General features: G+C 65.4%; 53 protein-coding genes (2 of these 53 only partly in view). 12 read left to right on the top strand and 41 right to left on the bottom strand.

Translation table 11 applies throughout. The annotated features are described in order from the left end of the window. The 8 genes from gap to LG299_RS00805 all read right to left on the bottom strand — a co-directional run. A protein-coding gene (gene gap, locus LG299_RS00840) for a type I glyceraldehyde-3-phosphate dehydrogenase (RefSeq protein WP_404432601.1) crosses the window boundary here: on the bottom strand, positions 1–507 show its 5' portion. Its footprint begins 504 nt before the window's first position; the window shows 507 of its 1,011 coding nt (coding positions 1–507); its start codon is at positions 505–507; its stop codon lies beyond the left edge, outside the window. 104 nt (positions 508–611) lie between these two features. Further along, the gene (locus LG299_RS00835) at positions 612–1,238 is read right to left on the bottom strand and encodes a superoxide dismutase (RefSeq protein WP_404432599.1); all 627 of its coding nucleotides are present in this window, start codon (positions 1,236–1,238) and stop codon (positions 612–614) included. A 133-nt stretch (positions 1,239–1,371) separates the two neighbouring features. Beyond that, positions 1,372–2,349: a DNA-binding protein WhiA gene (whiA, locus tag LG299_RS00830; protein ID WP_404432597.1), complete on the bottom strand. Its 978-nt coding sequence runs from the start codon at positions 2,347–2,349 to the stop codon at positions 1,372–1,374. 68 nt (positions 2,350–2,417) lie between these two features. Next, a complete protein-coding gene (rapZ, locus tag LG299_RS00825) occupies positions 2,418–3,299 on the bottom strand; it encodes an RNase adapter RapZ (RefSeq protein WP_404432595.1) in 882 nt (293 codons plus the stop codon). Between the two features lie 21 nt (positions 3,300–3,320). Next, entirely contained in the window at positions 3,321–5,243 is a 1,923-nt protein-coding gene (uvrC, locus tag LG299_RS00820; RefSeq protein ID WP_404432593.1) for an excinuclease ABC subunit UvrC, read from the bottom strand. Between the two features lie 3 nt (positions 5,244–5,246). Beyond that, entirely contained in the window at positions 5,247–8,102 is a 2,856-nt protein-coding gene (uvrA, locus tag LG299_RS00815) for an excinuclease ABC subunit UvrA (RefSeq protein WP_404434756.1), read from the bottom strand. Between the two features lie 214 nt (positions 8,103–8,316). After that, positions 8,317–10,233, bottom strand: coding sequence for a bifunctional metallophosphatase/5'-nucleotidase (locus LG299_RS00810; RefSeq protein ID WP_404432591.1), 1,917 nt, complete (start codon positions 10,231–10,233; stop codon positions 8,317–8,319). Positions 10,234–10,392: 159 nt separating this feature from the next. Beyond that, positions 10,393–10,848, bottom strand: a complete 456-nt coding sequence (locus LG299_RS00805; protein ID WP_404432589.1) for a MarR family winged helix-turn-helix transcriptional regulator — start codon at positions 10,846–10,848, stop codon at positions 10,393–10,395. Between the two features lie 44 nt (positions 10,849–10,892). Here LG299_RS00805 and LG299_RS00800 point away from each other — a divergent pair, with 44 nt between their 5' ends. After that, positions 10,893–11,129, top strand: coding sequence for a hypothetical protein (locus LG299_RS00800; RefSeq protein WP_404432587.1), 237 nt, complete (start codon positions 10,893–10,895; stop codon positions 11,127–11,129). Positions 11,130–11,141: 12 nt separating this feature from the next. On the opposite strand, the gene uvrB is transcribed toward LG299_RS00800, so the two are convergent. The 3 genes from uvrB to coaE all read right to left on the bottom strand — a co-directional run bounded on the left by uvrB (position 11,142) and on the right by coaE (position 14,590). Then, the gene (gene uvrB / locus LG299_RS00795) at positions 11,142–13,217 is read right to left on the bottom strand and encodes an excinuclease ABC subunit UvrB (protein ID WP_404432585.1); all 2,076 of its coding nucleotides are present in this window, start codon (positions 13,215–13,217) and stop codon (positions 11,142–11,144) included. Between the two features lie 58 nt (positions 13,218–13,275). Then, positions 13,276–13,917, bottom strand: a complete 642-nt coding sequence (locus LG299_RS00790) for a hypothetical protein (RefSeq protein WP_404432583.1) — start codon at positions 13,915–13,917, stop codon at positions 13,276–13,278. A gap of 70 nt (positions 13,918–13,987) precedes the next feature. After that, positions 13,988–14,590 (bottom strand): dephospho-CoA kinase, encoded by a 603-nt coding sequence (gene coaE / locus LG299_RS00785; protein ID WP_404432581.1) that lies wholly within the window; start codon positions 14,588–14,590, stop codon positions 13,988–13,990. Positions 14,591–15,101: 511 nt separating this feature from the next. Here coaE and LG299_RS00780 point away from each other — a divergent pair. After that, positions 15,102–15,845, top strand: a complete 744-nt coding sequence (locus LG299_RS00780; RefSeq protein WP_404432579.1) for a response regulator transcription factor — start codon at positions 15,102–15,104, stop codon at positions 15,843–15,845. 20 nt (positions 15,846–15,865) lie between these two features. On the opposite strand, the gene LG299_RS00775 is transcribed toward LG299_RS00780, so the two are convergent. From LG299_RS00775 to LG299_RS00745, 7 genes are all read right to left on the bottom strand, one after another. Then, a complete protein-coding gene (locus tag LG299_RS00775) occupies positions 15,866–17,029 on the bottom strand; it encodes a hypothetical protein (RefSeq protein WP_404432577.1) in 1,164 nt (387 codons plus the stop codon). Further along, positions 17,019–18,710: an ATP-binding protein gene (locus tag LG299_RS00770; RefSeq protein ID WP_404432575.1), complete on the bottom strand. Its 1,692-nt coding sequence runs from the start codon at positions 18,708–18,710 to the stop codon at positions 17,019–17,021. The genes LG299_RS00775 and LG299_RS00770 overlap by 11 nt, the downstream gene beginning before the upstream one ends. A 104-nt stretch (positions 18,711–18,814) precedes the next feature. After that, a complete protein-coding gene (gene rpsA, locus LG299_RS00765) occupies positions 18,815–20,272 on the bottom strand; it encodes a 30S ribosomal protein S1 (protein ID WP_404432573.1) in 1,458 nt (485 codons plus the stop codon). A 184-nt stretch (positions 20,273–20,456) separates the two neighbouring features. Beyond that, entirely contained in the window at positions 20,457–21,104 is a 648-nt protein-coding gene (locus tag LG299_RS00760) for an SDR family oxidoreductase (RefSeq protein ID WP_404432571.1), read from the bottom strand. A gap of 27 nt (positions 21,105–21,131) precedes the next feature. After that, positions 21,132–22,181: a zinc-dependent alcohol dehydrogenase family protein gene (locus LG299_RS00755; RefSeq protein WP_404432569.1), complete on the bottom strand. Its 1,050-nt coding sequence runs from the start codon at positions 22,179–22,181 to the stop codon at positions 21,132–21,134. Positions 22,182–22,211: 30 nt separating this feature from the next. Continuing rightward, positions 22,212–22,883 (bottom strand): hypothetical protein, encoded by a 672-nt coding sequence (locus LG299_RS00750; RefSeq protein WP_404432567.1) that lies wholly within the window; start codon positions 22,881–22,883, stop codon positions 22,212–22,214. A gap of 72 nt (positions 22,884–22,955) precedes the next feature. Beyond that, positions 22,956–25,931 carry a DEAD/DEAH box helicase family protein gene (locus LG299_RS00745; protein ID WP_404432565.1) on the bottom strand — a complete coding sequence of 992 codons (2,976 nt, stop codon included), beginning with the start codon at positions 25,929–25,931 and terminating at the stop codon, positions 22,956–22,958. A 66-nt stretch (positions 25,932–25,997) separates the two neighbouring features. On the opposite strand from LG299_RS00745, the gene LG299_RS00740 reads away from it, so the two are divergent. From LG299_RS00740 to LG299_RS00725, 4 genes are all read left to right on the top strand, one after another. Then, positions 25,998–27,029 carry a serine hydrolase domain-containing protein gene (locus tag LG299_RS00740; protein WP_404432563.1) on the top strand — a complete coding sequence of 344 codons (1,032 nt, stop codon included), beginning with the start codon at positions 25,998–26,000 and terminating at the stop codon, positions 27,027–27,029. Positions 27,030–27,085: 56 nt separating this feature from the next. Continuing rightward, positions 27,086–27,622 (top strand): hypothetical protein, encoded by a 537-nt coding sequence (locus LG299_RS00735; RefSeq protein WP_404432561.1) that lies wholly within the window; start codon positions 27,086–27,088, stop codon positions 27,620–27,622. A gap of 128 nt (positions 27,623–27,750) precedes the next feature. After that, entirely contained in the window at positions 27,751–28,398 is a 648-nt protein-coding gene (locus LG299_RS00730; RefSeq protein WP_404432559.1) for a hypothetical protein, read from the top strand. A 49-nt stretch (positions 28,399–28,447) separates the two neighbouring features. Next, on the top strand, positions 28,448–29,377 hold the full coding sequence (locus tag LG299_RS00725; protein WP_404432557.1) for a 5'-3' exonuclease H3TH domain-containing protein: 930 nt from the start codon (positions 28,448–28,450) through the stop codon (positions 29,375–29,377). A 3-nt stretch (positions 29,378–29,380) separates the two neighbouring features. On the opposite strand, the gene LG299_RS00720 is transcribed toward LG299_RS00725, so the two are convergent. From LG299_RS00720 to trpD, 3 genes are read right to left on the bottom strand one after another with little or no spacing between them, the layout of a single operon-like run. Beyond that, positions 29,381–30,370, bottom strand: coding sequence for a PHP domain-containing protein (locus LG299_RS00720; protein WP_404432555.1), 990 nt, complete (start codon positions 30,368–30,370; stop codon positions 29,381–29,383). A gap of 22 nt (positions 30,371–30,392) precedes the next feature. Further along, a complete protein-coding gene (locus LG299_RS00715) occupies positions 30,393–30,908 on the bottom strand; it encodes an aromatic ring-opening dioxygenase LigA (RefSeq protein ID WP_404432553.1) in 516 nt (171 codons plus the stop codon). Beyond that, on the bottom strand, positions 30,905–31,999 hold the full coding sequence (gene trpD, locus LG299_RS00710) for an anthranilate phosphoribosyltransferase (RefSeq protein ID WP_404432551.1): 1,095 nt from the start codon (positions 31,997–31,999) through the stop codon (positions 30,905–30,907). The genes LG299_RS00715 and trpD overlap by 4 nt, the downstream gene beginning before the upstream one ends. Positions 32,000–32,216: 217 nt before the next feature. On the opposite strand from trpD, the gene LG299_RS00705 reads away from it, so the two are divergent. The 5 genes from LG299_RS00705 to LG299_RS00685 all read left to right on the top strand — a co-directional run bounded on the left by LG299_RS00705 (position 32,217) and on the right by LG299_RS00685 (position 37,080). Continuing rightward, positions 32,217–32,816: a heme-copper oxidase subunit III gene (locus LG299_RS00705; protein WP_404432549.1), complete on the top strand. Its 600-nt coding sequence runs from the start codon at positions 32,217–32,219 to the stop codon at positions 32,814–32,816. A gap of 20 nt (positions 32,817–32,836) precedes the next feature. After that, positions 32,837–33,664 (top strand): c-type cytochrome, encoded by an 828-nt coding sequence (locus tag LG299_RS00700; RefSeq protein ID WP_404432547.1) that lies wholly within the window; start codon positions 32,837–32,839, stop codon positions 33,662–33,664. Positions 33,665–33,702: 38 nt separating this feature from the next. Next, positions 33,703–34,782 carry a Rieske 2Fe-2S domain-containing protein gene (locus LG299_RS00695; protein ID WP_404432545.1) on the top strand — a complete coding sequence of 360 codons (1,080 nt, stop codon included), beginning with the start codon at positions 33,703–33,705 and terminating at the stop codon, positions 34,780–34,782. Then, positions 34,779–36,602, top strand: coding sequence for a cytochrome bc complex cytochrome b subunit (locus LG299_RS00690; RefSeq protein ID WP_404432543.1), 1,824 nt, complete (start codon positions 34,779–34,781; stop codon positions 36,600–36,602). Before LG299_RS00695 ends, LG299_RS00690 begins: the two co-directional genes overlap by 4 nt. Before the next feature lie 73 nt (positions 36,603–36,675). Beyond that, positions 36,676–37,080, top strand: a complete 405-nt coding sequence (locus LG299_RS00685; protein ID WP_404432541.1) for a rhodanese-like domain-containing protein — start codon at positions 36,676–36,678, stop codon at positions 37,078–37,080. 21 nt (positions 37,081–37,101) lie between these two features. On the opposite strand, the gene LG299_RS00680 is transcribed toward LG299_RS00685, so the two are convergent. From LG299_RS00680 to LG299_RS00655, 6 genes are all read right to left on the bottom strand, one after another. Further along, the gene (locus LG299_RS00680) at positions 37,102–37,887 is read right to left on the bottom strand and encodes a PP2C family protein-serine/threonine phosphatase (protein WP_404432539.1); all 786 of its coding nucleotides are present in this window, start codon (positions 37,885–37,887) and stop codon (positions 37,102–37,104) included. A gap of 12 nt (positions 37,888–37,899) precedes the next feature. Further along, on the bottom strand, positions 37,900–38,364 hold the full coding sequence (locus LG299_RS00675) for a cytochrome c oxidase subunit 4 (RefSeq protein WP_404432537.1): 465 nt from the start codon (positions 38,362–38,364) through the stop codon (positions 37,900–37,902). Continuing rightward, positions 38,365–40,128, bottom strand: a complete 1,764-nt coding sequence (gene ctaD, locus LG299_RS00670) for a cytochrome c oxidase subunit I (RefSeq protein WP_404432535.1) — start codon at positions 40,126–40,128, stop codon at positions 38,365–38,367. A gap of 2 nt (positions 40,129–40,130) precedes the next feature. Beyond that, positions 40,131–41,027 (bottom strand): cytochrome c oxidase subunit II, encoded by an 897-nt coding sequence (gene coxB / locus LG299_RS00665; RefSeq protein ID WP_404432533.1) that lies wholly within the window; start codon positions 41,025–41,027, stop codon positions 40,131–40,133. A 160-nt stretch (positions 41,028–41,187) separates the two neighbouring features. Continuing rightward, positions 41,188–41,553 (bottom strand): iron-sulfur cluster insertion protein ErpA, encoded by a 366-nt coding sequence (erpA, locus tag LG299_RS00660; protein ID WP_404432531.1) that lies wholly within the window; start codon positions 41,551–41,553, stop codon positions 41,188–41,190. Between the two features lie 37 nt (positions 41,554–41,590). After that, the gene (locus LG299_RS00655) at positions 41,591–43,003 is read right to left on the bottom strand and encodes a dipeptidase (RefSeq protein WP_404432529.1); all 1,413 of its coding nucleotides are present in this window, start codon (positions 43,001–43,003) and stop codon (positions 41,591–41,593) included. 47 nt (positions 43,004–43,050) lie between these two features. Between LG299_RS00655 and LG299_RS00650 the strand changes: the two genes are divergently transcribed. Then, positions 43,051–43,641 (top strand): DUF3043 domain-containing protein, encoded by a 591-nt coding sequence (locus LG299_RS00650; RefSeq protein WP_404432527.1) that lies wholly within the window; start codon positions 43,051–43,053, stop codon positions 43,639–43,641. 41 nt (positions 43,642–43,682) lie between these two features. On the opposite strand, the gene LG299_RS00645 is transcribed toward LG299_RS00650, so the two are convergent. The 14 genes from LG299_RS00645 to murC form a co-directional block, all read right to left on the bottom strand. Beyond that, positions 43,683–44,702 carry a quinone-dependent dihydroorotate dehydrogenase gene (locus tag LG299_RS00645; RefSeq protein WP_404432525.1) on the bottom strand — a complete coding sequence of 340 codons (1,020 nt, stop codon included), beginning with the start codon at positions 44,700–44,702 and terminating at the stop codon, positions 43,683–43,685. Between the two features lie 32 nt (positions 44,703–44,734). Next, positions 44,735–45,187, bottom strand: coding sequence for a transcriptional regulator NrdR (gene nrdR / locus LG299_RS00640; protein ID WP_404432523.1), 453 nt, complete (start codon positions 45,185–45,187; stop codon positions 44,735–44,737). Between the two features lie 12 nt (positions 45,188–45,199). Further along, positions 45,200–46,510 carry a histidinol dehydrogenase gene (gene hisD / locus LG299_RS00635; protein ID WP_404432521.1) on the bottom strand — a complete coding sequence of 437 codons (1,311 nt, stop codon included), beginning with the start codon at positions 46,508–46,510 and terminating at the stop codon, positions 45,200–45,202. Positions 46,511–46,532: 22 nt separating this feature from the next. Further along, on the bottom strand, positions 46,533–47,489 hold the full coding sequence (locus tag LG299_RS00630) for a hypothetical protein (protein WP_404432519.1): 957 nt from the start codon (positions 47,487–47,489) through the stop codon (positions 46,533–46,535). A 77-nt stretch (positions 47,490–47,566) separates the two neighbouring features. Continuing rightward, entirely contained in the window at positions 47,567–51,037 is a 3,471-nt protein-coding gene (dnaE, locus tag LG299_RS00625) for a DNA polymerase III subunit alpha (protein WP_404434754.1), read from the bottom strand. Positions 51,038–51,191: 154 nt separating this feature from the next. Then, on the bottom strand, positions 51,192–52,112 hold the full coding sequence (locus LG299_RS00620) for an RluA family pseudouridine synthase (protein ID WP_404432517.1): 921 nt from the start codon (positions 52,110–52,112) through the stop codon (positions 51,192–51,194). A gap of 1 nt (position 52,113) precedes the next feature. After that, entirely contained in the window at positions 52,114–52,692 is a 579-nt protein-coding gene (gene lspA / locus LG299_RS00615; RefSeq protein ID WP_404432515.1) for a signal peptidase II, read from the bottom strand. Positions 52,693–52,700: 8 nt separating this feature from the next. Continuing rightward, positions 52,701–53,309: a DivIVA domain-containing protein gene (locus LG299_RS00610; RefSeq protein ID WP_404432513.1), complete on the bottom strand. Its 609-nt coding sequence runs from the start codon at positions 53,307–53,309 to the stop codon at positions 52,701–52,703. A 170-nt stretch (positions 53,310–53,479) separates the two neighbouring features. Continuing rightward, positions 53,480–53,779 carry a YggT family protein gene (locus LG299_RS00605; protein ID WP_404432511.1) on the bottom strand — a complete coding sequence of 100 codons (300 nt, stop codon included), beginning with the start codon at positions 53,777–53,779 and terminating at the stop codon, positions 53,480–53,482. A 4-nt stretch (positions 53,780–53,783) separates the two neighbouring features. Continuing rightward, entirely contained in the window at positions 53,784–54,242 is a 459-nt protein-coding gene (locus LG299_RS00600; RefSeq protein WP_404432509.1) for a cell division protein SepF, read from the bottom strand. 44 nt (positions 54,243–54,286) lie between these two features. Continuing rightward, the gene (locus LG299_RS00595) at positions 54,287–54,991 is read right to left on the bottom strand and encodes a YggS family pyridoxal phosphate-dependent enzyme (protein ID WP_404432507.1); all 705 of its coding nucleotides are present in this window, start codon (positions 54,989–54,991) and stop codon (positions 54,287–54,289) included. A gap of 24 nt (positions 54,992–55,015) precedes the next feature. Continuing rightward, positions 55,016–56,152 carry a cell division protein FtsZ gene (gene ftsZ / locus LG299_RS00590; RefSeq protein WP_404432505.1) on the bottom strand — a complete coding sequence of 379 codons (1,137 nt, stop codon included), beginning with the start codon at positions 56,150–56,152 and terminating at the stop codon, positions 55,016–55,018. A gap of 157 nt (positions 56,153–56,309) precedes the next feature. Then, positions 56,310–57,227, bottom strand: a complete 918-nt coding sequence (locus LG299_RS00585) for an FtsQ-type POTRA domain-containing protein (protein WP_404432503.1) — start codon at positions 57,225–57,227, stop codon at positions 56,310–56,312. A gap of 3 nt (positions 57,228–57,230) precedes the next feature. Next, positions 57,231–57,671, bottom strand: partial view of a UDP-N-acetylmuramate--L-alanine ligase gene (gene murC / locus LG299_RS00580; RefSeq protein ID WP_404432501.1) — the 3' end only. The gene runs 978 nt beyond the window's last position; only the last 441 of its 1,419 coding nucleotides appear in the window; its start codon lies beyond the right edge, outside the window — the gene reads right to left on this strand; the stop codon is at positions 57,231–57,233.

Here is a 57,671-nt window from a genome sequence, read left to right as displayed (position 1 = left end):
GAAGGCATCGTTGAAGACCTTCGCCAGCGGGGCCAAGCAGTTCGTCGTGCACGACGCGTTCGAGATGATGACGTCGGTCTCGGGGTTGTAGTCGCCCTCGTTGACGCCCATGACAATCGTGACGTCGTCACCGGTCGCGGGAGCCGAGATGAGCACCTTCTTGGCGCCACCGGCTACGTGCTTCTTGGCGTCTTCGGCCTTGGTGAAGCGACCGGTCGACTCGATGACGATGTCGACGCCGAGCTCGCCCCAGGGGAGGTTGGCGGGGTCGCGCTCTTCGAAGACCTTGATCTTCTTGCCACCGACGGTGATGGATTCTTCGTCGTATGAGACGTCCTCGGTGAGCACGCCACCCACGGAGTCGTACTTCAGCAGGTGCGCGAGCGACTTGTTGTCGGTGAGGTCATTCACCGCCACGATCTCGAGGTCTGCGTTCTGCGCGAGAGCCGCGCGGAGGTAGTTGCGTCCGATGCGGCCGAAGCCGTTGATGCCGATCTTGACAGTCACGGATTTCTCTCCTGAAGTGTCGTGCGCGAGTGCGCGTGGTGATGCGATTCCGACGGTGGACAACGGCGTCCCGGCAGGTCACCCTGCCGGGACGCCTGCACTTGCTACGACAGTACCAGCAGGCCGGACGCCTTCTCACGGGCATTCGCGAAGCGGGTCTGGACGTTGTCCCAGTCGGTGATGTTCCAGAACGCCTTGACGTAATCGGCACGCACGTTCTTGTAGTCCAGGTAGTACGCGTGCTCCCAGACATCGAGCAGCAGGAGCGGCACGGTTCCGGCAGCGAACGAGGACTGCTGGTCGAAGAACTGCTGAATGATCAGGTTCTCGCCGATCGAGTCCCAGAACAGTCCTGCCCAGCCCGAACCCTGCACGCCCATGGCTGCCGCAGTGAAGTGCGCCGTGAACTTGTCGAACGATCCGAAATGGTCATCGACCGCAGAAGCGAGGTCACCGGTGGGCTTGTCGCCACCGTTCGGCGACATGTTCGTCCAGAAGATCGAGTGGTTGGTGTGACCACCGAGGTTGAACGCCAAGTCCTTCTCGAGCTTGTTCACGTTCGCGAAGTCACCCGCGTCTCGGGCGGCGGCCAACTGCTCCAGGGCGGTGTTCGCACCGGTCACGTACGCCTGGTGGTGCTTCGAGTGGTGAAGCTCCATGATCGTCGCGCTGATGTGGGGAGCGAGCGCCGAGTAGTCGTACGGCAGTTCGGGCAACGAGTATTTCGCCATGTTCTCTTCTTCCTATCGGCGTTGCGCCGAGAGCCCTCGGTGCAACGAGAATGACACTTCCACTGTACTGATCCGGAACGCTCGCGCACCGGGGTTGCTTCCCATCACACATGCGACTACGCCCGTGTGTGGCTCAGTCGTCGACGCCGACGGGCACCGCTGACTCGGTGTCGGGAAGGCCCTCGAGCTCGGCCTTCTTGTCGGCCATGGCGAGAAGCCTGCGCACTCGACCGGCGACCGCGTCTTTGGTCAGCGGCGGGTCGGCGTGGTGGCCGAGCTCATCGAGGCTCGCGTCACGGTGCGCGAGGCGCAGCTCGCCCGCTTCGCGCAGGTGATCGGGCACATCGTCGCCGAGGATCTCGAGCGCACGCTCGACCCGCGCGCACGCGGCGACGGCAGCCTGCGCAGACCGGCGAAGGTTGGCGTCGTCGAAGTTGACGAGACGGTTCACGCCAGCCCGCACCTCGCGGCGCTGGCGCAGCTGATCCCACTCGGATGCGGCGCGCTCCGCGCCCATCTGTGACAGTGTGGCCCGGATCGCATCGCCCTCGCGGACGACGACTCGCGGCACTCCGCGCACCTCTCGCGCCTTCGCCGGAATACCGAGACGGTGCGCGGCACCGACCAGCGCCATCGCCGCCTCCCCGGACGGGCACGTGATCTCGAGGGCGGCAGATCGTCCGGGATCGGTCAGCACGCCCGCGGCAAGGAACGCGCCACGCCAGATCGCTGCCAGGTCGGCGCGGGATCCGGTGGTGAGCTTGTTCGGGAGTCCACGGACCGGGCGGCGACGCTGGTCGAGCAAACCGGTCTGTCGAGCGAGCGTCTCACCGCCTTCGATCACGCGCACCGCGTAGTGACTGCCGGCCCGACCGCCCGAACCCTGCACGTGCACGAGTTCGGGACGCACTCCGTAGAGTTCCATGAGGTCGCGGGCGACGCGCCGCGCGAGCACATCCGAGTCGAGCTCGGCCTCGACCGCCACACGATTCGCGATCGAGTGCAGCCCCCCGGAGAACCGCAAGAGAGACGTGAGTTCGGCCACCCTGGCAGTCGGGCGCGGGTCGCGCACGGCGGTCAGTTCGGCTTTCACATCAGCAGTCAGCGACACGGATCTCCTCGTGGATGGAAAGGGGGAACGATCGTCCAGCCTACTGCGATGGGCGCGGTCGCGCTGATTTACTCGCGACCGAGGTCACGGTGCTTGACACGCACCGCGACGCCCGGGACACTCGCGAGGCGCTCAGCGATCTCGCCCGCTGTGACAACCGACCGATGCTTTCCGCCGGTACACCCGACGGCCAACACCGAGTGCCGCTTGTTTTCGCGCTGAAAGCCTTCGAGAACGGGCCGGAGCGCCTGCGCGTAGGTGTCGATGAACTCGCTCGCGCCCTCTTGCGCCAGCACGAACTCACGCACTTCGGAGTCCTTGCCGTTGAGCGCGCGCAGGGATTCGTTCCAAAACGGGTTCGGCAAGAACCTCATGTCGATGACCATGTCGGCATCGGGAGGCAGCCCGTACTTGAAGCCAAAGCTCATCACCGTGATGGTGTGACGGGCAGCACCATCCGTCGAGTACAGCTCGACGATCTCAGTCGCCAGCTGGTGGATGTTGTACCCAGAGGTGTCGATGATGACATCGGCGCTCTCGCGCACACCCGCGAGGCGCTCGCGTTCGAGGAGGATGCCGTCGAGGATCGTCCCTTCGCCCTGCAGTGGGTGAGGCCGGCGAACGGCCTCGAAGCGGCGAACGAGCACATCGTCAGCGGCGTCCAAGAACACCACGCGTAGCTGGCCGCGGGCACGAAGAGCCCGCACGACCTCTGGGAGCTCACGGAAGAGATCTCTCCCCCGGACGTCGACGACGACCGCCACTCGAGGCAGCGCTCCCGCCGCAAGCTCGGTGAGGTCGAGCAACGGCCGCAACATCTGCGGCGGAAGGTTGTCGACGACGTACCAGTCGAGGTCTTCGAGTGCGTTCGCGGCCGTCGAGCGGCCGGCACCGGACATGCCGGTGACGATCAGCACCTCGCCGGGTTCCCCGCCAGACACTTCGCTCATGATCACCCCCGTGCGTTCAGCCTACTCATTGCTCAGGTGCCCACGAATCGCGGCGGCGAGCTTCGGGCCGACACCCGGGAGTTCGGAAATCTGCTCGGTCGTGGCGCCACGCAGGGCGGTCACCGAGCCGAAGTGGCGCAACAGCGCCTTGATGCGGGCATCGCCGAGGCCCGGGACTTCTGCCAGCACGCTCTGGATGTCTTTGCGGCGACGACGACGCTGGTGGGTGATGGCGAATCTGTGCGCCTCATCACGCAGCCGCTGCAAGAGGTAGAGCGCTTCGCTCGTGCGGGGCAGGATCACCGGGTACTCCTCCCCCGGCAACCACACCTCTTCGAGTCGCTTGGCGATTCCGCAGAGGGCGATCTCTTCGTGACCCGCTTCGCGCAGTGCGCGGGCGGCCGCCTCCACCTGCGGCTTGCCACCGTCGACGACGAGCAACTGCGGTCGGTACGCAAACCGCGGCTTGCGCCGGGCGGTGGTCACCACCTCGCCATCCTCGGTCGCGAGGGCCGCGGCATCCGGAATCTCTTCCTGCTCCTCGGGTCGGTCGAGGTACGCGATTCGGCGGGTGAGGACTTGATGGATCGAGTCGGTATCGTCGGTCGTCTCGGCAACCGAGAACGACCGGTACTGGTCTTTGCGTGGCAGTCCATCTTCGAAGACGACCATCGATGCGACGACATTCGTGCCACCCAGGTGCGACACGTCGAAGCACTCGATGCGCAGCGGTGCCTCGGTGAGGCCCAACGCCTCTTGCAGGTCGGTCAGCGCCTGCGTGCGTGCCACGTAGTCGCTGGTGCGGCGCGTCTTGTGGAGCATGAGGGCCTGCTGTGCGTTCAGCGTCGCCGTCCGCATGAGATCGGCCTTGCGACCGCGCTGGGCGACCTGGATCGACACATTCTTGCCACGTCTGTTGCGCAGCCAGTCTTCGAGCTCGGCGGCATCGTCCGGGAGCACCGGTACGAGAACCTGCTTGGGGATGTCGGCGGCGGATGCATCACCGTACGTGCGCTGAATCACCTGGTCGACCAACTCGGTCGGAGAGATGTCGAGTTCTTTCTCGATCGTCGTCGCGCGAACACCGCGTACGCGGCCACCACGGATCACGAAGTGCTGCACGGTGGCGGCGAGTTCATCCTGAGCAATCCCGAAGAGATCGGCGTTGGTATCGGGCGCGAGCACCAACGCACTCTTGTTCAGCACCGCGTCGATCGCCTGCAACCGGTCGCGGTAGACGGCCGCAGCTTCGTAGTCCATAGCGACGGATGCTTCGCGCATTCGTGCCGACAGCTCGCGGGTGAACCGCTGGTCGCCACCGGCCATGAAGGCCACGAAGTCGTCCACGATCGCCCTGTGTTCTTCGATCGTGACCTTCATCGAGCACGGCCCCCCGCAACGACCTATCTGCCCGGGAAAGCAGGGGCGACCGGTCTGCATCGCCTTCTTGTAGCTCGCATCGCTGCACGTGCGGATGGGGAAGACCCTGATCATCAGGTCGATCGTGTCGTGCACCGCCCACACTTTCGGGTACGGGCCGAAGTACTTCGCGCCCGGGATGCGATGGTTGCGGGTGACGATGACGCGCGGAGCCTCATCGGCCAGCGTGATCGCCATGAAGGGATACGACTTGTCGTCGCGGTAGCGCACGTTGAAGGGCGGATCGAACTCCTTGATCCACATGTACTCCAGTTGAAGCGAGTCCACATCGCTCGCGACGACTGTCCACTCGACCGAGGCTGCCGTGGTGACCATGCGGCGCGTGCGCTCGTGCAGGGTGTGCAGGGGCGCGAAGTAGTTCGATAGGCGCGCGCGGAGGTTCTTGGCCTTGCCGACATAGAGCACGCGCCCGTCGCGGTCACGGAATCGATACACCCCGGGGTTGGTGGGGATCTCACCTTGCTTCGGTTTGTAGGCGAGCGTGGGTCGCGAGGTGGCGGGCATGCCTCAGCCGGCCTTGCGAGCCGCCTGCGCCGTGCCCAGCACTTCGGCGAGGAAGGTACCGGTGTGGCTCTCCTCGACACGCGCGACCTGCTCCGGCGTTCCGGTCGCGATGATCTGACCGCCGCCTGCCCCGCCCTCGGGACCGAGGTCGATCACCCAGTCGGCCGACTTGATCACATCGAGATTGTGTTCGATCACGATGACGGTGTTGCCCTTGTCGACGAGACCGCTGAGCACCTCGAGCAGCAGCGAGACATCCTCGAAATGCAAACCCGTGGTGGGCTCGTCCAGCACATAGATGCTGCGGCCGTTGGATCGGCGCTGCAGCTCGGTGGCGAGCTTCACGCGCTGCGCCTCACCGCCACTCAGTGTGGTCGCCGACTGTCCGAGCCGGACGTAGCCGAGCCCGACGTCCACCAGGGTCTTCAGGTAGCGGTGGATCGCCTGGATGGGTTCGAAGAAGTCAGCCGCCTCGGCGATCGGCATCTCGAGCACCTCGGCGATGTTCTTTCCCTTGTAATGCACGGCGAGCGTGTCACGGTTGTACCGCTTGCCGTGGCACACCTCGCAGTCGACGTAGACGTCGGGCAGGAAGTTCATCTCGATCTTGATCGTGCCGTCACCCGAGCAGGCCTCGCAGCGACCGCCCTTGACGTTGAACGAGAATCGCCCTGGTTGGTAGCCGCGAACCTTGGCCTCGGGAGTCTCGCTGAAGAGCGTTCGTACGCGGTCGAATACCCCGGTGTAGGTCGCGGGGTTCGACCGGGGCGTGCGGCCGATCGGCGCTTGGTCCACGTGCACGACCTTGTCGAGATTGTCGAGGCCCGTCACTCGCGTGTGCTTGCCCGGTACCCGGCGGGCGCCGTTCAGACGCGCGGCGAGCACTTCGTAGAGGATGTCGTTGACGAGCGACGACTTGCCAGAGCCGCTCACTCCGGTGACAGCCGTCATCACGCCGAGCGGGAAGGCGACGGTGACATCGCGCAGGTTGTTCTCGCGCGCGCCGACGACTGAGATCTGACGAGCCTTGTCGATCTTGCGACGTTTCTTCGGCGTCGGGATCGAGCGTCTTCCGGTGAGGTAATCAGCGGTGATGGACGAGCGGTCTTCGAGGAGCGAGGCCAACGGCCCAGAGTGCACGACCTCGCCGCCGTCGATGCCCGCGCGCGGGCCGATGTCGACGATCCAGTCGGCCGCATGGATGGTCTCTTCGTCATGCTCGACGACGATGAGCGTGTTGCCGAGGTCGCGGAGCTTGATGAGGGTCTCGATCAGCCGGCGATTGTCACGCTGGTGCAGACCGATCGACGGTTCGTCCAGCACGTAGAGGACACCCGTGAGTCCTGACCCGATCTGGGTGGCAAGACGGATGCGTTGAGCTTCGCCGCCCGAGAGCGACCCCGCCGACCGGCTGAGGTTGAGATAGTTCAACCCGACCTGGATCAGGAAGTCCAGGCGGAGACGGATCTCGCGCAGCACCTGCGCGCCGATCTTCGCCTCGCGATCGGTGAGTTCGAGCGTGGCGAAGTACTCGTGGGCGTCGGCGAGGCTCAGGCGCGAAGCATCCGCAATCGAATGCCCGTGCACCTGCACGGCCAACACCTCAGGCTTGAGGCGGTCACCGTTGCAGACCGGGCACGGCACCTCGCGGAGGAAGTCCGACCAGCGCTGACGCTGCGAGTCGGAGTCGGCTTGCACGTACTGGCGCTCGATGTAGGGCACCACGCCCTCGAACCCGGACGAGTAGCGCATCTCACGGCCGTAGCGATTCTTCCACTTGACCGTCACCTTGTAGTTCTCGCCGCGCAGGATCGCCTCTTGCACATCGACGCGCAGGTCGCGCCACGGAGTGTCGAGCGAGAAGTTCAGATCGGCCGCGAGGCCCTCGAGCAAACGCTCGTAGTACTGGAACAATCCCTTGCCCTGGGTCGTCCAGGGGATGATGACTCCCTCGCGAATCGAGAGCTCTTCATCGCCGAGCATCAGGTCGACATCGACCGACATGCGGGTACCCAGACCCGAACATGTCGGGCATGCGCCGAACGGGGCGTTGAACGAGAAGGTGCGCGGTTCGATCTCGGTGAGCTGCAGGGCGTGACCGTTCGGGCACGAGAGCTTCTCGGAGAAGGACTGCCATGCAGCGTCACCCTCTTCGTCGACGAAGTTGACCTGCATGACACCGCCGGCGAGGCTCAGCGCGGTCTCGACCGAGTCGGTGACGCGACCCAGGATGTCGGGGGCGGCGACGAGCCTGTCGATGACGACCGAGATGTCGTGCTTGTAGCTCTTCTTCAGCGCAGGCGGCTCGGCCAGCTGGACCATTTCACCGTCGACGATGGCTCGGGCGTAGCCCTTCGCGCCGAGCTCTTTGAAGAGGTCGACGAACTCGCCCTTCTTCTGGGTGATGATCGGCGCGACGATCTGGTACCTCGTGCGCTCGGGCAGGTCTGCCAGCTGGTCGGCGATCTGCTGCACCGTCTGCCGCTGGATCTGCGCCCCGCATTCGGGGCAGTGCGGCACGCCGATACGCGCCCACAGCAGGCGCATGTAGTCATGGATCTCGGTGATGGTACCGACGGTCGATCGAGGGTTGCGGTTCGTCGACTTCTGGTCGATCGACACCGCCGGGCTCAGACCCTCGATGAAGTCGACGTCGGGTCGATCGACTTGACCGAGGAACTGGCGGGCGTACGCGCTGAGCGACTCGACGTAGCGACGCTGGCCCTCGGCGAAGATCGTGTCGAAGGCGAGACTGGACTTACCCGAACCGCTGAGCCCCGTGAAGACGACGAGCGAATCGCGCGGGATGTCGAGGTCGACGTTCTTCAGATTGTGGACACGCGCACCGCGCACACGCAGGGTGCCGCTGCCGTGCGACCCGTGGGACGCAGGTTGAGCGACAAGGGGTTCCCCGGACGGATTTCCGGGCACGACAACAGGGACGATGGGCACCTCTCAAGTCTAGGCGGGGCCTCCGACACGGTTCCCGGGTTCGCCCTCAGCGTGCGGGTGAACGACGGATGCCGCGAGGAATGTATCCTCGCGGCATCCGCCGATCACTTCCTGATCTCGATCAAGGAGTCGGGATGGTGAAGAGTCCCACCGGACCGAACCGACGGTAGGTGTTGTTTTCGTACGTGAGGTCCGGGTAGTTGGCGGACGTAATCGTGCCCACTTCGGAGACCCAGTCGGACAGTGCCGTCTGGTAGGTCACCCCCAGCGTCGTGAACGGGACGTCGTCCAACGGGTAGTTGTCGCCGCCACGGAACGTGAAGTCGTTCGTGACGAACAAGAACGTGGCGTCCGGAGCGACGACCACGCCGCCGGAGACGACGGTGACGCGCGTGCCGTCGGCCTTGGTGACGACCGCTTCGAGGATCCGCTCGCCGGGCGTGGTGATCGTGGTCGTGCCCGTCGTGAAGACCTGAGCCTGCGCGGCCGGGTTGTAGACGAACTCCACGCCACTCCACTGGCCGAAGCGGCCGTTGCCTGTCTCGGGCAGCGAGGACACACTGTGCTCGAGGACGTCCTTGAGCTTCTGGCCGTCGATCTCGGCGATCGACACGAGGTTGAAGAACGCCCCGATGTCAAAGGTCGTCAGCTCAGTGACGTTGGAGCCGGGTGCTACCTGCACGTTGTTTCGGATGCCACCACTGTTGAGCAACGCGATATCAGCCTGGCCGACGCCGTACTCTTCGGCTCGGTCTCGCGCTGCCTCCTTCATCGCGTCCGTGAACAGGTCGCCCACATTGGTCTCACGCGAGCGGACGGGCGGGTTCGCGCCGTCGAGCCACACCTGGGTGGTGGCGAGCACGTTCTCGGCGAGGTCCGAGACGTACTCGGCGACCGGCGCCTCGACGTTCTCGGCGACGAACGGATCGCGCGGGCCGTCGAGCGGTACCGGGATAAGAGCCGACTGCTCCTCGACGACGTCGATGACTTCGCCCTGCTTGTCGAAGCGCAACACAAGCCGCCCGATGTCCCGGTAGTTGCCGACCGTCGTGACGACAGGAATCGGCTGTCCATCGGCGTCTGTGGCGGTCGTGGGGAACGGGTCCAGCCGCTCGACGCCGCCGCCGGCGATCGCTGCGTCCACACCGGTGACCTGGCCGAGAAGCTCGACATCGCTGGCGATGCTCTGCAGGTGGCTGGAGAGGATGATGATGTCGACGCCATCGGCCGTCAGCGCGTCCACCTCCGCCTGGACGGCCGCAGCCGCATCCGAGGTGGTGACGTTGCGCGGGCTGGAGATAGACCGCAGGTCTTCGTAGATCGCACCGACGACGCCGATCTGACGACCGGCCTTCTCGACGACGGTGCTGCCCGCGAGACGTCCCTCTTCCTCCAGCGTGGCGAGCCGCGGCTCCCCAGAGACGTCGAGGTTGGCCGACACGAACGGGATATCACCGCTCGCCTCGATGAAGTCCGCGAGCACATCGGGACCGAGGTCGAACTCGTGGTTGCCGATCGTGATCGCATCGAAGCCCCCCTCTGTGTAGACGAGAGCGTCGTAGAACGTGCCGTCGGGGCTGTTGAGAGAGGCGTTGAGCCTGGGACCCGAGAGGTAGTTGTCACCGGAGGAGATGGTGATCGCCGCGCGCGGGTTGAGTGCCTGCTGAACGCGCTTCGCGCGTTCGCTGGCTTTGGGCGGCAGAGTACTGGGGGCCGAGGCGTTGCCCTCAGCCTGCAGGCTTTTCAGGTCGGCGACGAACCGGGCGACACCCGGGTCCGCGTCGGTCGGCAGTAGCGCAGATTCACCGTCGTTGACGTGCAGAACGGTGAGCTCGAAGGTCTGAGCGGCACCCGCTGGAGGGGTGTTGCCGCCACCCTGCCCGTTGCCGGGGTTTGCCGGCGGGGCCGCCTGAGCGGGGACCAGCCCGCCGAAAGTCATCGCAACGGCGGCGGCACCGGCGAGGGCGCCGACGGCGAGGCGCCGACGCGTGGGGATGGTGAGGTCTGGGTATGACCGCAGGTATGACCGAGATCGCATGAAGCATCCTCTGTGATGAGACCGATGGGGGATGGTGATGGTGGCAAGCCGTTCGAGCGAGCTCCACCACTGCCGAGCCTAAGAGTCCTCCGGGAGGATGCCAATGAAGATGAGAAGGAGTTCATGTACCGGCAACTGAATTGCTACCGGGAGGCCTGCTCAGCGCTCGTGATCGATCGTCGCGCGTCCCGAGAAGCGAACGAGCGCGTCCCGAAGTCGGTGGATATCCCCGGCATCCATACCGACTCGCTCCATGATCCGCCCGGGGACTGCAAGGGCTTCCTCCCGCAGCATCCGTCCCTCATCGGTAAGTGTGATCTCGAGTACCCTTTCGTCGTCGGCGCGCCGCGACCTGCTGACGCGTCCCTGCGCCTCGAGGCGCTTCACGAGCGGTGACAGCGTCGCGGATTCCATCGCGAGCTCGCCCGCGAGTTCACCGAGCGACCGCGGCGACTCCTCCCACAGCGCCAGCATGACCAAATACTGCGGATGCGTCAGCCCGAGAGGTTCGAGGATCGGGCGATAGACCGCGACGACGTTGCGCGCCGCCGTAACGATGGCGAAGCAGAGCTGGTTCTCTAGAGCGAGCGCATCGACCGTCACCTGAGTTGTCATGAAGAGAATCATATAGCGCCCGAATAGTTAGTACACTAAGAGACATGACCGATGACAGGATGCCTCTGCGCCAGCGAGTACGCGAAGCGGGCGGCTGGTACGCGTGGGCAAACGCGAACCTCATCCGTCTCGCCGGACCCGCCGCCGTAGGACCCTACGAGACGACTCCGCCGCCCTCGTCGACAGAGCGCGCCGAGCGTGCGTGCCCGGTGTGCGGCGCACCGATGAGCACGCACACGTTCGACCGGTCGGGGCCGAAGCCCCTCATGCACTGCCCGTAGTCAGCGCCGGCGTCACGCGTGACCCGCACGCTCCATCGCCCGTAGCTCTTTCTTCAGGTCTTGTACTTCATCGCGAAGCCGCGCCGCCAACTCGAACTTGAGCTCGCCTGCGGCCGACAACATCTGATCGCTCAGGTCAGCGATCGTCGCCTCGAGCTGCTGTGCACCCTCGGCCGCGATGCCCGTACGACGTAGGCCCGGCGTCGGTGATTTGCCCTTGCCCGTCGCACCGCTGCGTGTTCGGCTGAGCATCGCCTTCGTGTCGGCCCCTTCGCGTGCGAGTGCGTCGGTGATATCGGCGATCTTCTTACGGAGCGGCTGCGGATCGATCCCGTTCTCGACGTTGTATGCGACCTGCTTCTCGCGCCGGCGATCGGTCTCTTCGATGGCCTTGCGCATCGAATCGGTCATCGAATCGGCGTACATGTGAACCTCGCCCGAGACGTTGCGCGCTGCGCGACCGATCGTCTGGATGAGCGAGGTACCCGAACGCAGGAAGCCCTCTTTGTCGGCGTCGAGGATCGCTACGAGCGAGACCTCGGGAAGATCGAGACCCTCACGAAGAAGGTTGATACCGACCAGCACGTCGTAGACGCCCGCACGCAACTCGCTCAGCAGTTCGACTCGGCGCAGGGTGTCGACGTCGGAGTGCAGGTAGCGCACCCGCACACCATGTTCACCCAAGAAGTCAGTGAGCTCTTCGGCCATCTTCTTCGTCAGTGTCGTGACCAGAACACGCTCGTCGCGCCCCGCCCGCACGCGAATCTCTTCGAGAAGGTCATCGATCTGGCCTTTGGAGGGTTTGACGATGATCTGCGGATCGACCAAACCGGTCGGGCGGATGATCTGCTCGACGACGCCGTCTGCAATGCCCATCTCATAGCGACCGGGAGTCGCCGAGAGGTACACCGTCTGCCCGACACGGTCTTTGAACTCGTCCCAGCGCAGTGGCCGGTTGTCCATGGCGCTCGGAAGCCGGAACCCGTGCTCGACGAGGGTGCGCTTGCGCGAGGCATCCCCCTCGTACATCGCCCCGATCTGCGGAACCGTCGCGTGCGATTCGTCGATCACAACGAGGAAGTCATCGGGAAAGAAGTCGAGCAGGCAGTGGGGCGCCTCGCCCGGTGCACGCCCGTCCAGGTGCCGGGAGTAGTTCTCGATGCCCGAGCAGAAGCCCAGCTGTTGCAACATCTCGAGGTCGAAGGTCGTGCGCATACGCAGACGCTGGGCCTCGAGCAGCTTATTCTGCGACTCGAGTTCTTTCAGGCGAATGGCGAGTTCGTCTTCGATCGTACCGATCGCGCGGTGCACGGTATCTGTACCGGCGACGTAGTGCGACGCGGGGAAGATCGGCACGGAATCCATCTTCTGCAGCACATCGCCGGTGAGCGGATGCAGCATATACAGCGCTTCGATCTCATCGCCGAACATCTCGATACGGATCGCGTACTCCTCGTACACCGGAATGATCTCGATCGTGTCGCCCCGCACGCGGAAGTTGCCGCGGGAGAAATCGACGTCGTTGCGGTTGTACTGCATCGCAATGAACTTGCGGATGATCGCGTCGCGGTCGTAGCGCTCCCCCACCTGGAGGGCGACCATCGCCCGCATGTACTCTTCGGGCGCACCGAGACCATAGATGCACGACACTGTGGAGACGACGATGACATCTCGACGACTCAACAGCGAGTTCGTGGTGGAGTGCCTGAGACGCTCGACCTCGGCGTTGACCGAGGAGTCCTTCTCGATGAACGTATCGGTCTGCGGAACGTATGCCTCGGGCTGGTAATAGTCGTAGTACGAGACGAAGTACTCGACGGCGTTGTGGGGCATGAGGTCGCGGAACTCGTTGGCCAACTGTGCGGCGAGCGTTTTGTTGTGGGCCAACACCAGCGTTGGGCGCTGTACCTGTTCGATGAGCCAGGCGGTCGTCGCCGACTTGCCCGTACCCGTCGCTCCGAGCAGCACAACGTCGGTCTCGCCCGCGTTGATACGGGCCGCGAGCTCGGCGATGGCCTGCGGTTGGTCACCGGAAGGGACGTACTCGCTGACGACCTCGAACGGCCGCACGGATCGTGTCGTCTGCATCAGTCCAGGTTAGGCGTGACCTCAGACATCGGGGCCGCCAGGCCCCTCGCACAGCTACTCAGCCGCCGAAGCCACCGCCACCGTCGAAACCGCCGCCGAATCCCCCACCGTCGAAGCCACCGCCGAATCCGCCGCCGTCGTACCCTCCACCGCCGAAACCGCCGCCATCAAAGCCAGCACCCGGATCGTAGGTGTCGCCCACCCATCCGGGCTGATCGGCGATCACCAGTGATCCCGCACCCGCCGTGAAGTACACCGCGACAGCTGCCGTCATCAAGAACTGGCTGGATACCGCTGCCATCAACCCCGACTTCATCATCGCGTCGCGCGGGTCGACACCGTCTCGAGGGTCCATGACGCCGATCGCGGTCGAAGAACCGGCGGTCGCCGTGGCCGTACCACCCTCCGCGCGTGCCGTGCGGGCGGCGCGACGCTCCTCGGCTCTACGCAGAAGCTTCGCGAGCACGATGGGGTCATCCGACGCGACCTCGCGCTCGCTGTCCGCCATGAACGGGCGCAGCTGCTCGAAGAGCTCGCGGCGCTTCTCGGCGGGCAACGATCGGAAGGCGGTTGCGTGCGCACTTTCGATGACGCTGGCCGGGAGCGTGTTCAGCAGGTACACGTACCGCGCGATCTGCTCTTCCTCGGTAACTGCCGCGTAGGGCGACTTCCGACGTCGGAACCTCGAGAGAATGCTCATCCCGCACCTCCATTTCGCTGACTCCAGGGTAAACCTGTTCGGGTCTGCGCGGGCGGGAAAGTGACAGCGCTCACTCAACGAGAGGCAGCAACTCCCACAGCGCATCGACCTGGGCGACTGTGTCATCGAGGGTTCCGGTGGTGTCGATCACGATGTCGGCAATGGCGAGGCGCTCTTCATCCGAGACCTGCGAGGCGATACGGGCCGAAGCATCCGTCTCCGACATTCCACGCAGAGTCACGAGGCGATCGTGGCGGACATCTTCGGGGGCGTGCGCGACCACGATCAGATCCCAGGGGTCGTCCGCCCGCGCCTCGACGAGCAGCGGCACGTCATACACGACCACGACCTCGGGGTCGGCCTCGAACGCGCCGGCGAACCGGCGAGCGGACTCGCGCTTCACCGCAGGATGAACGATGGCGTTGAGTCGCCCGACGGCGGCGGCATCGCCGAACACGGCCGCGCCCAAGCGAGCGCGGTCAAGAGACCCATCCGCCAGGATCATGTGGGCACCGAACTCGTCGGCGATCTCCGACAGCACGGGCGAACCGGGTTGCTGCACCTCGCGCACGATCTGGTCGGCGTCGACCACGACCGCGCCGTGCTCGGCCAGCCTGCGGGCGATGGTGGACTTGCCCGAGGCGATTCCCCCGGTGAGTGCGACGAGCGGCATGCTGCAAGTCTTACACCCCGATCCCGCGCCCAACCCTTGCGTTCTCCTGAGGTAGGCCTGAGCCGCAGATGAGGGGGCGCCGGTACCGTCGACTAATCCGAGGAAGTCGGCCGCGTGAGAGCGAGGCCTGGGGAAGGAACGGCAATGCACACTCGAGGCGGCCAGCTCGCGTCGATGGTGCAGGCCGTGAACAGTTCGCATCTCGTTCGTCTTGTGCGGCGCGGTGGGACCGGCTTCGGCTGCGAGGTGGTGAAGTCCCGTGGGGGGAATTGCACCTCGCCTCGCATGCTCGGTAGGCGTCAGCATCTCCGTGAGGGGTCACGGAGACGTGTTTGACGCTGCTGCGCGTCCCGGAGGGGCAGGTCGGCAAGAGTTTTGGGGAACTCGACGCCAGTGCCCCTCCGGGACGCGGGCATGACGGGCGCGCGGCGCCTTTCAGACGGCGTTCTGGGATATCCTGACCGACATCCCGGTGCCCGCTCCCCTCGCGTCGGCACCAGAAGGTGTCCCGGTGGAAAACTCGCGCGTCGCTGTCGTGATCGAAGACGAAGAAGACATTCGCTTCCTGCTCTCTACCGTGCTGGCCCAAGCGGGCTTCGAGGTGTTCGGTGCGGCCGACGGACATGAGGGACTCGACCTTGTGCGCGAGCACGATCCGCTCGTGACGACACTCGACGTCAACATGCCCGGCATGGACGGATTCGAGACCGCGAAGCGCATCCGCTCCATCAGTTCGACCTACATCGTCATGTTGAGTGCGCGCACCGAAGAGATCGACGCGCTCCAAGGCCTCGAGGCAGGCGCCGACGATTATGTCGCCAAGCCGTTCCGTCCGCGCGAACTTCGTGCGCGGATCGACGCGATGCTGCGCAGGCCTCGTCAGCACGTGGCCGCATCGGGCGGACCGACGCCCGCGCCCACCGCGCCCGAGGCATGGATCGAGCACAGCGGCCTGCGACTGAACGCCGAGATGCGCGTCGCCACCGTCGACGGCGTCGACCTCGACCTGACCCGGAGCGAGTTCGACATTCTCGCCGACCTCCTCGCGGCCGGGCGGCGCGTGCGCGGAAAATCCGACCTGGCGCTGATGCTCCGCGGCGAGCAGTTCACCGGCGTCGAGTACGTCAGCGACAGCGACGCTCGAGCGATCGAAGTGCACGTCGCCAATCTCAGGCGCAAACTCGGCGAGTCACCGGCAAGCCCGCGGTGGATCGAGACCGTCCGCGGCGTCGGCTATCGGCTCACCGCCGCCTGAAGCGATGAGGTCGGATGCCGCTACTCGGCGTCTCCGACGAGCACCGCGTTGTCCACGCTGATCGCCGCGCGTTGCGCGGCCTCACGAGCGACCTCGATGAGCGAATCGAGCTCGTAGCCCGTCGTCTCGCTGACGGCGAGGCCGACACCCACAACCGGGATCACCTCACCTCCCGCCGCGCCCAGGTCGTCGAAGAGTCCTCGATAGATCAGCGCGGCCTGACGTCGCGCCTCGCGCTCGGAGTCGACCACGATCCCGACCAACAGTCCCGTCGGCCCGTCGTCGGCGACGCACGCGTGAGAACGCGCGTGGCGACGCACTCCCAGACGGAGCACCTCGGTGATGCCGCGCGCCGCTTCACTCCCAAAGGCGGTGGAGATCTGCTCGAGGTCGTCGATGCGCACCGCGATCACGGCGAGCGAGTCCCCCCGCTCCCGCGCGCGGTCGCAGACATCGGTGAATGCTCGCGAGAAGGTTCCGGTCGACTGAATGCCGTCGGACGCCTCGGCGAACGGCGAGGCGACGAACCCGCGCATCGGGACGCGTCCCGCGCGCAGGACAGAGGCCACCACAACGGCGACGATCGTGAGTACGACGGTCACAAGGCTGGTCGGCACCGTTCCGAAGGCCGTCTGGAACAGCGCGCTGTCAGGTCCGGAGGTGAGAAAGGCCGTAGTGCGAGAGATGTAATACAGCGATTGCGCTCCGAGGACGGCCGCGAGAACCCATGCCGAGCGAGATTCCACGAGCACTCCGCGCATGCACTCGATCGCGCCCGCGCCGGCGAAGCCGACGAGCGGAATGAACATCCACACTGCTCCGGCCCAATCGCCACCGTCGGGGCCAGCGATCATGACCGCCGCGGCAGCCCCGAGCGCGGCGAGGCAGACAAGTGCGGACGCCCAGCCGATGCGTCGCTCGTTGAAGCGACGGCAGCCGAGCCAGAGGCATCCCGTCCCGGCGACGAAGGCCCCGTTTCCCACGGCGACGGCGCCCCACACGTCCGGTTGCTGAGCCCAGATGATGTACGACAGCGTCGTCAGCATCGCGGCCAGAAATGCGATCGCCCACACCCGCCCCGCACCCTCGTCCCGTCTGAGCAGTGTCTCGAGAATGAAAAGAACGCCGCTGACATTGACGACCAACGCCGTGACGACCAGGACGCTCATGGGATCAAGATTCATGGGTTCGGCCTCCGTCGGGCGCGCGTGCAGGCAGCTTCACAACGAAAGTCGAGCCGACTCCGAGCGAGCTGTGCAGACCGATCTCGCCGCCCTGCGCCCTGACCATATCGCGTGTGATGGCAAGTCCGAGCCCCGTGCCGGTGCGGCGCGGTCCACCCGCACGGTAGAAACGATGAAAAAGCCGTGCGCGGTCGTCCTCGCTGATTCCCAAGCCGGTGTCGCGCACAAGGATCCAACTCCACGCGCCCTTGGTGGTCGCCCCGACGAAGATCGAGCCGTTGTCGCGGTTATACGCAATCGCGTTGGCGACAAGGTTGTCGATGACCTGCCGCAGCCGAAGCGGGTCCGCCCACATCGGCGCGGTCTCTACGCCACTGATGTCGAGAGTGATCCCGCGACTCTCTGCACGAGGGCGCTGACCGTCCACCGCGGCGCGAACGATCTCACCGGCGTCGACGTTCTGAGGGGTGAGCGAGAGCTCCGCCGACAACGACGACGAACTGGATGCGGCAAGGATGTCAGCCACGATCTTGAGCAGTCGTTCGGCATTGCGTTCGGCGATGTCAAGACTTTCGCGGACGCGCTCGGGCAACTCCGGATCCTCGATGGCGAGATCCAGGTAGCCGAGGATCGAAGTCAGCGGAGTGCGAAGTTCGTGCGAGACCGATGCGACGAGCTCATCACGGGCGCGGAGGGCCGACAGTTCCGCGGTGATGTCACGTGAGACCACAACCGCCCCGGCGTCATCGCCGGAGGGATCGGTCACGCGCCGCGCCGTGATACTCAGGGCCTGTCGCGGTCCGGGTTCGGCACCGAACCACACGACCTCCTCCTCGAAGGACTCCCCGCGCAGGGCGCGCTCGAACGGCAACTCCTCGCCGGGGAGACGGGTCACCCCATCATCGCGAAAGGCGGGAATGTCGTCGGTGCTGTCGTTCTCGGTGCGGATGGCTTGTTGCAGACGTCCGTGCGCTTCATTCGTGACGGCGACCTGTCCATCTGCAGCGATCCGAATGACGCCGAAGTCCACAGCATCCAGCACCTCGGTCACCTCTTGCTCCTGACGCCGAGTGCGCTCGAGCACGCGCCGGAGCAGTTGCGCCTGCTTGGCCAGCAAGCTGCGCTGCGCTTCGGATCTGCGCGCGTTCAGGTGACTGGTGGCCGCTGCCGCCAGCAGCACGAGGGGCAAGAGAAGCTCGGAGTAGGTCACCTGCTGAGCGCTCACGGCGATCAGCACGCTGATGATTCCGGCGTTGGCGACGATTACCGCGAAAAGTCCGAGCAGTCCGAACCCGCTCGCGAGCCACGTCGTGGGAAAGATCCAGAGCAGTCCCAGTGCCGAGTTCGGCGCGGCGATCTGCATGAGGGTGATCGCGATGATGTCCATGGCCGGCAGAAGCGCGAGCCAACCGAAGGCAAGGCGGTTCCACGGCACGACCAGGGCCGCCGCGGTCAGGACGAAGATCAGCACCACCCCGACGAAGAACAGCACCAGGTCGCCGGTGAACGGACCGACCGCGATCAGGACTCCAAGCACGAACACGACCGAGCCCAGCAGCAGCTGGTTGAGCGCGGCCGCGCGCTCGCGCGTGCGATCGACGAACTCGGCGCGCAGCCATGTGGGGCGGACGCGCGGCGGCCCTTGCGTCGAGGGATTGACGTACTGCGTCACCGAGACCATAGGGCGACGGTAATGGATGTATCGCCCCCGCGCCGCGCACCGGAACGAAAGCGGGCCGGAACCCGAAGGTTCCGGCCCGCATCGCAAGCGATCTCAGCGAAGGATCAGCGACCCGACAGTTTCTCGCGAAGAGCCGCGAGAGCCTCGTCGTCTGCCAGCGTGCCAGCCGACGCGCTCTCAGAAGAGAACGACGACGAGCCGGACGACGCCTCGACGGCCGGCGCGTTCGCCTCGGCCTCGAGTGCCTTGGCGACAGCGGTCTTGTGCTGCTCCCAGCGAGCCTGGGCTGCGGCGTACTCCTGCTCCCACTTCTCGCGCTGGGTGTCGAAGCCCTCGAGCCAAGCGTTGGTCTCGGGGTCGAAGCCCTCGGGGTACTTGTACTCGCCGTTCTCGTCGTACTCGGTGACCATGCCGTACAGTGCCGGGTCGAACTCGGTGCCGTTGGGGTCGACCGACTCGTTGGCCTGCTTGAGCGACAACGAGATGCGGCGACGCTCGAGGTCGATGTCGATGATCTTCACGAAGACCTCTTCAGAGACCGACACGACCTGCTCGGCGAGCTCGACGTGCTTGCCCGACAGCTCGGAGATGTGCACGAGGCCCTCGATGCCGTCTGCAACGCGAACGAACGCGCCGAACGGAACGAGCTTGGTGACCTTACCCGGTGCAACCTGGCCGATGGCGTGGGTGCGGGCGAAGACCTGCCACGGGTCCTCCTGCGTCGCCTTGAGCGAGAGCGACACGCGCTCGCGATCCAGGTCGACCTCGAGGATCTCGACGGTGACTTCCTGACCGACCTCGACGACCTCGGATGCGTGCTCGATGTGCTTCCACGAGAGCTCCGACACGTGGACGAGACCGTCAACGCCGCCGAGGTCGACGAACGCACCGAAGTTGACGATCGACGAGACGACGCCCTTGCGGACCTGGCCCTTGTGGAGGTTGTTGAGGAACGTGGTGCGCGATTCGGACTGCGTCTGCTCGAGCAGGGCGCGGCGCGAGAGCACGACGTTGTTGCGGTTCTTGTCGAGTTCGAGGATCTTGGCCTCGATCTCCTGGCCGAGGTACGGCGTCAGGTCGCGGACACGGCGCAGCTCGATGAGCGATGCGGGGAGGAAGCCACGCAGGCCGATGTCGACGATGAGGCCACCCTTGACGACCTCGATGACCGAACCGGTGACGACACCGTCGGTCTCCTTGATCTTCTCCACGTCGCCCCACGCACGCTCGTACTGCGCGCGCTTCTTGGACAGGATGAGGCGACCTTCCTTGTCCTCCTTCTGGAGAACCAAGGCCTCAACAGCGTCGCCGACCTTGACGACATCGTTGGGGTCGACGTCGTGCTTGATCGAAAGCTCGCGCGAGGGGATGACACCCTCGGTCTTGTAGCCGACGTCGAGGAGAACCTCGTCGCGGTCGATCTTTACGACGGTGCCTTCGATGAGGTCTCCATCGTTGAACGACTTGAGGGTCAGTTCGATCGCAGCGAGGATGTCTTCAGCAGATCCGATGTCATTGATCGCGACCTGCTTGGTGGCCGGAGCGGCCGTTGCGGTAGTCATGTAGTGGGTTGTCCTTGTTGGGTGGGGGTGTCAGGCCTCTGCCGATTCCACACGCACGGATGCAGGCGGATGCTTCGACCGAAGCGGTTGGATTGGTTATGCGATGTCACGCACGCACGGCAATAGAGCCCCACGGGTGACATTCCAGGGTATCAGAATCAGCGGATGCCCCGTCGGGCGCGCGCTAGTGCCCTGCGACGGCGTCGCTGATCGGCACATCGCCAGAATTGAAGCGGATACTGCGCCCCGCAGTGGAGGAGGCGGTGAGCGCGGCAGCGATCACCGCAGCGACGTCGGCCCGGCTCACGCTGCCCGACTCCGCCGCGTGCACGTCGATGCGTCCGGTGGGCGGGTCGAGGGTGAGGGCGCTCGGCTGCAGGATCGTCCATTCCAGGTCCGTAGTGCTCAGATAGGCGTCGGCGGCCGACTTCGCATCGGCGTAGGCGAAGAACGAGTTGTCCTCGGGCACACCGTGGTCAGGCCCCGCACCGAAGTACGACACCATCACGTAGCGGTTCACACCGGCTTTGGCCGAAGCATCCATCGAACGCATCGCCGCATCGCGGTCGACCGCATACGTCCGCTCCCGACTCCCCCCACCGGCGCCGGCCGACCACACAACGGCATCGTGCCCCGAGATGAGGTCGGCGAGAGCGTCGACGTCCAGTGCCTCGATGTCGCTCACGACGGGGTCAGCGCCCGCCGCACGCACGTCACCAGCGTGGTCGGGGTTGCGGATTACAGCGGAGACCTGATCCCCACGGGCGGCCAGAAGAGGCGCGAGCAGGAGAGCGACCTTGCCGTGGCCGCCGATGACGAGAACGCGTGACATGAGACTCCTTGGTGGGAAAATTCCAGCCTATGGGCGAAGAAGAACTTTGATCGCGCGGCGCTCGTCCATCGCGGCGTAGGCCTCCGCAGCCTCGGCCAATGGCAGTTCGAGGTCGAAGACGAGGCCCGGCTCGATCGCGCCCGATCGCACATCCGGCAGTAGTTCGGCGATGTAGCCGCGCACGGGGGCGACTCCCCCGTTTACGCCGACGTTGCGGCCGAACATCTGCCGCACCGGCAGTTCTGGTCCCCCGTTGGGCACCCCGACGTAGCCGACCATCCCACCCGGGCGCGCGGATCGCAGAGCCTGATCCATCGATTCCTTCGTGCCGACGCACTCGAGCACTCGATCGGCGCCGATCCCGCCGGTCAGTTCACGAACACGATCGATGCCCTCTTTGCCCCGCTCGGCGACGATGTGGGTGGCCCCGAACCGCTCGGCGAGCGCCTGACGCTCGGGATGGCGTGACATGGCGATGATCGTCGTGGCACCGAGGCGCTTCGCAGCGATGATCGCGCAGAGACCGACCGCGCCGTCACCGACCACCGCGACCGAATCGCCTGCCGAGACTCCGGCCGAGATCGCGGCGTGATGACCGGTGCCCATGACATCACTGAGTGTGAGCAGGCCCGGGATCTCAGCATCCGCCACCGGACCTGGCACGACGGCCAACGTGCCGTCCGCGAGCGGAACGCGGACGCGTTCGCCCTGGCCGCCGTCGGCGAAGCCAACGTCGTGCACCTCGCTCCCCCACCACCCGCCGTTGAGGCAGGACGTGCTCACGCCGTTCTGGCAGTTCGCACAGGTGCCGTCGCACACATAGAACGGTGCGATCACGAAGTCGCCGCGTGCGACCTCGCGAACATCCGCACCCACGGCTTCGACGATGCCGACGAATTCGTGGCCGATGCGGTGCGGTTCATCCGTGGGAGTGACGCCGCGATACGGCCAGAGGTCGGAGCCGCAGACGCACGCGGCGACAACCCGCACGATGGCGTCAGCGCCGGTCGAGAGCACGGGATCGGGAACCTCTTCGACGCGGATATCGCGAGGGGCATGAATGACGGTAGCGAGCATGATTCGAGCGTACGCCGCTGTGCCCCACCGTCACTTCGCCGACGTGCGGCGCCTTCGCCTGCCGCTCTCTTCGCGCGGCTTCAACTTCACGTGCACCATCGCCTGGCGGTACACCTCGCGCATCGTCCGCAGCGCGGCTGCCGTCGCGTCGTCGTCGAGCGCCCACGCGGACGGGCTGGTCGACCGCGCGGCGAAGACGTGGATGCCGCGATCCCGCAGCAGGGTGCGGGCGAGATCGGGCGACGACAGGCGTCCCGCGACGTACTGCGCTTCTTCACCGTGGGCGACGATGGCTTTCACGCGCGGGAGGAGGCCGATGAGTTCAATCAGTGGTTTGGCGCCCGCATCCAACTGCTCATGGGTGTGGCGTCCGGCATCGCGCCACGGATACGCGTGCCAGGGCATGATGTGTCGGGCGCTCAGATCAACCGCTTCGAAGACGAGCGACATCCGCTCGGCGGAGGGATGATCGTCCTCGAACGAGAACATCCCCGACCCGACCTTGAGCCTCGGTCGCGGTTCGGGGCGCGGAATCAACGTGATGATCCGTGCTTTCTCGAGGTCGTGTTCGGCCGACACGTAGGGCGGCCACTCGTCGGCCGTGCGACCACGCTGCAGGCGCGTGGCGAGGTCGTTGACGGGGAGGATCTGCAGCTCGTCGAGACGCGACTCGGCCAAGCGCTTGTACTCCGTGTCTGCCATGCGACGCGCCATGGAACCCCTCTCGCTGTGGATGAAGCTACACCCGCCCGGTCGAGGTCATAGGCGAAACAGTCAGTGCCATTGCTCGCGGAGCATCGGGACGGCATCCTTATCCGTGCCCCGGCGCGCACGCGCGACGAGCGCGAGGCCGTCGGGGTGATCGAGCGCACGGAGAATGCACGGGCCGATTTCGCGTTCCCAACTCGCGGCGAAGGCGGCAGCATCCGCCGCCTTCCGCCCCACCGCACTCGGCACCGACAAGAAGTGCTCGGACCCCTGCGCACCTCGCGTGCGCAGGACCACTCGTTCGAGCCGCGTGCGCCCGCCGCGCCCCGTCTCAATCAAGAACCGTGGAGTGCGGACCGGCCCGAACAGCTCGCTCAGCGCGGCCGCGAGCGTGCGTTGATCGGTGGCAGAGGCATCCGGGCACGTGACGCTCACCCACAGGCGACCTTCGCTCGCGGGCTCTTCAGCGACCACCATCACTGGCGCCGGGCGATCTGAGACCTGACCCGCCCGTCGTAACGACTCCCAGAGAACAGCTGCGATGCGAGCGTGCGTCTCGACGAAGCGTGCCGAGTGCGCTCGGGTGCGGCGGTAGGTCGCCAACAGCGGCGCGCCCAGCCAGAGCAGACCGCCGATGAGCACCACGCCGACGATGACCGCCGAGGTCGGTCCGGCGAGCGCAGCCAGCGCGATGGCACCCGCAGCCGCGGCGCCCATCCCTCCCAGGGTCATCGCGAGTGTCTCGCTGACCGGCCGGCTCGTGCGGAACATCGGAGCCGCAGGCGAGCGTCGAGCAACGAGTGCACTCACACTCTCGGTGTCGACATAGGGTTCCCCGATCCGCCACTGATCACGGGTGATCGCCCGCGCCGGCGTCTCGGTCAGTTCGTCCAGAGCTGTCACAGACGATGATGCGTCTGCGCGGACGACCGCCTCCAGCGCGACGCGCTGCGCAGCGCCCATGACGGTTCCGACGCCTCGCACGATGCGCATCGGCTCGTCGCGGTCCAGTCCCCACAGCCGCGCGTGCTTGCGCCACAGTCGGCGAGCATCAGGCGCCGCGCTCAGCGGAAAGTCGGGCGGCAAGAGTGCCGTCACACTCCAATTGTGCGCAACCTTCTCAGGCCACTGCGGGTCCAGCCGCAGGGTGCGTCCGCGTAATTGTTGAGTGGCGGATGCCGTGGCCACCGCCGTGAGATCGATCAGGGTGTTCACGGCCGGGCAGTCCCACCCTTCGCCGAACAGCCCGCGTGTGCCGACGACGACCTGGATCGTGCCCGATGTCAGCAGCGCCGACGCCGCTTCGACAAACGTGGAGGCGTGCGCACCAGATGCGTACAACTCGCATACGGCGGATGCCTCGGCGCGGGGCGACGCTGCCACCGGCACTCCCATCACGCTCATCAGCGCGGGGATCAGCACCTCGGCGTCACGGGCCGCGATCCGCGCTGTGCCTCCGGTGACCAGAATCGCGCGCAGGCCCCGGGTCGCGGCATCCGTCGCGATGACCTCGAACGTGCGCAAAGCACCCGCCGCGGCCACGAGCCCGCCGTGCTTGTTTCCGTGTTCGGCGAAGTCTGTGACGACGAGCGCACGCAACCGATCCGTGCCGAGTTGGCCGCGTTCGAGCCGGAGGATGTCGCACGCGGCACGATCCTTCGCGAGAGACGATGCGAGCATCGTGTCGATCGGGTCGCGCGTGCGCCGCACACCGCGATCCGTGAGCGCGTAGCCGAAGTCAGCCAGCGTGCGACGAATCCGCTCCCACTGTTGCTTCAACAACGGGTCTGGCAACACCGCGTCAAGGCAGTAGCGGGCAAGCACGCGCAACATCTCATCCGTGGTCGGGGGGCGTCTCGCCACGGCGGGTAGCCTCTCCACGAGCGGATGCTGAGGCGACACCGTCGCCAACATGGCCGCGACAGCCTCGCACCCTGCGAAGTCGGCGGCGAACGCCATCGCGAGCCGAGCGTCGATCTCGTCGTCCTCTGACACCGCCGCGGGCGGAGGTTCGAGATCGGTGCGGGGCTCGGGCTGCGCGAGCGCGGGCTGGAGTGCAGAGCCGAGAAACCCGACCCCGGCGTCGTTCGCGAACGTGAGACGCACGAGCACGGCGAGCCCCGTGGCCTGCCCCTCGAGAAACGCGAGCTCTTCGGCAGTGGGCTCGACGAACCGCACGAGATCGCGATACGGCGCGAGGTTGCCTTCGCGCACCACCGCAGGGATGGGCACCTCGTAGTCGACCGTGCCGAGCAGCGACATGTAGTTGTCGTACTCACTCGCGTCGTCGGGTGACGGGAGCGTCGCGGTCAGACCGATGAGCAGCGGCTCACGGCCCGCGGAGCGAATGCGGCCGACCAGCGTCGCGACGACCAGCGCCCAGTGGTCGAGCAGGTGGTGGCACTCGTCGAGCACGATCGTTTCGACACCGTGTGTCACCAGGCGGTCGATGAGCGCGAGGGCATTCGGATGCAGTGCCGACGCGAGAACGTCGGGGTCCTCCCTCGCCAAGTGACGTCTCAGCGTGCGGGAGCGGCGGGCAACGCCGGAGCGAAACGCGGCCGGGTTGGTTTCGCGGAGCGAATCGAGCCACTCCCTTGCGGCTTCTGGAGTTCGACCGTCGGACTCCAGTTCGCTGAGCCAGCGTTGCGCGGCGACGGCAGAGAGTAGGTTGTCGGACTGCAGCACGCTGAGCGCCTGATATGTCGCCACGGTGAGGTCCCCGAGGAGGTCGGAGCTCTCAGACACCGATGGAACCACATCGTTCTGCGCCGCGCTTGTCGGCACGAGCGACTCGGCCGTTCGGGCCCACTGACTTCGGATCGTCAGCGTGGGAGCGAGCACGAGCGTGCGGCTCCCCCGTCGAGCGGCCAAGACCAACCCGAGCAGCGTCTTGCCAGACCCTGGAGGTGCGACGATGTGCAACGGACCCGCCTCAACATCGACGCGTTCCAAGACATCGGCCTGATAGTGCCGCAAGTCACCCCGGAACCGCCAGGAGGAGAGCGGGCCATTCGCCGGCAGCGTCGACGAGTTCGGCATCCCGACAGTGTACGGAAGCCGCGGGAAGGGGTGGATCTGAGCTGACCTTCGTTCTACGGTGGCGACATGAACACCCTTGATACTGAAGGGCTGGCTTCTGCCCTCGACCAGGCCGCGAGACTCGAAGGAATGAGCGGTGCCGTCTCGCTTGACATCGATGGCGACGTCGTCTTCGCCAGGGCGTACGGATTCGCAGATCGCGCGCACGAAATCCCGAACACCACCGACACGAGGTTCGCTCTCGCGAGCATGTCGAAGGGGTTCACGGCGCTCGCCGTCGCTTCGCTCGTGACGGACGGCGTGCTGCGCTGGGACACGCCGGTGCGCAGCATCCTGAATCACGACCTGCCGTTGATCGATGACGCGGTGACCGTGGAACACCTCATGACCCACACGTCGGGAATCGGCGACTACCTCGATGAAGAAGACGATTGGGATGTCGACGACTACGTGCTCACGGTGCCCGTGCACGAACTCTCGGCCACGGAAGCGTTTCTGCCGATGCTCGACGGGCATGCGCAGAAGTCCGCCCCGGGCGAGACATTCAGCTACAACAACGGTGGCTTCATGGTTCTTGCCCTGATCGCCGAGCGAGCAAGCGGTCGCTCTTTTCACGAACTCATTGACGAACGTGTCTTCACCCCCGCCGGTCTGACCCGGACGGGCTATCTGCGGCTCGACGAACTGCCGGGTGATTGCGCGCTCGGATACCTCCACGAGGACCCGACCTCGCTGCGGACCAACGTTCTGCACCTGCCCGTGCGCGGCAACGGCGACGGCGGCGCCTTCTCGACCACCGCAGAACTGTCGCAGTTCTGGCGCGCGTTCGCTGACGGACGGATTGTGGATGCTGCGACCCGTGATCTGATGATCACACCACGCAGCTTCGACGAATCCGAAGACCTCCGCTACGGCATCGGGTTCTATCTCGACCTCGACGGCCCGGGCGTACAGCTCATGGGGTACGACGCGGGCGTCTCGGCATGGACGAGGTTCGACCCCGGGACACGCCTGACGTCGACGGTGATCTCCAACACTCCGGAGGGTGCCTGGAAGGTCATCGGCGCACACAATCGCTTTCTCGCGGCGAGCGCGTAGGCACGCTCTGTGGATAAGTCAGAGAGCGTTCAGACGGGCGCGGCTACCGTAGGGGCGTGATCACTCGTCTCGCCGGAGCATTCGCCGTCGCCGCGCTCGTGGCGAGTGCGCTGGTCGGATGCAGCACCCCGACCGATCCGGCAGAGCCGACGCCGCTCTTTACGAGCGAAGCACAGGCGTTTGCCGCTGCAGAAGAGACCTACCGCGCGTACGTTGATGCTTTGAATCAGGTGGACCTCAGCGACCCTGCCACGTTTGAGCCGGTGTTCGCGTTGACGACCGGGGAAGCCAACGCGGAATTCCGGGCGACTTTCTCACAGATGCACGCAGATGAATGGGTTGTAGCGGGTGACAGCAGGGCGAGCCTCGTCGAGCCGGTCGAGTGGAGCAACGCCGAACGCCTCATCACACTGGCGATTTGCCTCGACGTGTCGCAGGTGACGCTAACGGATGCTGACGGAATCTCAATGGTTAGCGCCGACCGACCGGACACGCAAAGCATGCTCGTTTCGCTGGTGACAGTTCCCTCGTCGGCAACCGGGTTCGCCATCACGACTTTTGAGAGCCGGCAAGGTTCCCCCGAATGCGACTGACGCGCGGAATTGCCGTGTGCGGGATTGTATTCGGCGTGTTGGCCCTAAACGTCGACGAAGCTTCTGCAACCGAGAAACCCTGTAGCTCGACTGGTTGGACCTGTGACTTTGCAAACAACGGGTCCCAGGTGGACGTCACGGCGGGCATGACCGTGCCGGGCGGCGGCGGATCGAACTCGCGGCCGGAGAGTGGTTCGGGTGGTGGCGGTGGTCGCCCCGTGCCCGCGCCTGCACCCGCGCCGGAAGTATGCGGAGTCGTCGGGTGCCGCGGTGGGTACGAGGTCGCCACGATTCCCGACGTGACCCTCGCTGATCTGGCATCGTTCCGCCCCGCGGGGCCGACGGTCGGTGGTGAGCCGGCGGGTTTCGGCATCGCCGGGCTTCCGACGAACCTGGTCGTCGAGGCATCCGAACAGATCATTCCCGGCACCATCTTCGGCTATGACGTCCGCGTGCGCTTTGTGCCCGCGGGCTTCGTGTTCGACCACGGCGACGGCACGACGGCGCGCAGCCAGACCGGCGGCGCCTCGTGGACAAGGCTCGGGCAGGCGCAGTTCACCCCGACCGCAACCAGCCACGTCTACGGCGAGCGCGGCACGTATCGGGTGAACGCGTCCGTGCAGTTCGTGCCGGCTGTCGACTTCGGCAACGGCTGGCGTCCCGTCGCCGGCTACGTCACGGCGTCCGGCGGTGGCTATGACATCCGGGTACTCGAAGCCTCGACCGCGCTCGTGAACGCCACATGCGCCGAAAACCCCACCGGTCCCGGGTGCTGACGGAACGGATCGACCCACTCGCGTCGGCACCACATGCCAGGATGGCGGCATGGCTGACCGGTTGATGCTGCTCGACAGCGCCTCGCTGTACTTCCGCGCGTTCTACGGCGTGCCCGACACCGTGCGAGCCCCGGACGGCACGCCCGTGAACGCGGTACGGGGGTTCCTCGACATCATCACCAAGCTGGTCACGCTCTACGAGCCCACGCACCTCGTCGCCTGTTGGGACGACGACTGGCGACCGCAGTGGCGCGTCGACCTCATCCCGACGTACAAGACCCACCGCGTTGCCGAGGTCGTGGCCGTTGGCCCCGACGTCGAGGTCGTGCCTGACCCCCTCGAGGTTCAGGTGCCCGTGATCCGTGAAGCGCTCGCAGCGCTCGGCATCCAGATCGTCGGAGCCGCCGAGCACGAGGCAGATGACGTCATCGGCACTCTCGCGACGGGAGCGAGCATGCCGGTCGACATCGTGACAGGCGACCGCGATCTCTTCCAGCTCATCGACGACGAGCACGACGTGCGGGTGGTCTACACCGCACGCGGGATGAGCAATCTCGAAGTGTTGACCGACGCGTCGGTTGTCGCCAGGTACGGGGTGCTCCCCAGCCAATACGCCGACTTCGCCACGATGCGTGGCGACTCGTCCGACGGTCTACCGGGTGTCGCCGGAATCGGCGAGAAGACCGCGGCCGGGCTGCTCGCCACCCACGGCGATCTGGCGGGCATTCTTGCCGCAGCCGAAACGGGCGAGGGGATGTCAGCCGGAATCCGCGCCAAACTCAACACCGGTCTTCCCTATCTCGCGGTCGCGCCGACGGTCGTAGAAGTCGTGCGCACCCTCGATCTGCCTGCCGTCGACTCACTGTTGCGCCCTCTCGACGCGCAGCAGAGGGCGGATGCAGCAGCCCTCGCCGAGCGCTGGTCACTCGGTACCGCGATGGACCGCATCGTCACGGCACTCGATCACACCGGCGCATGACCGTCAGCGCCGCGTCCACTCCCTGAGCCTGTCCAGCGGCCAGGTCGTCACAATGCGCTCGGCGGGGACACCCGCACGCTCCGCGCGCTCGGCCCCATAGTCCAGAAGCGAAAGTTGGCCCGGCGCGTGAGCATCGGAGTCGATCGAGAAGAGGCATCCCTCGTCCAACGCGATCTGGATGAGCTCGTCCGGCGGATCCTGGCGTTCGGGCCGTGAGTTGATCTCGACCGCCACACCGTTCGCGGCGCACGCGGCGAAGACCGCTGGGGCGTCCAAGGTCGACGGCGGTCTTGTTCCGCGCGCACCCTCGACGAGGCGCCCGGTGACGTGACCCAGGACGTCGACCCTCGGGTTCGACACCGCCCGCACGAGACGGCGCGTCATCGGACCCCGCTCCATCCGCAGCTTCGAGTGCGCCGAGGCCACGACGATGTCGAGCTCGTCGAGCAGATCGGGCTCCTGGTCGAGCTCTCCGCCGTCCAGGATGTCGACCTCGATGCCCGACAGCAGCGTGAACCCGCCACCGCTCATGCCCGAGACGACCTCGAGCTGCGTCCGCAGGCGCTCGGGCGAGAGACCGTTCGCGACACGAAGCCGTGGCGAGTGATCGGTCAACGCCAGGTACTCGTGCCCGAGCACGCGAGCGGCCTCGACCATCAGATCGATCGAAGTGAGGCCATCCGACCAGTCGCTGTGACTGTGCAGGTCGCCGCGCAGGAGCCGTCGCAGCGCCGATGACCGCTCCACTCCCGCGCGCTCCCGCAGGTCGACCAGGTACACCGGCACCTCGCCGGCGAGAGCCTCCTGGATCACGCCGAAGGTCGAATCGCCGATTCCTTTGCGGCGCCGAAGGGACGCGGCATCCCGCAACTGTTCGTCTGAGAGCCCCTCGATAGCGTCCGCGGCTGCACGAAAGGCCTTCGATTTGTACCGTGACGACCGCTCACGCTCGAGAAGCGTGGCGATCTCACTCAGCGCGTCGTGCGGATTCACCGCTGTGCCGCTCGTCCGCGCGTCACTCCGACGCGGCCGCGATTGTCGAGCGCTTGATCACGACGGGTGCCGTGGCCAGGCGGTGCAGCGCCCAGCCGAACATGATCGACAGGATGCCCATGCCCATCGCGAATGCGGCGACGCCGAACGACACCACCGAAGTGAAGAGCGAGGCGCGCAGGAATGAGGCGTTCATCATCGTCCCGCGGATCGGGTCGTCCATCGGTAGTTCGGCGTAGGTCTTCCCGCCCGACGCCTCCAGCGCGTGGTGCTGGATGATGTCGGCCTGTACGTAGGCGGTGAAAGGCCCCTGCACGTACTGGCCCTGGAACGCCATCGCGTCGTCGGGGATCGTGATGTTCTCAGCGCGCAACTGCATCGAGACGACGATCCAGACCACGACGCCGACGACGATCAACAGAATGCCAGCGAGGACGCCGAGGATTCCGACGATCTTCACCCCACCGAGCGAGCGCGCGGGTGGTTCGACAGTGGCAGCGGTGTCGGTGGTCTCTGCGGAGCTGATCTGATCGGTCATGGCTTCACGCTATCCCCGCGCCGCGCGCCGCCGATAGTGGCCGACTGCGTCGCCTCGACCCATCGGGCCAGCGTCGAGGCTGCCGCGCCCGAATCCACCGCATCGGCCGCGGAGTCGCGTGCTTCGGCGAGACGGTCCAGAATCGGCCTCTGCGCCTGAGCGGCATCCTGGAACAGGCGGTAGGCGACGATGCCGGCGGCGGCATTCAGCAACACGATGTCGCGGACCGGCCCCGCTTCACCGTTCAACACGCGATGAACGACGAGCGCGTTGTCTGCGGGCTCGCCACCGAGCAGATCGCTGATCTGTGCGAGCGGGATCCCGAGATCACGCGGGTCGAGGTCGTGCTCGTGGATGTCACCACGGCTGACCTCCCACAGCCTGCTGTGCCCCGTCGTGGTCAGCTCGTCGAGACCGTCGTCGCCGCGGAAGACGAGCGCTGTCGCGCCGCGCGTCCGGAAGACGCCGGTGATGAGCGGGACGCGATCGAGATGCGCGACACCCACCGCGTTCGCCTCGGCGCGCGCGGGGTTGCAGAGCGGGCCGAGGAAGTTGAAGACCGTCGGCACCCCGAGTTCGGCGCGCGTTGCCCCGGCGTGCCGGAATCCCGGGTGGAAAGCCGAAGCGAAGGCGAACGTGATGCCCGCCTTGTCGAGCGTCTCGGCAACGGCTTCGGGCGAGAGAGTGAGGTCGATCCCGAGGGCACTGAGCACATCCGAAGATCCGGATGACGAACTCGCGGCCTTGTTGCCGTGTTTGACGACGGGAACTCCGGATGCGGCGGCCACGATCGCCGCCATGGTGGACACATTCACCGTGCCGAAGCGGTCGCCACCCGTGCCGACGATGTCAAGCACCGCCGGATTCACCGGCAACGGAAGAGCCGCCTCGAGGATCGCATCGCGGAATCCCACGATTTCGTCGACCGTCTCGCCCTTCGCGCGCAAGGCGATCAGGAATCCCGCCAATTGCGAGGGGGTTGCCGAACCGGACATGACCTGCCGCATAGCCCATGTCGATTCCGACACACTGAGGTCGCGACGCTCCAAAAGTGTCGAAAGAATGTCGGGCCACGAGTACAGATCAACCATGGGTCAAGAGCCTATCGACGTGTCCGCGCGACGGCACACCGCGTGACTTCGGGGCTCACAGCGGGTGAATCGCATATTCGCGGCACACTCCCGGGCTGTTCTTAGGTATGCCTAAGTTCGAATTCGAGCAAATGGATCCACCAGGATGCGAAACACCGGCCTGAAGTTCGGCAATAATGAAGGGGTGACGACCACCACAGCGACTTACTCTCAGGCGATGCGGTCCGTGAAGCGACCGGATCCGGTCGCCGTTGGAACGATCGTGTGGCTTGGCAGCGAGGTGATGTTCTTCGCGGGCCTTTTCGCGATCTACTTCACCCTTCGCAGCACCTCCCCCGAACTCTGGGCCGAGCGCACCGAACTGCTCAACGTGCCCTACGCGTTCGTGAACACCGTGATCCTCGTGCTCTCTTCGGTCACCTGCCAAATGGGTGTCTTCGCAGCCGAGCGCTTCCAGCCGTACTCCACCAAGAAACGTGGATGGCTCGGCTGGGGAATGGTCGAGTGGTTCTGGCTGACCTTCGCCCTCGGTGCGATCTTCGTCTCCGGTCAGGTCTGGGAGTACGCGACGCTCGTCGCTGAAGGCATGCCCATCAGTGCGGATGCTTACGCCTCGGCCTTCTACCTCACGACCGGCTTCCACGCCCTACACGTGACCGGCGGTCTCATCGCCTTCCTCCTCGTGATCGGCCGCGCGTACGCGGTGAAGAACTTCGGTCGCAAGGAGATGACCTCATCGATCGTCGTCTCGTACTACTGGCACTTCGTCGACGTCGTCTGGATCGCACTGTTCGCGGTCATCTATTTCTTGAAATAAGAGCGGAGCTGAAAAACCCCATGGCACGAGAGAAAAAGCGCCGCTCGCCCCTCGAGAAGTCGCAGGCCAGCAAGCATGGTCGCCGCAGTCCCTGGGCTGCGGCCGCGCTGATCGGGATCGGACTCCTCGTCACCGGCGCCGCGTACGCGGGCGCTTCGGCCGCGATGGCCGCCACCTCCGACACACAGGTCGTTTCGGCCCTGACGGTCGAAGACGGCAAGAAGCTCTTCCAGGCGAACTGCGCGACCTGCCACGGTCTTGACCTGCAGGGCAGCGAAGACGGCCCGTCGCTCTTCGGCGTCGGCGAACTTTCGGTCGAGTTCCAGGTAGCGACCGGTCGTATGCCGCTGCAGATGCAGGGCCCGCAGGCCCCGCAGAAGCCGGTGCAGTTCACCGAAGAGCAGATCAAGGCGATGGCCGCCTACGTGCAGTCCATGGCACCCGGCCCCACCTACCCGTCCGAAGAGACGCTCGACGGTCGAGGCGACGTGTCTCGCGGTGCCGAACTGTTCCGCATCAACTGCGCGATGTGCCACAACGTGGCAGCCGCCGGTGGCGCACTGACCGAGGGCAAGTACGCCCCGGGCCTGCAGAACACCAGCGCGCTGCACATGTATGCCGCGATGGTGACGGGCCCGCAGAACATGCCGGTCTTCAACGACCTGACGCTGACCGTCGAAGACAAGCGCGATATCATTTCGGCCCTTCTTTTCCTTCAAGAGAACGAGTCCCCCGGCGGTTTCTCGCTCGGTTCGCTCGGTCCTGTCTCAGAGGGCCTTTTCATCTGGATCTTCGGCATCGGGTCGCTGATCGGCATCTCCGTGTGGATTGCCGCGAAGTCCAACTGATCGCCGACGCAGACACGCAGAACTAAACGAGGAGCAGCATGGCACACGAGGATGACGCGCTCGAGCACGAGAGGGCTTCCTGGAAGCCTTCCCCGGGGCTCGCCGTCGCGGTCACCGACCCGGTGCGCAACCCGGAGCTGCCGCCGCATCGCGAGCGGATGACCGACAAGGATCCCGCCGCGATGAAGCGCGCGGTGCGCACGGTCTACACGCTCTTCTACCTCTCCGTCGCAGCGAGCATCTGGGCGGTCGCCGCCTACATGCTCTTCCCGATCGAGAGCGGGCGGATCATCGACATCCGCAACAACAACCTGTTCATCGGACTGGGTATCGGTCTCGCTCTCCTTGCCATCGGCATCGGCGCGATCCACTGGACCAAAGCGATCATGTCCGACAAGGAGCACATCGAGCCTCGTCACGCGACACGCGGCAAGGACTCCACTCGCGAGGCATCCGTTCAGGCGTTCCGTGACGCCAACGAAGAGTCCGGCTTCGGACGACGCACCGTCATCCGCAATTCCCTTTTCGCCGCTCTTGCGGCGTCGATCATCCCGGGCCTCACGCTCTTCCGTGGGCTCGCTCCCGAGAGCTCGCCCGATCACCCGCACGCCGGCGATCCGGTTTTTCTCCTCAGCCACACCATGTGGAAGGAAGGGATGCGTCTCGCCCACGATCCCGAGGGCACCCCGATCCGCGCCGCAGATCTCACGCTGGGTTCGGCCGTGCATGTGATTCCCGAGCCCCTCGCCGAGCTCAGCCACCACGATGGCTACCTCGAAGAGAAGGCAAAGGCGATCGTGCTGCTCATGCGGCTCCTCCCCGAGCAGCTGAAAGAGACCGAAGATCGCGCCGACTGGTCGTACAACGGCATCGTCGCGTACTCGAAGGTCTGCACACATGTCGGTTGCCCTGTCGCTCTGTACGAGCAGCAGACGCACCACCTCCTCTGCCCGTGCCACCAGTCGCAGTTCGATGTGACCGAGGGCGCAAAGGTCATCTTCGGCCCCGCGGCTCGTCCGCTGCCGCAGCTGCCCATCACCGTTGACGATGAGGGCTACCTCATCGCACGCAGTGACTTCACCGAGCCCGTCGGCCCGAGCTTCTGGGAGCGCCATTGAGTACCGCAACCGTCACGCCTGAAGCTGACGCCTCCGCCAACGACAAGCCGCTCGGCGGCCGGTTCGTCGCGGCCACGGCCAACTACATCGACGAGCGCACCAGCCTGTCGGGGTTCGTGAAGGAACTCGGACGAAAGATCTTCCCCGACCACTGGTCGTTCATGCTCGGCGAGATCGCCCTGTGGAGCTTCGTCGTCGTGCTCTTGTCGGGAACGTTCCTCACGTTCTTCTTCCAGGCGTCGATGGTCGAGACCCACTATTACGGCGCATGGGCACCGATGCGCGGCATCCCAATGTCTGCCGCAATGGAATCCAGCCTCCGGATCTCGTTCGATATCCGCGGTGGTCTGCTCGTTCGCCAGATGCACCACTGGGCTGCGCTCGTCTTCATCGCCGGCATCGGCGTACACATGCTGCGCATCTTCTTCACCGGAGCATTCCGCAAGCCGCGTGAGCTGAACTGGGTGATCGGCTTCATCCTCTTCATCCTCGCAATGGGTGAGGGCTTCACCGGCTACTCGCTTCCCGACGACCTGCTCTCGGGTAACGGCCTCCGCATCATCGACGGAATGGTCAAGGGCATCCCCCTCGTGGGGACCTGGATCTCATTCCTGCTGTTCGGTGGCGAGTTCCCCGGCACCGATATCGTGGGACGCCTCTACACCCTGCACATCCTGTTGCTCCCCGCGATCCTCGTCGGCCTGCTCGTGCTCCACCTGATGCTCATGGTGATCAACAAGCACACCCAGTTCGCGGGCCCCGCGCGCACCAACAGCAACGTCGTGGGCTACCCGATGATGCCGATCTACATGACGAAGATGGGTGGATTCTTCTTCATCACCTTCGGTGTCATCGTGCTGATCGCGTCGTTGTTCACGATCAACCCGATCTGGAACTACGGACCCTACGACCCGTCTCCGGTTTCTGCCGGAACTCAGCCTGACTGGTACATCGGTTTTGCTGACGGCGCGTTGCGACTGATTCCGCCGGGATGGGAGTTCGTCTTCCTCGACCGGACCTGGTCGTTCAACATCCTCGTGCCGCTGGTGGGGCTGGGTATCTTCATCGTCACCGCGATGCTCTACCCCTTCCTCGAAGCGTGGATCACGGGCGACAAGCGCGAGCACCACATCGCCCAGCGTCCCCGCAACGCCGCCACCCGCACCGCCGTCGGTGCAGCGGGCGTCACCTTCTACGCGGTCCTGTGGGCCGCGGCATCCTCCGACATCATCGCCACGCACTTCTGGATCACGATGGAGGGCGTCATACACTCCCTCCAGGCGCTCCTGTTCGTCGGCCCGGTGGTGGCGTACTTCGTCACCAAGCGCATCTGCATCGCCCTTCAGAAGAAGGACCGCGAGATCGCTCTGCACGGTTACGAGTCCGGTCGCATCGTGCGCCTCCCGGGTGGCGAGTTCATCGAGGTGCACCAGCCGGTCGACGAGTACGACCGCTTCAAGCTGGTCGACTACGAAACCTACGCTCCGCTGGTGGTTCGCCCCAACGCGAAGGGTCGTATCCCGTGGCATGAGAACATCCGCGCCGTCATCTCGCGCTCGTTCTTCGAGGACCGCCTCACGCCGGTCACGCAGACCGAACTCGACGAAGCCACCGCGCATCAGCACCACGCTCTCGAGCAGATGGCTGAGTCGGAGGATGCCGAAATCCAGGGTGCGCACGAGCGCGCAGGTGTACCGGATGCTCCGCACGTGCCCATCGACGATGGCCACAACTCCGAGACCGCTGTGCGGCCCTCGAACGTGATCATCCCCGACGACGCGCCCGACCCCAAGGCGAAGAAGAAGCCGAAGAAGGACTAGCTCGGCAGAAAATCGTCCACGACTGGCGCTCCTCATCTCGAGGGGCGCCAGTCGTTTGTCGTAGCGTGGCCTCATGACCGACGCGCTCACCTACTTCTCCGCCAAACTTCGCCACGAGACGGATGCTTCTGACGTCTATGCCGCGCAGAAGGCCGGTGACGACTTCGTCCTCATCGACGCCCGCGGGGACGATGCGTGGGCACAGGGCCGAATCACCGGCGCGATCCACATGCCGTACCGTCAGATCGCCGAGCGCGGGCCGCATGAGATCGGGCTGACCACCCCCGTCGTCGTTTACTGCTGGAGCCCCGGTTGCAATGCCGGCGCGAAGGCTGCGGTCGAGTTCGCTTCACTCGGATACACCGTGAAAGAGATGATCGGCGGCTACGAGTACTGGGTCCGCGAGGGTCAGCCGACCGAAAACGACAAGGGATCGCTCCCCCGCGTCTTTGACCCTCAGGTCATGGTCGTCAGATAGAGACGAACAATCTAGAGACGATCAGGCCGTTTCGAGTCGCTCGTTGAATCTCGTCGCCGCGGCGCCGTAGAACCATGTGTCGGAGGCGCTCGTCTCGCCTTCTGTCACGTCGCACACCACAGCAGTGACGTTGTCACGCGAACCCAACTCGAGTGCGAGGTGCACCATCGCCGAGGCGGCCGCTGAGGGGCTCCCTCCGGACATGAGAGCCGTCAACTCGGGCTCGGGCACAAAGTCGCTGACACCGTCACTACAGAGCAGCCAGCGATCGCCGGGGCGCGCATCCAACTCGACGATGGACATGATGTCGTCTTCCCCGCCGTGAAGGGACGCGGTGATGACGTTGCGCTGCGGATGGCTGGCGGCCTCGTCGGCCGACATGAGTCCACGATCAACGAGCGCCTGAACGAACGAGTCGTCGCGCGTCTGACGCGTCAGGGATCCAGCCCGCAGCCGGTAGGCCCGCGAATCTCCTGTGTGTGCGAGCACGAGCTGCGTAGCGGGAGTGACGAAGATGCCGGTGAAGGTGGTGGCCATACCTTCGAGCGAGCGATCGCGCAGTACGTGCGCGCGCAGGTCCCAGTTCGCCTCCCGTAACCGCGTGAGCAGCTGCGTGGCCGTCAGCGGCGCGCGCAACCCCGAGACCAGGCGATGAGTCAGCGCGGCTGACGCGAGGTCACCGGCAGGACCGCCTCCGACGCCGTCAGCGACCGCCGCGCCCCAGGGCGCAGTGAACGCCGAGTCCTGATTCGTAGAGCGATGGTTGCCGATGTCGGAGACGCCGGCACTGCGCAACGAGATCAGCACGCGATGTGCAGATCAGCGGGCGAAGTAGCCGCGGTAGTACTCGTAGACCCAGCCCACAATGGCGACGACGAAGATCGCCATTCCGATGGGGAACATCCAGGTACCGACGGCGAGTCCGAGAATGGCGATCGCCGCCGAGAACGCGAGCACGATCGGCCACCACGACCACGGGCTGAACTCACCGATCTCGGGGTCGCCGTCGTCGATGTCTGCCGTGAGAATGTCTTCGGGCAGCTCGCCCTGCTGCGCCTTGTGCACGCGTCCGATGTAGAACGCGATGAGGGCACCCATGAGTGCCGTGAACAGGAGCGCGATGCTGCCGACCCACTCGATCGAGAGCGTGAAGGTCTCCCACCAGGTCAGATCAGGGGACGCGAAGGTCTCCCAATGCGCGATCATGTTCCAGCCGGTGTAGATCACAGCCACCAGAAGGAAGAACCCTGTCAGGAGCCACCACAGACCCGTATTGGTCCGCATCTACTTCACCTTTCCTTCGGCGAGGTCGACAACCGGAGCATCGGGAGCATCCTTCGCCGGACCCACACCGACCGGGATTCCGGCTTCGGGGTGGTTCAGGTCGAACGCGGGCCGCTCGCTGCGGATGCGGGGAATCGAGGTGAAGTTGTGACGCGGCGGCGGGCAGGAGGTCGCCCACTCGAGCGAAGCACCATAACCCCAAGGGTCGTTCACGGTCACCATCGGCGCCTTGCGAGCGGTGATCCAAACGTTGAACAGGAACGGGATCATCGAGGCACCCAAGAGAATGGCACCGATCGTTGAGACCTGGTTCTGCCACGTCCAGCCATCTGCGCCCGAGTAGTCAGCGTAGCGACGCACCATGCCATCCACGCCCAGCCAGTGCTGGATGAGGAAGGTCATGTGGAAGCCGATGAAAAGCATCCAGAAGTGCACCATGCCGAGGCGCTCGTTGAGCATCCGGCCGGTCCACTTGGGCCACCAGAAGTAGAAGCCGGCGAACATCGCGAACACGACGGTGCCGAACACGACGTAGTGGAAGTGCGCGACGACGAAGTACGAGTCGGAAAGGTGGAAGTCCAAGGGCGGCGACGCGAGGATCACACCGGTGAGGCCACCGAAGACGAACGAGACGAGGAAGCCGAGCGAGAACACCATCGGTGTTTCGAACGTGACAGACCCGCGCCACATCGTGCCGATCCAGTTGAAGATCTTCACACCCGTAGGCACCGCGATCAGCATCGTCATGAAGGCGAAGAACGGCAGGAGCACAGCGCCGGTGACGTACATGTGGTGAGCCCACACAGCGACCGAGAGAGCGGCGATGGCGATCGTCGCGTAGACCAGCGTCTTGTAGCCGAAGATCGGCTTGCGGCTGAACACCGGCAGGATCTCAGAGATGATGCCGAAGAACGGCAACGCGATGATGTACACCTCGGGGTGACCGAAGAACCAGAACAAGTGTTGCCAGAGCAACACACCACCATTGGCCGCATCGTAGATGTGCGCACCGAGCACGCGGTCGGCGGCAGCAGCGAGGATCGCCGCGGCGAGCACCGGGAACGCCATCAGGACGAGGATGCTGGTGACCAAAGTGTTCCACGAGAAGATCGGCATGCGCCACATGGTCATTCCGGGCGCGCGCATCGTGATGATCGTGGTGATGAAGTTCACCGCTCCGAGGATGGTTCCGAAACCGCTCATGCCCAGCCCGAGCATCCAGAGGTTGCCACCGACTCCGGGCGAGAACGTCGCGGAGGCGAGGGGCTGATACGCGAACCAACCGAACGCGGCGGCACCCTGCGGGGTGAGGAAGCCGGCGACGGCGATGGTCGATCCGAACAGGAACAGCCAGAAAGCGAAGGCGTTCAGACGCGGGAACGCGACGTCCGGTGCGCCGATCTGCAACGGCAGGATCGCGTTGGCGAAACCGGCGAACAGCGGTGTCGCGAACATCAGCAGCATGATCGTGCCGTGCATCGTGAACAGTTGGTTGTACTGCTCTTTCGTGGGAATGATCTGCATTCCGGGCTCGAACAGTTCGGCGCGGATGATCAGCGCCATCACGCCGCCCAGCATGAAGAAGATCACCGATGCGATCAGGTACATGTACCCGATCGTCTTGTGGTCAGTGGAGGTGATCCACTTGACGATGATGTTGCCCTTCTGGTCGACGCGCGACGCACTGAGCAGAGCCGCCTGACGGGGCGGCATCGTCGTGGGGCGCCGCGGGGGAACCTCTTCGAACGGAAGACTCGTCGCCATGATCAGTCCTCTCCTTCTGTGGCCGAACCATCAGTGCCGGGAAGGTTCTGCAGTCGGTCGTACTCGTCGTTGATGTCACCGGTTTGACCGGCATCGCGCAGGCCATCGAGATAGTCCTCGTACTCGGCCTCGCTGACGACCTCGACGTTGAACAGCATCATCGAGTGATATTCACCACACAGCTCGGCGCACTTCCCGGCGTACGTGCCTTCACGCGTCGGAGTGAAGGACCAGTTGTTCGTGTCTCGGCCTGGGTACATGTCCTTCTTGTAGAGGAAGTCGATGATCCAGAAGGAGTGGATGACGTCGCGTGACTGAAGGTTGATCTTGACCGTCTTGTCAACGGGAAGAACGAGTGTCGGCAGTTCGCTGATGACCGTGCCCGCTTCGTCGGTCTTGGCCTGGACGCCCATGGTCCACACCGCATCGGCGTTGTCTTCGTCTTCGCCGTTGTACTGGAAGTCCCACGCCCACTGCTTGCCGATCGCGACGATCGAGACGTCGGGATCGTCGTACTGGGTCTCGAGGATCGTCTGGTCGCGAGCGGTGAAGGCGAAGAAGCCGAGCACGAGGATCAACGGCACGATCGTGTAGAAAATCTCGATCGGCATGTTGTACCGAAGCTGAACCGGCAGGCCTGACTGGCCCTTGCGGCGGCGGTAGGCGATGGCGGCAAAGCCCATCAGACCCCAGGTGATGACGCCCACGACGAGGAGGACGATCCAGGAGTTCACCCACAGACCGGACACCATCTCGGTGTGGTTCGTTGCTGGTTCTTCACCCGCGAGGAAGCCCGGGAGATAGCCGTTGAGCTCGGTCGGGGTGCACCCCGCAAGGATGGCTGCCGTTGCAATCCCGACCGGGAGAACAGCCCAGCGGAGGCGGCGTTTCGAGGGCACGGTGCACCTTTCCGGGTCGCGAATAGGACTCCCGCCAGTCTAGGGCAACCACCCAGGGGATTCGGGCCATCCGCTCAGGTTCGGTCGTGTCTCGACCGACACAAAAGGCCGGGTCAGCCGCCCATGTGAGGAGGCTGACCCGGCCGAAAATTTGATGTGATCAGTGGAAACTGTCACCGCACGCGCAGCTGCCCGCAGCGTTGGGATTGTCGATCGTGAAGCCCTGTTCGGCAATGGTGTCTTTGAAGTCCACCGTCGCCCCATCCAGGTACGGAACGCTCATGTCATCGATGATGACCTCGACGCCATCGAAGTCGACGGTCTTGTCGCCGTCGAGGTACCGCTCGTCGAAGTAGAGCTGATAGATCAGACCGCTGCATCCGCCCGGCTGAACTGCAACGCGCAGACGCAGGTCGTCGCGGCCTTCCTGCGAAAGGAGGCTCTTCACCTTCAGCGCTGCGGCCTCGGTCAGCGAGACGCCGTGGGCGGCTTCGGTCGTTTCAGTGGAGAGTGCAGTGTCCGTCATGATTCCTCCGGAGAATGGGCGGCGGGATGCTTCGATTCTACGCCGTGTTGCCCGAAGCGGGCTCCCGCGCATCGAGCTTCTCGAGTAACAGCGCTTCTGAGATCAGCGCATGGCGGAAAGTCTCGATGTGCAGCGACTCGTTGGGGCTGTGCGCGCGGGCGTGCGGATCCTCGACACCGGTGACCAGAATCTGCGCCTCGGGGAACTCGCGGACCAAGTCTGAGATGAACGGGATCGATCCCCCGACCCCCAGATCGACGGGCTCGACACCGTACCCCTCGTGCAATGCTTCGCGGGCGACTTGGACCGCCCATCCGCTGGTGTCGACGAGGAAGCCGTCTCCGAAGTCGACGTCTCGGAACGAGATCTGCGCGCCGTACGGAGAGTGAGCCTGCAGGTGCGCTTCCAGCGCCGCGTAGGCCTGTTGAGCCTTCTGGCCGGGCGCGACTCGTGAGCTGATGACAACCGAGACTTCGGGGCTCAGCGTGTTGGAAGCGTTTACGACCGACGGTGCGTCGATTCCGGTCACCGTGACGGTGGGTTGGTTCCAGATGCGATCCAGGATCGATCCCGTCCCGATCGGACTGACCCCGGTGGGAAGCCCTGCCTCATCTCGAAGCGTCTCTTCGGTATATTCCGGCGTCTCAGCCACCCGGCTGTGGAGACCCTCGACCGCTACCGACCCGTCGTCGTTCCATAGCGTCGCGAGCAACTTCACCGTCGCCATCATCGCGTCCGGCACCGCTCCCCCGAACATGCCCGAGTGGGATGCGTGGTCGAGTGTGCGCACACTCATGGTGAACCGCGCGTTTCCGCGCAGGGTGACCGTCAACGCGGGCGTTCTGTCGTCCCAGTTGCCCGAGTCGGCGACCACGATGACGTCCGCGCGGAGTGCGTCGGCGTGATCGCTGAGGAACTGTGCGAACGACCGTGACCCGGCTTCCTCTTCGCCCTCGATGAACAGCGCGACGCCGAGATCGAAGTCCGTGCCGAGAGCTTCGGTCAGAGCGCGCAGCGCGCCGATGTGCGCCATGACACCGGCCTTGTCGTCGGCCGCACCACGACCATAGATCCGCCCGCCACGCACGGTCGGCTCGAACGGCGGGGAGTCCCAGAGGGCTTCATCGCCGACCGGCTGTACGTCATGGTGGGCGTACAAGAGAATCGTCGGCCGCCCATTGCGGGCCGCGCGCGAGGCGAGGACCGCGGGCATGCCGCGCTCGTCGGTACCCGGAATGGCAGAGTCGCTGATCTGGACGCTGTCGAAGATGCCGAGGCCTTCGGCCAGAGCTGCCACGGCTTCGGCGCTACGACGCACCTCGGCTGGATCGAAGCCCGGGAAAGCGACCGACGGAATGCGCACGAGGCTGCCTAGATCGGCGAGGGCTGCGGGGATACCGTTGGTCGCGGCTTCGCGGACCGCCTGTGCTCGGGTGTACTCAGATGTCATGCGGGTAATCTTAGGAGCAACCCATTACGCACTTCCGAGGATGAACCGTGGCCACCACACCTGTCGCACCCACTCCCAAAGACTCTCCGTCCGAGGGAACCATGCTCAACGGCGTCCCCGTGGACGCCTCCGGCAAGGGCCGCGCAACGCCCTCACGTGCGGAGCAAGAGGCCGCGCGCAAGCGACCGCTCGTGCCAGACACGAAAGAAGCCAAGGACCGCGCCAAGGCCGACCTCGCCGCGCAGCGCGAGAAGGCACGGCTCGGAATGGCGGCTGGCGACGACAAGTACCTCACGGCGCGGGACAAGGGTCCTCAGCGCAAGTTCGTCCGAGACTTCGTCGATTCCGGATGGCACCTGGGTGAAGCCGTCATGCCAGCCATGGTCGTGGTCATCCTCGCGACCTTCATCCCCGTGCTCGGCATCCAGTACTGGGCCTTCGTGGGGCTGTGGATCTTCATATTCTTCGTCATCGGGGACATGGTGCTCACGTCCTACCGCGTGAAGAAGGCTGCGCGGGCCAAGTGGGGCGACAAGACCGAAAAGGGTCTGGGGTGGTACGCCGCCATGCGCAGCATCCAGATGCGCTTCCTTCGCCTGCCCAAGCCACAGGTCAAGCGCGGGCAGCACCCGGCCTGAGCCCCTCGCTCTCAGCTAGCGCATCAGCCCTTCGCCCTCAACTAGCGCGTCAGCGACTTGTTGATCTGCCGAGCCCACAGTGGGCCGCGATAGAGGAACGCCGTGTATCCCTGTACCAGGTCGGCGCCGGCATCCATTCGCTCTTGCACGTCTGTGGCCGTCTCGACGCCGCCTGCGGAGATCACGACGAACTCGGACGGAACCGCGGCGCGCACAAGGCGGAGCACCTGCAGCGCGCGCGCCTTCAGCGGCGCACCAGAGAGCCCACCGGCACCGGCTGCGCCGACCACTGCGTGATCAGTGTTTAGGCCCGCACGCGAGATCGTGGTGTTCGTGGCGATCAGACCGGCAAGCCCGAGTTCGACCGCGAGGCGTGAGATGGCCTCGACTTCGTCGTCTTCGAGATCGGGAGCGATCTTGACAAGCAGGGGCGTAGCGCCGGCCGTCTGCCGCACGGCCTCGAGGAGCGGACGCAGCGTCTCGACCGCCTGCAAGCCGCGCAAGCCCGGGGTGTTCGGCGAAGACACGTTCACGACGAGGTAGTCCGCGAGGGGCGCGAGCAGGGCCGCGCTGCGGACATAGTCGGCAGTCGCGTCTTCAACCTCGACAACCCGGCTCTTGCCGATGTTGACGCCGATCACGGCACGGTGCTTCTTCGCCCGGAGCTTACGAAGTCGGCTGGCCGCAGCATCCGCCCCCGCATTGTTGAAGCCCATGCGGTTGATGACGGCGCGGTCGGCGATCAGGCGAAAGAGCCGCGGGCGCGGGTTTCCGTCCTGCGGAATCGCGGTCACGGTGCCGACTTCGACGTGACCGAAGCCGAGCGCCCAGAGGCCCTGTGCACCCTTGACGTTCTTATCGAACCCCGCGGCCACGCCGAAGGGAGAATCGAAGTTCAGGCCCAATACCTGCGTGCGCAGGCTCGAATCGGGTCTGGTCAGCGCTCGAGTCGCCCACGCGAAGGGTCGAACCCCGAGGAGCCGGATGACCGCCATGCCGGCGTGGTGGGCCGTCTCAGGATCCATACGGGCGAGGACGACGCGGAAGAGGAGGGGATACATCCGCTCCAGGATATCGGGTGCGTGAGCGGGGGTCAGCGCGGGTGATCGGCGCGCAGGAGCTCGATCGCGCCTTCGAAGTCTTCGAGCGAATCGAAGGCCTGGTAGACGCTGGCAAACCTCAGGTAGGCGACCTCGTCGAGCTCTCGGAGCGGACCGAGAATCGCCAGGCCGATCTCATTGGTGTCGATCTGCGAGGATCCGGTCTGACGCACAGACTCTTCGACCTTCTGGGCGAGCACGGCCAAGTCTGCCTCGGTCACCGGGCGACCCTGACATGCCTTGCGCACGCCCGACATGACCTTCTCGCGGCTGAACGGCTCCACGACGCCCGACCGCTTGATCACGTTGAGGCTTGCGGTCTCGATCGTCGAGAAACGGCCGCCGCATTCGGGACACTGACGGCGACGACGGATACTGAGACCGTCGTCGCTGGTACGCGAATCGATGACGCGCGAATCGTGGTGACGGCAGAACGGGCAATGCATGGCTCGGCCAGACTATGCCTTCAGAGCCGTGAAGCGTGCTTCTACCGCTTCGCCGTGCGCGGGAAGCTGCTCCGCCTCGGCCAGGGTGACGATGCCCGCACGCACGACGCCCAGGGCCGCGCGGTCATACTCGATGACCTGCTGCGGGCGGAGGAAGGTCGCTGCCGACAGTCCGGCCGCGAAGCGCGCCTGCCCACCGGTGGGCAGCACGTGGTTGCTGCCAGCGAGGTAGTCCCCCAGGCTCACGGGCGAATCGGGCCCGACGAAGACTGCTCCGGCGTGGACGAAGTCCTCGGGGCGGGGTTCGGCGAGGTGGAGCTCGAGGTGTTCCGGTGCGTACGCGTTGCTGAACTCCGTCGCCGCAGCGACATCGTCCACGAGCACGATCGCCGACTGCGGGCCGCTCAGTGCCGCCGCAACACGATCAGCGTGGCGAGTGGCCGCGGCGCGCGGCGCAAGCTCGACCTGAACTGCGGTCGCGAGTGCCTCAGAAGCCGTCACGAGCACGGCCGACGCCTGTTCGTCGTGCTCGGCCTGACTGATGAGATCGACAGCGACGAGCCGCGGGTCGGCGCTGTCGTCGGCGACGATGAGGATCTCTGTGGCACCGGCCTCGGAATCGGTCCCCACGCGCCCCGCGACGGCGCGCTTGGCCGCGGCGACGTAGTTGTTGCCGGGGCCAGTGACGACATCGACCGGCTCCAGACCCAGCGAGGCGACGCCGTACGCAAAGGCACCGATCGCACCCGCTCCGCCCATCGCGTAGACCTCGGTGACGCCGAGCAATTCCGCTGCCGCGAGGATGACCGGGTGCACGCGGCCGTCGAAGGCGCGTTGCGGGGGTGAGGCGAGCGCGATCTCTGCGACGCCGGCCACCTGTGCGGGCACCACGTTCATCACGACACTGGACGGGTACACGGCCTTGCCGCCCGGCACGTACAGTCCGACGCGTCGCACGGGCTGCCAGCGCTGCCACACCCGCGCACCGGGACCGAGTTCGGTCATGATCGGCGCGGGCACTTGGGCTGCGGATGCTTCGCGCACCCGCGAGATCGCCATCTCCAGCGCTTCGCGCACCGAAGGATCGAGGGCCTCGAGAGCCTCGGTCAGGTGCGCAGCGGGAACACGGACAGCGTGGCCGGACGCTCCATCGAAGCGCTCGGCCTGCTCCCGAAGGGCAGACTCACCGTGAGTGGCCACGTCCGCGACGAGTCCAGCGGCGATGTTCAGCGCCTCATCTCGCGCCGATGTCGCGCGCGGAACCTCGGCAAGAAGCTCGGCGCGCGACAGGGCGCGGCCACGGAGATCGATCGTGCGAAGCATCCGTCTACGCTAGCGCGCAGAATCAGCCTCGGGTGACCCCTTCGACATCGTTCAAGTAGCCGATGGTGCCATCTTCGTGACGAATGACGAACGACTCGCCGCGATCTTCGATGACCAATGCCCACGCCGTGGGTCCGACCTGGAAGAGCGTGGTGCCGTTCTCGTCCACAACATCGCGCTCTTCGGGCGCCAGCGCCCAGAACGCCTGCTGGCGCGGAGCGGGCTCGTCCTCTACCGGGCTCGTGACGCGATCCTCTTCGACGGGAGAGGTCCACTCTTGAGTCGCGGTCGCGTACGGAGAAGCTGAGGTAGCCGGTGCAGCCTCGCCCGTCTCGGGCTCCGCGCGCGGAGTGGGCGCCGGGCGGGGCGTGACGGCGCGAATCGGGCGCGCGTTGCGGTGTGCCGGAATCTCGCGGCGTCCTCGGAAGTCCTCGTCGAAGGGCGCGATGAAGGGTGCGAACGCAGTCAGGAAGACGCCAGCGAGCATCAGGAAGAGCTCCACCCAGATCACCCAGCTCCGCAGCCAGGGACCGTCCTGCGCAACGACAGCGACCGTCTCCCACACGAGCTGCAGCCATACGACGCTCGAGACCACGAACGCGACCGACGCGAACTGGTCGATTCCGAGCGAGCCCACCCGCCGGATGCCCTCGGGTGAAAGACGACGAAGGACGATCAAGAACACAGCCGCGGTGGGCACACCGATCGTGAGTACCCAGAGCAGGCCCGATGTCCAGACGGATTCGAAGCGCAGATTGTTCACCGAGAAGAACGACACGATGAAGGCCACGAGCCACAGACCGGTAAGGGCGACTTCACGGATCGAGAAGGGGCCGACGCCGTACTGGGGCTTCTCGGCGGCGGTGTCGGCCGAGGTGTCGGTCACCGTGTCACCCGCGGTCGCACCCGCGTTGTCGATTCGCGAGGCGAAGGGGTCGGCGCCCTGGTTCGGGTACTCGTTCTGATTTTCGTCGGTCACGATAGTCCTTTCCGATGCCGCTCACGCGGCGCACGTTTGCCGATCCTACCCGCGGGTCCTATGGGAGCAGGCGAGTCTTACCCCAGGCACTGCGGTCCGAGCAGACCCTTCAGCTCACCGAACAGGTCGGCCGTCACTGTCACCTGGTGCGGAAGTTCGAAGATTTTCGCGACGGATCCCTTGTGGAGCCGCAACCGCACTTCGGTGTCGCCCCTGTGGCGGTGCAGCATCGAGGCCAACTCGCCCACGACACCCTCGGTGGCACGATGTTCGGGCATCACGAGAGTCAAGGGGCCTGCGGCATCCATCGCCCCCAAGTCCGGCGAGAAAGCCGACTGCGCGTGGAGATTGAGCCCATCGTCACGTCGCGAGACGCGCCCGCGAACGACGAGGATCGAATCCCCGACCAGTTGCGAGTGGAACTCGGTGTAGGTCTTGCCCATGAACATGACCGTGACCTCCCCGTTGAAGTCTTCGACGGTGATCATTCCGTAGGCGTTGCCGCTGGACTTGGCGACACGATGCTGCACGCTCGTCACGAGTCCCGCGACGGTGACCTGATCGCCGTCGTTCACCTCATCAGAGGCGAGGAGGTCGTGGATCGACGTCGACGCGTGCTTCGCCAAGGGAATCTCGAGGCCGGCCAACGGATGGTCCGACACATAGAGCCCGAGCATCTCGCGTTCGAAAGCGAGCTTGTCTTTCTTGGTCCACTCGGGTCGATCGGGCACCTTGGCCGGCATGACCTCTTCGGCCTCGTCATACAGACTGTCGAAGTCGAAACCGATCGCCCCGGTCGCCGCCTTGCGCTTGGTCTCGACGGCGGACTCGGTCGCGTCTTCGTGGATCTCCATCAGCGCGCGGCGCGTCGAACCCAGCGAATCGAACGCTCCCGCCTTGATCAGCGACTCGACCGTCCGCTTGTTCGCCACGTGCATCGGCACCTTGGTGAGGAAGTCGTGGAAGCTGACGAAACTGTCATCGGCACGCGCGGTGACGATCCCGTCGACGACGTTGGTGCCGACATTGCGGATCGCGCCGAGACCGAAGCGAATGTCTTCGCCGACGGCGGCGAAATAGCGAATCGACTCCCCCACGTCAGGCGGCAGAACCTTGATGCCCATTCGGCGACATTCGTTGAGGTAGACGGCGAGCTTGTCTTTCGCGTCGCCGACGCTCGTGAGAAGGGCAGCCATGTACTCGGCGGGGAAATGCGCCTTGAGGTAGGCCGTCCAGTAGGCGATAAGTCCGTACGCGGCCGTGTGCGCCTTGTTGAAGGCGTAGTCAGCGAATGACTCGAGCACCTTCCATAGGGCCTCCTGCGACGCGGGGCTATAGCCGTTCGTCGTCATGCCACCGAAGAAGTCCTCCTTCTGCTTGTCGAGTTCAGACTTCTTTTTCTTGCCCATCGCGCGACGCAGGATGTCGGCCTGGCCGAGGCTGAAGCCGGCAAGCTTCTGCGCTGCAGCCATGACCTGCTCTTGGTAGACGATGAGACCGTACGTGGTTCCGAGCACATCAGCGAGCGGAGCTTCGAGTTCGGGGTGGATCGGCTCAATCTCTTGCAGGCCGTTCTTGCGAAGCGCGTAGTTGGTGTGAGAGTTCACGCCCATCGGCCCCGGGCGGTAGAGGGCCAGCACGGCCGAAATGTCTTCGAAGTTGTCAGGCTTCATGAGCCGGAGCAGGCTGCGCATCGGCCCACCGTCGAGCTGGAAAACCCCCAGGGTGTCGCCTCGCGCGAGCAGTTCGTACGATGCGACGTCATCGAGAGCGAGGTTTTCGAGGACGAGCGTCTCGCCGCGGTTGGCCTTGATGTTGTCGAGGGCATCGTCGATGATCGTGAGGTTACGCAGCCCCAAGAAATCCATCTTGATGAGGCCGAGCGACTCGCACGCGGGGTAGTCGAACTGCGTGACGATCTGGCCGTCCTGTTCGCGCTTCATAATCGGGATGATGTCGATGAGCGGTTCGCTCGACATGATCACACCGGCCGCGTGCACACCCCATTGGCGCTTGAGGTTCTCCAGCCCGACGGCGGTATCGAAGACCGTCTTTGCCTCGGGGTCGGTCTCGATGAGCGCGCGGAATTCGGATGCTTCTTTGAAGCGTGGGTGCTCTTTGTCGAACATGCCCTCCAGCGGCATGTCTTTGCCCATCACCGCGGGTGGCATGGCCTTGGTGAGCTTCTCGCCCATGCTGAACGGGAAGCCGAGCACACGCCCCGCATCTTTCAGGGCCTGCTTTGCCTTGATCGTCCCGTACGTGACGATCTGCGCGACGCGCTCGTCGCCGTACTTCTGCGTGACGTACTGGATGACCTCGCCGCGGCGCCGGTCATCGAAGTCGATGTCGAAGTCGGGCATCGAGACGCGGTCGGGGTTGAGGAATCGCTCGAAGAGGAGCCCGTGCTGCAGCGGGTCGAGGTCGGTGATCTTCATGGCGTAGGCGGCCATGGAGCCCGCGCCAGAACCACGGCCCGGGCCGACACGGATGCCGTTTTCTTTCGCCCAGTTGATGAAGTCGGCGACGACGAGGAAATAGCCCGGGAATCCCATCTGGGCGATGACCTGGGTTTCGAAGTCTGCTCGGTCGCGCACCTCGGTGGGAACGCCCGCTGGATAGCGAAGGTGGAGCCCCTTTTCGACCTCTTTGACGAACCAGCTCTGCTCGGTCTCGCCGGCAGGAACCGGGTAGCGCGGCATGTAGTTCGCCGACGTGTCGAAGCTCGTCTGCACTCGCTCGGCGATCGCGAGGGTGTTGTCGCACGCCTCGGGGTGGTCGCGGAAGATGTTGCGCATCTGTCCGGGCGTCTTCAGGTAGAACTCTTGACCCTCGAACTTGAATCGCTTCGGGTCATCGAGCGTCGAGCCCGACTGCACGCACAGCAGAGCCGCGTGACTGGAGGCATCGTGCTGGTGGGTGTAGTGCAGGTCGTTGGTGGCGACGAGGGGAAGATCGAGCTCTTTCGCAAGGCGCAGCAGGTCCTTCATCGTGCGGCGCTCGATGTCGATGCCGTGATCCATGACCTCGGCGTAGAAGTTGTCCTTGCCGAAGATGTCGCGAAATTCGGCCGCCGCCGCCTTCGCCGCGTCGTACTGTCCGAGCCGCAAGCGCGTCTGCACTTCGCCACCGACGCATCCGGTGGTAGCGACGACCCCCTTGGCGTACGTCTGCAACAGCTCTCGGTCGATGCGGGGTTTGAAGTAGTAGCCCTCGAGCGATGCGTACGACGACATGCGGAAGAGGTTGTGCATGCCCTCGTTGCTCTCGGCGAGCAACGTCATGTGCGTGTACGCACCCGAACCCGAGACGTCGTCGTCGGACTGGTCGGGGCTTCCCCACCGCACGCGCGCCTTGTCGGCCCGGTGCGTGCCGGGAGTGACGTACGCCTCCATACCGATGATGGGCTTGATCCCCACCTCGGTAGCAGTCTTGTAGAACTCGAAAGCCCCGAACGTGTTGCCGTGGTCAGTGACCGCGATCGCGGGCATCCCCTGCTTCTTGGCTTCGTGAATCAGCGGGCCGACGCGGGCCGCTCCGTCGAGCATCGAGTACTCGCTGTGGACGTGCAGATGTACGAAGGAGTCGGATGCCACCCGTTGAGTTTACGGAGCGGCTCGGACGCTGCGGCCGCCCCATCGCCGGGCACCGCGGGATTGCGCGGCGAGGTTGCCTCACCTTCGAGTTGAAGGTTAGTTTCGGTCAGTCAGCGCGCAGCACCTCGAGCGCATGGGAGAGATCGTCGGGGTACGGGGACGTGAAGGTGACCCAGTCCCCCGTGGCCGGGTGAGCGAACGAGAGTTCGTGCGCGTGCAGCCACTGGCGTATGAGCCCCAGACGTGCAGACATCGTAGGGTCGCTGCCGTAGAGCGGGTCGCCGACGCACGGATGCCGGTGCGCGGCCATGTGAACCCGGATCTGGTGCGTGCGCCCGGTCTCGAGGTGGATCTCGAGGAGCGAAGCCCCGCGGAAGGCCTCGAGAGTCTCGTAGTGGGTGACCGAGTCCTTCCCGTCCGGGGTGACGGCGAACTTCCATGAGTGGTTGGGGTGCCGCCCGATCGGCGCATCGATTGTGCCGGCGAGCGGGTCGGGATGCCCCTGCACTACCGTGTGATAGATCTTCTCGACCGTACGTTCCTTGAACGCGCGCTTGAGCACGGTGTAGGCGTTTTCGGACTTCGCGACGACCATCAGCCCGCTCGTGCCGACGTCGAGGCGGTGCACGACGCCTTGCCGCTCTGCGGCACCTGTGGTGGCGATTCGATAACCGCCGGCGGCGAGTGCCCCCAGCACGGTGGGACCCTCCCATCCGACGGACGGGTGCGCGGCGACCCCTGTGGGTTTGTCGACCACGACGATATCGTCATCGTCGTAAACGATCCGCAGGTCAGGAACCTCGACGGGGATGACCCGCGGCTCTTCCTTGGGAGCCCACGAGACGTCGAGCCACCCGCCGGCGCGGAGCTTGTCGGACTTCGCCAGCATCCGTCCGTCGAGGCTGACGCCGCCGGCGTCGGCGATCTCGGCCGCGAATGTCCGCGAGAAGCCGAGCATCTTGGCGAGAGCGGCATCGACCCGCGTCCCGTCCAGCCCGTCTGGAACCGGGAAGCTGCGTGACTCCATATCAGTCCTCGAGCGACGAGTCGGCAGGAACGTCTTCGCGACGCTCCCGCACGCCATCGAGTCCCAGACCGGTGATGACCAGCACTGCGACGCCGATCATCATCGTGACGATGAAGATGTCTGCGACATTGTAGATCGCCGAGTTCATCCAGAACCACATCCACGGAGTGTTGATGAAGTCGATAACGTGGCCGACCGCGAAGCCCGGTTCACGCAACAGGCGATCGGTGAGGTTGCCCAGCACGCCACCGAGCAGCAACCCAAGAATCACAGCCCAGGCGCGTGAGCGCACACGAGTGATCGCGAGCCAGGCGATGACGCAAGCGACGACCGCGAGGGCGATCGTGAAGATCCAGGTCGCTCCGGCGCCGAAGGAGAAGGCGGCGCCGGGGTTCTTGACCAGATAGAAGCTCAAGAAATCACCGAGAACCGGGACGTTCACTTCGAGGGGAAGGTGCTCGAGGGCGAGGTACTTGCTCAACTGGTCAGCGGCCAGCACCAGCACCGCGAGAACCGCGATGATGATGCCGGCCGCCGCCCGGTGAAGCTGAGTTCGGGGCTGGGGGGCTCGGCCTGTCAAAGGCCGGCCTACAGGCCGATCGCCGAGACCGGGGTCGCGCCAGTGGTGGTCGCCGTGGTCTCGAGGTCACGAAGCTTGCCCTCGATGTAACCACGCAGCTGCGAGCGGTAGTCGCGCTCGAAGTTGCGGAGCTCGGTGATGCGACCCTCGAGCGACGTGCGCTCGCGGTCGAGACGCGCGACTTCTTCGCGTCCGCGGGTCTCAGCCTCAGAAATGATCGCGGCTGCCTCAGCCTTGGCATCGGTGATGAGCTTGTCGCGCTGGGCCTGGCCCTCGGCGACGTGCTCGTCATGCAGACGCTGCGCGAGTTCGATGATTCCCGCGGTGGCTGCGGCGGGCGCCGCGCCTTCGTACGAGGGCGCAGCGGCGACCGGCGCCGGAGCAGCCTGCTCGGGCTCAGCCTCGGCCTCGGCGGGAGCTGCGGATGTCTCGGGGGCAGACTCGCCGGACTCGAGCGCGGCGAGCTTCGCCTTCAACTCGTCGTTCTCGGCGATGGTCTTGCGCCATTCGACGACGATCTCGTCGAGGAAGTCGTCCACCTCGTCCGGGTCGAAGCCTTCCTTGAACCGGACGTGCTGGAACTGCTTGGTGACGACGTCATCGGGGGTCAGAGCCATGGTGATTCCTCTTTCGAGCGCTCGAGTCGCTGGCAGCTTGTCGGGGGCCGAACCAACCGAAGGGGCCGGTTCGTATCAAGCAAGCATAGCCGCGGGTGAGAGCGAGTGTGGAAGCGAACCGACGGATTACGTCAGTGCCGCAGGTCCGTGCCGTCTGTCAGCAGAGCTTGTCAGTTCATGAAGGCGCGGGTGACCGCAAGGAGAACGAAGCAGAGGAGCATCGTGAGAGCAAAGCCGAAGTCGATGGCGATGCCCCCGACGCGCAACGGTGGGATAAGACGGCGGAACAGCTTGATGGGCGGATCAGTGACCGTGTAGATCACTTCAGCCGCGACCAATCCGGCTCCCTTGGGCCGCCATTCGCGGTTGAAGAAGGGAATCCACTCCAACACGAGTCTCGCGAGGAGCACGAGAACGTAGATGACGAGAGCCGCGTTGAGAATGGCTGCGACGAACCTGACGACGTCCAAGGCTTTACGGCTGAGAGAACGGAACCGCGTCCGGATCAGCCTGCGCGACGGCACCCTCGCCTGAGACGGCGACGTTCTCGGGGGACAGCAGGAACACCTTGCTGGTGACCCGCTCAATGCGGCCGTAAAGGCCGAGCGAGAGACCGCTGGCGAAGTCGATCAGGCGGCGCGCATCGGCGTCGCTCATCTGCGACAGGTTGATGATGACCGGAATCCCCTCTCGGAAGCTCTCGGCGATCACCTGCGCGTCGCGGTACTGCTTCGGGTGCACGGTGAGGATCTCACTGACCGCACTCGGAGCGGGCTGGCGCACGACGGTCGGGCGATGCAGCGGCGTGATGGGAGCCGCCTTCTCGAGGCCGGAAGATTTACCACGCGCGGGCTGCACAGCCGGCTCGTCGTACACTTCTTCCTCGTCGGCGAGGCCCAGGTACACCATGGTTTTCTTGAGCGGGTTCGACATCGCATCCTCCTGATCGCTCGCTGCACTGCTCGTCTAGTTCGAGGCTAACCGCGTACGGGGCGCGGGCCCGTGATTGCCGAGCCGATCCGTAGGTGTGTCGCACCTACAGCGATCGCTTCGGCAAAGTCTGCCGTCATTCCGGCCGAAATCCAGTCAGCGTCGGGCACCACCGTGCGCACTCGATCGCTGTAGCCGCGCACGCGCTCGAACGCCAGCGCGGGCGGTTCGTCCAGGGGCGCGACGGCCATGATTCCGCGCAGGCGGAGGGTGCGGCATCCGGCCACATACTCCGCCAAAGCGGCAAGGTCACCTTCGACGACTCCCCCGCGGGCAGGGTCATCCGTGAGGTTGATCTGCAACAAGACATCGAGCGTGGGGTCACCATCACCCACACCCTCGAGACCGTCAGCTGCCGCGTCGAGCGCGCTGGCGACCTTGTCACGATCGACGGAGTGCACGACGGATGCTGCGTTCCGCACCGCTCGCGCCTTGTTGCTCTGGAGCTGGCCGATGAAGTGCCAGGTCACCGGAACGTTCGGCAACTCGGCTCGCTTGGCGGTGAGCTCCTGCTGACGGTTCTCTGCGACATCGGTCACGCCGAGCGCGACGAGATCCTGCACCAGCGACGCGGGATGAAACTTCGTCACCACGATGCGGGTGATCGACCCAGGATCTCTCCCGGCGCTGCGCGCAGCATCCACGATCCTGCTATCCACCTCAGCGAGGCGGTCGGCGAGATCGGGATGCATGCGACGCAGCGAAGTGACGTGCGGTTACTTGAGGAAGTCGGGGATGTCGAGGTCGTCGTCGCCGAATGCCGAGTCGTACGAGTCGGTCACAGCGCCGACCGAAACGGGCTCAGCGGCAGGAAGCTCGCGCGCGGCCTCTGCGGCCGGAACCGCGGGGACCACCGGCGCTTGGACGACCCGCGAGGTGGTGACGGGGTCGAGGCGCAGCGTGGGCTCGCCACTGTCGAAGCCGGCGGCGATGACCGTGACGCGAACCTCGTCGCCGAGGGTGTCGTCGATGACCGTACCGAAGATGATGTTGGCCTCGGGGTGCGCTGCTTCTTTGACGAGCTGGGCGGCGTCGTTGATCTCGAAGATTCCGAGGTTCGATCCACCCTGGATCGACAGCAGCACGCCGTGCGCACCTTCAATGCTCGCCTCCAGCAGGGGCGACTCGACAGCGAGTTCGGCGGCTTTGATGGCGCGATCCGCACCCCGTGCCGACCCGATGCCCATGAGCGCGGAACCCGCGCCCTGCATGACCGACTTGACGTCGGCGAAGTCGAGGTTGATGAGACCGGGCGTGGTGATGAGGTCGGTGATGCCCTGGACACCGGCGAGAAGCACCTGGTCGGCCGTGGCGAACGCCTCGATCATCGAGATGCCGCGGTCGCTGATCTCGAGCAGACGGTCGTTCGGTACGACGATGAGCGTGTCGACTTCTTCCTTCAGCTTCGACACACCGGTCTCAGCCTGGCTCTGACGACGGCGGCCCTCGAACGAGAACGGCTTGGTCACCACACCGATGGTCAGTGCGCCGATCGACTTCGCGATCTTTGCGACGACGGGGGCACCACCGGTTCCGGTACCGCCACCCTCACCCGCGGTGACGAAGACCATGTCGGCGCCGCGAAGGGCCTCTTCGATCTCTTCGGCGTGGTCTTCCGCAGCGCGGCGACCCACTTCGGGGTCAGCGCCGGCACCGAGGCCGCGCGTGAGTTCACGTCCGACGTCGAGTTTGACGTCAGCGTCGCTCATAAGCAGCGCCTGCGCGTCGGTGTTGATCGCGATGAACTCGACACCGCGCAGTCCCAGTTCGATCATGCGGTTGACGGCGTTGACGCCACCGCCACCCACACCGACCACCTTGATAACAGCGAGGTAGTTCTGGTTCTGGCTCATGCCGGCCTCCGTGTTGTGCGAACCTCTAACATTCAACCTCTAGTAGAGGTTAAAAGAATTGCCCGGTATGCAATTCCTGATTCCGAAGTTAGGCGGATGCTGCGCCCTGGCGCGGAGTGACGTGGGCGTGTCGCGAATCAGCGCACAACAGTGCTGCTCAACGAACTACTACGGTGCTGGGCGACGACACGTCATACACCGAGACCTCTGCCGGCGGCCGCGCGGCCATGGCCGTCTCGAGCACGAGGGCCTTCATGGCGGAGTCATCGGCGCTCCCCCACACCACGGACGCGTTGGACCCACCAAGCATGAGAGTGACGTCGTCGGGCGTCGACGCCGAGACGGCCGTCACCTGCCTGGCGATGTTTTCGGGAAGCGAGCGCATGACGTGCCCGATGGCCTCGAACGCGTCGGAGTCCACCCCACCCGTGACCGTGAGCACCGGAGCATCAGACCCCGGCGCGCTCCCGGTCGAGAGAGCGACGCCCGCAGCATCCACCAGCGTGAATCCGGCGCGCGACTCGATGTACCCGATGGGGGTGCGCTCGATCACTCGCACCACAAGTTCGTGGGGTGGCCGAGCCTCGAGCGAGTACGACTCGATGAGGGGGAACCCCACGAGCACGGCTTTCACGGAACTTTCGTCGACCAGCGGCAACGGCGTACCGAGCTGATCGGCAAGGGCGATCTGCACCTCGGCCGCATCGAGCCGTTCCGCGCCAACGACACTGATCTGGTTTACCGCGAAGAGCGGGCTGTATGCCGCGCCCAGAGTGCCGAGAATGAGGATGACGAAGGATGCCGCGACCCCAAGCCACACCATCCGGCGCCGGCGCTGCCGAACCGTGAACCTGCGCACCTCGCCGCGAAGAGCCTTTCGGCGGGCGCGCGCGGCGCCCCAGACATCGCGAAGACGGACGGGCGATTGTTCGGTCGGCGCATCGCCAGGTGTCTCGCCCGTGATCGGGGTGATGGGCGCGGTGAACTGGTCGTCGTCCGGCACGTCGATGACGTCGACATCGACAGGTGCTGGGGGTGCAACCGATGGCTGAGGGAGCGGCGAGGGCCGACGCATCCGTCAGCCGTCCGTCTGCGTGGTGGGTACTGTCCGGGCGAGCGCATCGAGCACCTGCGGGACGATGAGGTTCACGTTTCCGCAACCGAGGGTGATGACGTAATCGCCCGCCTGCGCGACCGTCGCGGTGTAGTCGGCGGCGGCCTGCCAATCGGCGACGAAGTGCACGTGCGAAGGGTCGGTGAACGCCTCGCTGACGAGCGCACCCGTCACGCCGGGAACCGGATCTTCGCGGGCGCCGTACACGTCGAGCACGACGGTGTGGTCGGCATGCGATTCGAGAACCTCGGCGAACTCTTGGAACATGTCGCGCGTGCGCGAGTACGTGTGCGGCTGATGCAGCGCGATGATGCGCCCCTCGCCGACGACCGTGCGCGCGGCGGCGAGTGCTGCCGCGACTTCGGTGGGGTGGTGCGCGTAGTCGTCGTAGACGCTGACGCCGCG

It is taken from the genome of Microbacterium lacus (assembly GCF_044794305.1).
Taxonomy (GTDB): Bacteria; Actinomycetota; Actinomycetes; order Actinomycetales; family Microbacteriaceae; genus Microbacterium; species Microbacterium lacus_B.
The sequence above is the reverse complement of the archived record's forward strand: the minus strand, read 5'-3'. Positions and strand labels throughout refer to the sequence as shown.

Bases quoted from the DNA above. Each gene is read 5' to 3' on its own strand.
- LG299_RS00835 (WP_404432599.1), bottom strand. From the start codon at position 1,238: ATGGCGAAATACTCGTTGCCCGAACTGCCGTACGACTACTCGGCGCTC.
- rapZ (WP_404432595.1), bottom strand. From the start codon at position 3,299: ATGAGCGAAGTGTCTGGCGGGGAACCCGGCGAGGTGCTGATCGTCACC.
- uvrC (WP_404432593.1), bottom strand. From the start codon at position 5,243: ATGCCCGCCACCTCGCGACCCACGCTCGCCTACAAACCGAAGCAAGGT.
- LG299_RS00810 (WP_404432591.1), bottom strand. From the start codon at position 10,233: ATGCGATCTCGGTCATACCTGCGGTCATACCCAGACCTCACCATCCCC.
- LG299_RS00805 (WP_404432589.1), bottom strand. From the start codon at position 10,848: ATGACAACTCAGGTGACGGTCGATGCGCTCGCTCTAGAGAACCAGCTC.
- LG299_RS00800 (WP_404432587.1), top strand. From the start codon at position 10,893: ATGACCGATGACAGGATGCCTCTGCGCCAGCGAGTACGCGAAGCGGGC.
- uvrB (WP_404432585.1), bottom strand. From the start codon at position 13,217: ATGCAGACGACACGATCCGTGCGGCCGTTCGAGGTCGTCAGCGAGTAC.
- LG299_RS00790 (WP_404432583.1), bottom strand. From the start codon at position 13,917: ATGAGCATTCTCTCGAGGTTCCGACGTCGGAAGTCGCCCTACGCGGCA.
- coaE (WP_404432581.1), bottom strand. From the start codon at position 14,590: ATGCCGCTCGTCGCACTCACCGGGGGAATCGCCTCGGGCAAGTCCACC.
- LG299_RS00775 (WP_404432577.1), bottom strand. From the start codon at position 17,029: ATGAATCTTGATCCCATGAGCGTCCTGGTCGTCACGGCGTTGGTCGTC.
- LG299_RS00770 (WP_404432575.1), bottom strand. From the start codon at position 18,710: ATGGTCTCGGTGACGCAGTACGTCAATCCCTCGACGCAAGGGCCGCCG.
- rpsA (WP_404432573.1), bottom strand. From the start codon at position 20,272: ATGACTACCGCAACGGCCGCTCCGGCCACCAAGCAGGTCGCGATCAAT.
- LG299_RS00760 (WP_404432571.1), bottom strand. From the start codon at position 21,104: ATGTCACGCGTTCTCGTCATCGGCGGCCACGGCAAGGTCGCTCTCCTG.
- LG299_RS00755 (WP_404432569.1), bottom strand. From the start codon at position 22,181: ATGCTCGCTACCGTCATTCATGCCCCTCGCGATATCCGCGTCGAAGAG.
- LG299_RS00750 (WP_404432567.1), bottom strand. From the start codon at position 22,883: ATGGCAGACACGGAGTACAAGCGCTTGGCCGAGTCGCGTCTCGACGAG.
- LG299_RS00745 (WP_404432565.1), bottom strand. From the start codon at position 25,931: ATGCCGAACTCGTCGACGCTGCCGGCGAATGGCCCGCTCTCCTCCTGG.
- LG299_RS00740 (WP_404432563.1), top strand. From the start codon at position 25,998: ATGAACACCCTTGATACTGAAGGGCTGGCTTCTGCCCTCGACCAGGCC.
- LG299_RS00725 (WP_404432557.1), top strand. From the start codon at position 28,448: ATGGCTGACCGGTTGATGCTGCTCGACAGCGCCTCGCTGTACTTCCGC.
- LG299_RS00715 (WP_404432553.1), bottom strand. From the start codon at position 30,908: ATGACCGATCAGATCAGCTCCGCAGAGACCACCGACACCGCTGCCACT.
- trpD (WP_404432551.1), bottom strand. From the start codon at position 31,999: ATGGTTGATCTGTACTCGTGGCCCGACATTCTTTCGACACTTTTGGAG.
- LG299_RS00705 (WP_404432549.1), top strand. From the start codon at position 32,217: ATGCGGTCCGTGAAGCGACCGGATCCGGTCGCCGTTGGAACGATCGTG.
- LG299_RS00700 (WP_404432547.1), top strand. From the start codon at position 32,837: ATGGCACGAGAGAAAAAGCGCCGCTCGCCCCTCGAGAAGTCGCAGGCC.
- LG299_RS00695 (WP_404432545.1), top strand. From the start codon at position 33,703: ATGGCACACGAGGATGACGCGCTCGAGCACGAGAGGGCTTCCTGGAAG.
- LG299_RS00685 (WP_404432541.1), top strand. From the start codon at position 36,676: ATGACCGACGCGCTCACCTACTTCTCCGCCAAACTTCGCCACGAGACG.
- LG299_RS00675 (WP_404432537.1), bottom strand. From the start codon at position 38,364: ATGCGGACCAATACGGGTCTGTGGTGGCTCCTGACAGGGTTCTTCCTT.
- ctaD (WP_404432535.1), bottom strand. From the start codon at position 40,128: ATGGCGACGAGTCTTCCGTTCGAAGAGGTTCCCCCGCGGCGCCCCACG.
- erpA (WP_404432531.1), bottom strand. From the start codon at position 41,553: ATGACGGACACTGCACTCTCCACTGAAACGACCGAAGCCGCCCACGGC.
- LG299_RS00655 (WP_404432529.1), bottom strand. From the start codon at position 43,003: ATGACATCTGAGTACACCCGAGCACAGGCGGTCCGCGAAGCCGCGACC.
- LG299_RS00645 (WP_404432525.1), bottom strand. From the start codon at position 44,702: ATGTATCCCCTCCTCTTCCGCGTCGTCCTCGCCCGTATGGATCCTGAG.
- nrdR (WP_404432523.1), bottom strand. From the start codon at position 45,187: ATGCATTGCCCGTTCTGCCGTCACCACGATTCGCGCGTCATCGATTCG.
- hisD (WP_404432521.1), bottom strand. From the start codon at position 46,510: ATGCTTCGCACGATCGATCTCCGTGGCCGCGCCCTGTCGCGCGCCGAG.
- dnaE (WP_404434754.1), bottom strand. From the start codon at position 51,037: ATGCTCGACGGAGCGGCCCGCGTCGGCCCGCTGATTCACGAAGCCAAG.
- LG299_RS00620 (WP_404432517.1), bottom strand. From the start codon at position 52,112: ATGGAGTCACGCAGCTTCCCGGTTCCAGACGGGCTGGACGGGACGCGG.
- LG299_RS00610 (WP_404432513.1), bottom strand. From the start codon at position 53,309: ATGGCTCTGACCCCCGATGACGTCGTCACCAAGCAGTTCCAGCACGTC.
- LG299_RS00600 (WP_404432509.1), bottom strand. From the start codon at position 54,242: ATGTCGAACCCGCTCAAGAAAACCATGGTGTACCTGGGCCTCGCCGAC.
- LG299_RS00595 (WP_404432507.1), bottom strand. From the start codon at position 54,991: ATGCATCCCGATCTCGCCGACCGCCTCGCTGAGGTGGATAGCAGGATC.
- ftsZ (WP_404432505.1), bottom strand. From the start codon at position 56,152: ATGAGCCAGAACCAGAACTACCTCGCTGTTATCAAGGTGGTCGGTGTG.
- LG299_RS00585 (WP_404432503.1), bottom strand. From the start codon at position 57,227: ATGCGTCGGCCCTCGCCGCTCCCTCAGCCATCGGTTGCACCCCCAGCA.